Genomic DNA, 57,428 nt, shown 5'->3' with positions numbered 1-57,428 from the left:
ACGATCTGCACTTCAAGTTCGGTCGCCATCCTGTCGAATTCGGCGATCATCATGTCGAGTTGAAGAAGCTGGCGCCGCTTCTCCGTGACCTGGAACTGTTTCAGCCGAACAAGGTTTTCGCGTGACTTCATGTCTCGGTACTCCAACACAGTTACTCAGGCCTCGTGGCCGTACTCACATCAAACGCTGCCCAGCTACCGGATTTCGAACCTTATCGAAAACAAAATGCTAAGATTCTGGTCCGCCGGTAACCATTCGTTTACGGGCATTGTTAATCATACGCGTCAGGACTTAAGGCTCGGTAAAAATTCCTGACCCATTTTTCGGATACAACCGGTGGGGAAAGAAGTACCAACGCCTAATTTATCAGAGTGCCGTGTTAACGTCGGGTAAGCGAAATTCGCTACTAGATTCAATAAGGTGTCGCGAAAAGCTAAAAAATCTGATATCGCTTGTGTCGCGGAATTAGATTTTGTTAACCATTCGGTGGCAGCCTCCGGTTCAGGCAATCACTGCACCAGTCCCTAGATGCGATGGGCGGGCTGGGTGCAGAAAAGGGGAATGAAATGCGTGTTTTGCTGATTGAAGACGACAGTGCGACCGCACAAAGCATCGAGCTGATGCTGAAATCGGAAAGCTTCAACGTCTATACGACGGACCTTGGAGAAGAGGGCGTCGATCTCGGCAAGCTCTACGATTATGACATTATTCTGCTCGACCTGAATCTTCCCGATATGTCCGGCTATGAAGTGTTGCGTACGCTCAGGCTGTCCAAGGTCAAGACGCCGATTCTGATCCTCTCCGGCATGGCCGGGATCGAGGACAAAGTACGAGGCCTCGGTTTTGGCGCGGACGATTACATGACGAAGCCGTTCCATAAGGACGAACTCGTTGCCCGCATTCACGCGATCGTTCGCCGCTCGAAAGGCCATGCACAGTCTGTTATCACAACTGGTGACCTCATCGTGAATCTGGATGCCAAGACTGTAGAAGTCGGTGGTCAGCGCGTGCATCTGACCGGCAAAGAGTATCAGATGCTGGAGTTGCTTTCCTTGCGCAAAGGCACAACCCTCACCAAGGAAATGTTCCTCAACCATCTCTACGGTGGCATGGATGAGCCGGAACTGAAGATCATCGACGTCTTCATCTGCAAGCTGCGTAAGAAGCTTGACGCTGCATCAGGCGGGCAGAATTACATCGAGACAGTCTGGGGCCGCGGTTACGTATTGCGCGAGCCCGAAGAAATTCGCGAAAGCGCTTAGTCCCGGTGCTGTTCGGCATATGCGGGACGGCTGACTTGCCGCTGGCTAAGCTCTCGTCGCCTCGCGGTCACGCCGTTAGTGGCCAGAGCTAAGATTTCGAAAACTTTCAAGCAATTGCGACCGGTCAAAGGGTTTAAGTAAGTAACCCTGCGCTCCGGCGCGCTTGGCGCGCATAATAGCGCCGATGTCCACAGTTGTGAGGCAAATTGCGATACGAGGGACAGATCCCCCTTCGATCGCCCGCACCCGCCGAATGAATTCGGCTGCGTTGACATCTGCGAGGGCGCCGTCAACGATGACAATGTCAGGCATTTCGTGAGCGCAGAGGTTCAGTGCGTCTGTGCCTGTCGCGGCTTCAACCACCAACATATCAACGCCCAGAATTCTCTTGGCTACCTTGCGGATGACGCTCGAATTATCGACGAACAGGCACCGTTTCATTATAAGACCCCCTCTGACACTCATGCGGGAGCGCAGCCGATGGCCGATGATGCTCCTGTTAGTCACATCAGAGCAGGAAAATGGAAATATAGTGTTGTCAGTGAAGCTACGTCATCGCTTTTTTGCGGCAAAAAGGATTAAGCTGCGGTAAGTACGATTTCATCCGCAGTCGCGTGGATCGAAATCGTCATGGCTGCTTCGCGTGCCATTAAAAGCGTGTAGTAGGGTTGAACCGCATGGGCGTCGATGGCTTCTTCGGGCCTATTGCCTGAGTGCATCTCCAGAAATTTCGGCGGCACGCGGACCATTGGACCACTCGCCACGAGTGTGAATTTTGGGCTCGTCTCGACATCATCGAGCGTCACCGTGATCTTCCCGCCGCGGGGAATTGCACCGTTTGCGATGAGGATCAGGTTCAGCAGCAACTTGACCTTGTTCTTGGGAAGCAGCGCGCGGCCACCTGCCCAAACCAGTTCAGGTTTTTCGTTTTTCAGAAACCCGATGGCAACTGCCTCAGCGTCGCCGGTATCGATCAGCATCCCTGCAGAGCCTGCCGCACCGAATGCAATGCGGGCGAACTGCAATCTTGCAGATGCGTTTCGAGCGCTGATGCGAATAAGGTTCATGGCGTCTTCATCAGCACCTCCCTCATCCAGCAGTTCCAGCCCGTTGTTGATTGCGCCAACGGGTGAAATGATATCGTGGCACACACGGCTGCACAAAAGCGCAGCGAGGTCGGGTGCAGACAGGGTAAAGAGCTCAGCCATAAATTTGTCCTCGCAAAAATTGCAGCATTGCCGCGTTGGCAACCGCCCTGCCGCCTAGCGAATCATATCTGTTCGCACCTGCAAACTGGATACACAGCGTGTGCGCCAGCTTCAAGAAAAGCGTTATATATAATGCAGAAATGACCCCCCCAGAGCATTTCGAGCCAATTGTGCCCGCTGTCATTCCCTTTGGTCTGCCATCATAGTGGCGGAATTTAATGGTTGAAAAAGGATTGCGGCATAGCCTCGAATTGTACCGAATCAAGAAACCGCAAGAGTTTAGATCGGCAGAGGCATCAGCAGAACGTGCTCCCATACGGAGATTGGAACATGTATCCCAGATTCTACACCCGGAGCTTGATCCGGATATTCGCGGCGCTGGCTGCGGCGCTCATGGCTATGGTTTGTTTGTCATCTGCGAGCAGGGCCGACGGCTACACGGCACAGGAAATAGTCAATACCGGTCATTCTTTCTTTGGCGCTACCTCGGGTGGCTTGGCGACTGTGGTGGAAAAAGCTTTTTCCTCTTATGGGCTGCCAAACGGATATGTCTTGGGAGAAGAGGGTTCGGGCGCGCTGGTGGGTGGGCTCACCTATGGCGAGGGCAAGCTCTACACCAAGAATGCGGGTGACCATAACGTGTTTTGGCAAGGTCCATCGCTTGGGTGGGATTTTGGTGGTCAGGGGTCGCGAACCATGATCCTGGTTTATAATCTCGACGATACCAGCAATTTGTATCGGCGCTTCGTCGGCGTTTCCGGATCTGCGTATGTCGTGGCAGGGCTCGGATTTAACGTGCTTAAGAACGGGAATATGCTTCTGGTTCCAATCCGAACTGGTGTCGGCGCGCGGCTTGGTGTGAATATCGGCTATCTGAAACTGACACAGGGGCCGACCTGGAACCCGTTCTGAACGGTCATCTCGCTACTGAACTGCATCGACTTGACTCGAAAGGGTGTAGCGGGCGAAGCAACTTGTTGTTGATCGGGATAAGTCCTCGGAGCAGGTGATCGCAGGTGATCCAGTCGTTGCTTTTTTTCGTACTCGGCGCTTTGTGTGCGGGCTTTGTGGCGCTTGTCATCGTGCCGGTAGTGCTCGATCGCTCCGGCGCTCTGACGCGCAAGAAAATCATAGCGTCAATGCCATTGTCGTTGGACGAGATCCAGGCGCTAACGGATAAAGCGCGAGCAGAAGCGGCATTGTCAGTGCGGCGGCTTGAAATCACGGCAAAATCGCTGAAGGAAAAATCCAACGCTCAGATGGTAGAGGTCAGCCGGAGCCGTGAGGAAATCAAGCGGCTGGGCGTAGAGATGGCCACCAAGGTTCAATCGATCGGGAAACTGGAGGCACAAACTGCCGAGTTGAAGGCTGATCTTGACGAGCGTAGCGGCCAGGTAAGCCATCTATCTAGTCAACTTGGCGCGGCCGAAGATCTGATCGAGCAAAAAAATGAGGAACTGCACCATCTCGCCAAGGCGCATGAAGAGGTCAGTCTTATTTCGAGTGGGCGACAGATTGAGATTGCGGGCCGAGAGTCAGAAATCGAAAGAATGTCGACGGATAACTCACGCCTGCGCGCTGCCGTACGCGAGATTGAAGACAAACTGCGCATCTCTGACGATACGACTGAGCACCATTTATATGCACTGAAAACGCAGACCAAGCGGGTGGCCGACCTAGAGAAAAAGATTGAGAAGATGCTGTCAAAGCTGACGGATAGGGAAGAGAAGCTGGAGCGGCGCGAGCGGGAACTGGCTCAACTTAGGCAGGAACGTGCAAACGCCGTACCCTTCGCAGAAGCACCTGGCCGTTCGCGTGTCGCACTCGCTGGGTCGCCGGGCGAACTCGATGTCAACAGACAAGCGGCAGAGCGCGACCGCTTGGAGGTTCGACTTACGGCGTTGACCCGCGAGAATAAAAAATTGAGGGCTCAAAATGCTGCGGACGCAAGCCCCCCCCCGATCGCTTTTGGTGGTGCTGCGCTGCGCGAAGAGATCCATCAATTGGCTGCTCAAGTCGTGAAACTGGCTGCGAACCTTGACGACCCCAATTCGCCAATTAAAAAAACGCTGGCGACGCGGCCAGCTCTTCCCGGAAATGCCCCTGGCTCGACTCTCAGTCTTGCCGAGCGGGTGCGCGCGCTCCAGAAAGCTGCCTCGAGTACTTAAGGTCAGCAATCTGCGTGTCGCTCTGCTGAAAGTGGTGTAGCGCTATTGCTGAAGCAGCTGCCACGTTGAGGCTATCGAAGCCCGGCGCCATCTCAATGCGTGCGGTTTTCAATTGAGCCATCAACGTCGGTGGCAGGCCCTCACCTTCGGTGCCGAGATATAGGGCTGTTCGATTGCTGCGGCGGATGTCACGAATGTCTGTTGTGCCCGCAGGCGAAAGAGCAAACTGCTCGAACCCGAGATGTGTGAGCGTATTCATAATTTCAGAAGCAGTCCCACCGACGGCGAACGGCACTCTCAGAACTGCGCCAACCGATACCCGAATAGATTTCCGGTAGAGCGGGTCGCATGACGTTTCGTCGAGCAAGACCGCGTCTGCACCGAACGCTGCCGCGTTGCGGAAGATTGCGCCCATGTTGTCATGGTTAGAGATGCCAACGAGGACAACAATCAATGCTTCGGTTGCAAGAGCCTCCAAAACCTCTGAAACTCCATCGGCCACGCGTTTTCGACCGACGGCGAGAACTCCGCGATGTACGTGGAAACCAGTAATCTGGTCCATCACGTTAGCAGAAGCTGTGTAGACAGGAAGGTTGCTGGTGGACTGATACAGTGCCGCGCGGACGCCGTCGAGACGATTTTCAAGTATCAGAACTGATTCTACATCGAACCGTTTGGCAGAAAACAAAACGTTGAGAACGACTTTTCCCTCGGCAACAAATAGTCCATCCCTTCCAGTCAGATCGCGTTCCCGAATTTTATGGTATGCTGCAATCCGCGGATCGTTCGGATCGTCAATGTGACAAATCTGCATTGGACCAACGACTCTCAAATGGAACCAATGAAGTTTCAACTAAATGCAGTCAAGTGCCCGCAGCGGCAAGCGAAGGTAATGGTAGCTCTGTGGACTCTGATTCACCTGACTCTCCGTAGATGTCGTCGAGTGTAAGAAACAGACGGCGTACGGCGACGGATTTGCAGCTGTAGTAAATCATTTGCCGGTCGCGTCTTGTTTCGACCAAATTGCAACTGCGCAGTTTCGCGAGATGCTGGGAGAGAGCGGATTGGCTGAGCGACACTCGATCGGCGATGGCGCCTACCGAAAGTTCACCGTCCAATAAGTAGCTCACGATCAACAAACGTTTGCTGTTGCCAAGCAACGTCAAGAACTCAGCAGCCCTGTCGACATTTCGAACTAGCTTGGTGGAAATCATTGAATCCCCCGAGTTTTAGGGTTTATCCTGGCGCTAGGGGGCAATAGCGCAGGGAGAGAAATTGGCGACATATATTCACTAGCGTGAATACACCGCAACCTACCTGACTTTGCGTAAAGGGCAAGGGAGGGGGAGCATTATGCTTTCGAATTTGTGTACGAGAGAGGCGAGTGATCACGAAACCTGACATTGAAGAATCCGTTTAAAAACAGTTTCTTGGTTTGAATATCGATATGCCAAATGACTGCAAAGGGACTCGTCGACGTCCACAGAAAGTTGCCCGGAGGTTTTCAAATAAGGTGGCGGATCCTGCGTTGCGCTCGCGAATCAGCATATTCTCTCAGTTGCAATTGGTTGTAAAAAAATATCGTTCTGCGGATCTGTTAACTGGCTACGACGACTAATCGTGATCGGCGTTAGCCTGCAAGCTTCTCATGTCCGTGGAGCGCGAGTATAGATCAAATCCACCGAGTCAGAAGTGATGGACGCTTGCCCTATCTCGGAGCCATTCTGATCGCGCCATCTAGCCGGATGGTCTCGCCGTTCAGCATCTGGTTCTCGATGACATGGACGGCGAGGGCGCCATATTCGGATGGTTCACCCAACCGCGAAGGGAAGGGCACCGATGCGCCGAGGGAATCCTGCACCTCCTGCGGCATGCCCATCAGCATGGGAGTTTTGAAGATTCCGGGCGCGATGGTGACAACACGGATGCCTGAGCGAGCGAGGTCGCGCGCAACTGGCAGCGTCATTCCGACAATCCCGCCTTTAGACGAAGCGTAGGCAGCCTGACCGATCTGGCCGTCATAAGCGGCGACGCTCGCGGTGTTGATGATGACGCCGCGCTCTCCACTTTCCATCGGATCGAGGTTCTGGGTACGGTCGGCGACCAGCCTTATCATGTTGAATGTGCCGATCAGATTGACCTCGACTACCTTGCGGTATGCGTCGAGGGGGTGCGGCCCGTCCTTGCTCAATGTCTTGATGCCGATCGCAATGCCGGCACAGTTGACCAGGATGCGTGGTTCGCCGAGGCGCTTTGCAACATCGGCAACTGCAGCCTCTCCGCTCTGCGCGGATGAAACGTCGCATTTTACAGCGATACCGCCGATGTCAGCAGCGACCGCTTCTGCGCGATCCATGCCGATGTCGAGAATAGCAACCCTGGCGCCTTTCGCAGCAAGTGCCCGCGCTGTTGCTTCGCCCAGGCCTGAGCCGCCGCCGGTTACAATTGCGATGTGTCCAGACGGGTTCATAAGGTCGTTCTCCGTATTGCCGTGGTGGTATCTGTTCGTTGACGTGAATCGCGTTAGCGCATGGATGCCGGAGATGGAAGATGGCAAAGGCAGGCAGCCGAGGTCTATTCGATCGCTTGGCGTCCTGCGCACGCCACCTCAGCGACGGAGCACCGCGCTCAGGACGTCGCGCACACCTATCGAGCCCATGAAGCGGGATTGTTCATCAAAGATCGCAACGGGGGCCGTCTGGGATCGGTGCATGGCTAGCATCACCGTCTTGAGTGGTGTTCCGGGTTTAGCCCAGAACACGATGGGCTCGTCTCGCGGGGTGTCGACGTCGTCACAGGAGGTCCAGACTGCTGGTCTTTCGTTGCGCTCAGCAGCAATCACAAGATTATTCTTGTCTATCTTGAAGCGCGTAGTGTTGCGCCGGTCCAGCCATAGCCAGCCACCCCGTCCAGCGCCCTCCAGATCGCGGCGATCGCGCATGACGTTCCACGCGGTGAGAACCGAGAGCGGGTTCACGTTGGCGATGAAATCACGCACGTAATCGTTGGCCGGACGCAGAACGATGTCTTCTGGCGCGCCTGTCTGGACGATGTGGCCGCCTTCCATGATGGTAATATGGCTGCCTATCTTCAGGGCTTCTTCGAGGTCGTGGCTGACAAAGACAATGGTTTTCTTCAACTGCTCCTGCAGTTGCAGCAACTCGTCCTGAAGTTTTGTTCGGATCAGCGGATCGAGGGCGGAAAACGGCTCGTCCATCAAAAGGATCGGCGCTTCCGTGGCGAAAGCGCGGGCAAGGCCGACACGCTGCTGCATGCCGCCGGAGAGCTCATGGGCGTATTTTTTCGCCCACTGTCCCAGGTTCACGAGTTCGAGTTGCCGGGCGACGCGCTCGCGACGCTCCCGTTCAGGGACCCCGGAGAGTTCAAGACCAAGGCCGACATTTTCCTCGACCGTTCGCCAGGGTAAAAGGCCGAACTGCTGGAACACCATGGCGACGCATTCGCGGCGGATTTTTCGCAGCTCCTGCTCGCTGCACGAGACAACATCGGCGGACCATTCGCCGTCGTTTACAATCACCTCACCACGCGTCACCTTGTTGAGGCCGTTCACGGCACGAAGCAGCGTGGATTTTCCCGAACCGGAGAGGCCCATCAAGACAGAGATCTCGCCGTGATTTACCGCCAGACTGGCGCCGGCACAGCCGAGCACGTTGCCGGTCTTGGAAAGAATTTCTGAACGGTCCGCACCAGCGTCGACCATGGCCAGTGCTTCTGTCGGGTCATCACCGAAGATGATGTCGACATTCTTGAAATCGACGGCGATGCTCATTTCTTTTCTCCGACGCCGATGCGCGTCATGCGGTCGAGCACGATTGCCAGGATGACGATGGCGAGGCCAGCTTCAAGACCGAGATCGATGCGGCGTGAGCCAAGTGCCCGATTGATTTCCGTGCCGAGGCCGCCAGCGCCGATCAGCGCGGCAAACACGACCATGGAGAGGGACAGCATTATGGACTGCGTGAGGCCCGCCATGATGGTGGGTAGGGCCGCGGGCAATTCGATCTTCCACAAAAGCTGTCTTTTGGTGGCACCGAACGCTTCACCCGCTTCGATGATGGATGTGGGTACGGACGTTACACCCAGATGGGTAAGGCGCACGGCAGTCGGGATAACGAAAATGATGGTGACGATGAGGCCAGGCGCATTGCCGAGGCCAAACAGCGTCAGGACCGGGATGAGGTAGACGAAGGTAGGTAGTGTCTGCATCAAATCGAGTACCGGCAGCATCACTTTGTAGATTCGTTCATTGTGAGCCGCCCAAATACCGAGCGGCACCCCAATCGCCATGGATGCGCTGGCAGCAGCTACGACCAGCACAAGCGTCTCCACCGTCTGTTTCCATAGGCCCTGATTGAGAATGAACAGCAGGCCTAGCGCCACACCAATGGCCAACCCTTTCGACTTCTGCAGATACCAAGCGAACAGTGCCAGCAGCAAGATCAGCACCACAGGTGGAAGCACCAGAAGGCCATCGACAGTCCCATCTAAAAAGACATTGAGTCCACCGGAAATACCGCGGAAAAACGCGTTGAAATTATCGGTAAGGAATTCAAAGAACGCCTTGCCCCAGGCGCCGACAGGAATCTTCCAGGAGGCAAAAAAAGCCGAAAAAGGATCCATGTTCCCTCAATCTTAAGGGGCGGCTGGCTGCCGCCCCGTTTGCTCAACTATCCGGGAAAAGCCAAACCTCAACCGGCGAGCGCTGCCTTTACTGCGGCGGCAGCATCGCCACCGTCGAAAGTGGTAACGCCGTCCAGCCAGGGCGTGACCGCATCCGGGTTCTTCTTGAGCCAGTCCGAAGCCACTGTATCTGCGTTGCCGCCTTTGAGGATGGCGTCCATCATCTCATTTTCCATCGACAGCGTGAATTTGAGGTTTGAGATGAATTTTCCTGCATTAGGGCATTCAGCCACATAACCCTTGCGGACATTGGTGTGTACGGTCGCAGCCCCAAAACCGGAATCGCCCATTCCATCGAGATACACGATCTTCATCTCACCCATCACCGGGTGCGGCGTCCATCCGAGAAAGGCAACCCATTCGTTGGATTTCATCATCTGCTCGGCTTGCGTCAGCATGCCGGCCTCGGACGATTCTACTAGCTGAAAGCCTTCTAGCTTGTTTTCAGGTTTCGAAATCATGTCGAGGATGATGCGGTTGCCGTCGTTGCCAGCCTCGATGCCATAGATCTTCCCGTTGAACTTGTCTTTGAACTTCCCAAGGTCGCTCAGCGATTTGACGCCGCCCTCAGCAACGTAGGTCGGGACGACCAGGCCATAGCCAGCGCCTTCAAGGTTCTGGCTGACTGTCTCAACAGAGCCATCAGCGGTGTATTCCTTGATATCATTGGTCATCGACGGCATCCAGTTGCCCAAGAATACGTCCAGGTCCTTGTTCTTCAGCGATGCATAGGTGACCGGGACGGACAGTTGGATCACGTCTGGCTGATAGCCGAGTGCAGTCAACAGAACAGACGCTACTCCGGTGGTAGCCTGGATGTCCGTCCAGCCTACGTCGGAGAGCCGGACTTTCCTGCAACTGTCGGCATCGCCCGCAAAGGCCACACCGGAAGAAAGAACGACGGTGAGTCCAAGTGCTCCCGCGATTGTTTTTAGTGGTGACATTGTATCTGCTCCCATTTGGAATTCTTGTTTGGCTCAGCACTGCTGTTTACGGCGCCGGATTTGTTCAAGCCAAACATCATTCTGTTGCGTATTCAAGCGCCATGACCTTTCTGGACGCGTCGAAACGTGGTTTCGGAACGACAAGCCGCTCTTTTCGGTGGATGTGATGCGCAATGGGACTCCCCGGCTGACAAGGGTTTGAGTAAGACAGGCGCCATGGCGAAGCTCTATTTCCACTATGCGACAATGAATGCCGGCAAAACCACCATGCTTTTGCAAGCTTCCTACAATTACCGCGAGCGCGGCATGGCGACCATGCTGTTAGTGGCTGGCCATTATCGCAAAACGAACGATACCGGCGCGATCACGTCGCGTATCGGGCTGGAAGCGGATGCGGAGCTGTTTCGCGAGGGCGATGACCTCTTCGCACGCATTGGCGAGCATCATTGCCATACCCATCTGCATTGCGTGTTCGTAGACGAGGCGCAGTTTTTGGAAGAAGAGCAGGTGTGGCAGCTGGCACGCGTGGCCGACCGACTGGGAATTCCTGTCATGTGCTATGGGCTGCGAACCGACTTTCGTGGCAAACTGTTTCCCGGATCGCAGGCTCTGCTTGCTGTTGCCGACGAGTTGCGCGAGGTACGCACTATTTGCAGGTGTGGTCGCAAGGCCACTATGGTGGTGAGGCTTGGCCCCGATGGCAAGGTCGCGCGCCATGGCGCGCAAGTTGCCATCGGCAAGGATGTATATGTTTCGCTCTGCCGCCGGCATTGGGAAGAAGAAATGGGCCGCCAGAAATCTGACGACATGATCGGGTTTGGTGGCCAGAACAGGGAAACACCATGAGCGATTTCAGAACGCGATTTCTCAATGCAGATCTTGATCTCGCGGGAAAGCAGAAGCTTGACGGACTTGTCGAGGCACTTACATCGCTGGGCTTTTATACGCTCGATGATGATGATTCTGACGATGCGAGCGCCGAAAGCGAATTGTTCGAAGCACGCTTTGAACTTGACGATGACAGCGTGGATTTTGACGATCCTGCCGCAGTGGTGGATGCCATTGTGACACGGATCGAAAAGCTTTCAGGGGATGCACTGGCTCAGTGGAAGGGGCTGGAGTTGGCAACAATCGACAATGGGTTTGAAGTTATCAGTGGCGATGAAGGGCGCACATTTACGTTTGCGCCTGCACTCGTTGCACGCTGCGCAGCCCTTGGCCTAACACTTGCTGTTACGATTTATAGCGGTGACGGCGAAGATGGTTTGGACGAAGACGAAATTGACGATGGCGGAGAAGACAAGCTGAACTGAGCGAACTTCCCTTCGTCACAGGCTCCCCCTATATTCGCCTGACTTGACGCCACCCTCTAGGAGAGACGCATGGCCACGCTGCAGAATTTCGACACTGAGATTGCCCAGACAGAAGCTGTTGTAAAAGACATGCGGACGAAGATGGAGCAATCGAGCAGCGTGCTGGACAAGCTCGCCAGGACGGACCAGACGATTGGTCAGGCGGATTTTGATGTGGAGAACGCCCGCATCCAGGACGTTCTCACACAGCAGAAGGTGATGGAAACCAACATTGCTGATCTTATCATCGGGCTCGAGGACGCGACAAATGTGTTCGGGTCCGAATTTGAGAGCATGAAGAGCTATTCGGGCTGGGAAAAGTTTGTCGGCATATTCTCCCAGCAGCGCAAGCAACGCATGCGCAGCGAGCGGGTGCGCAACATGTCGCTTGCGGGCAATTTGCAGGAGCTTTTGTCCAAATCGGATAAGATTACCGGAATTTTGACCAACCAGAAGCAAGTTTTGGAAGCTCGTTATCAAACATCGGAAGCTAGCCTGACGAAGGTGATTGAACGGCGCAAGGCCGCGATGGAAAAGCTCGAAACGACGCAAAAGCGCATTGAAGAGCTTAACCCGGCGCTTCTCGACATAGAGAACCGCATTTCAGCTTCAACCAATCAGAAGGATCGCGCACAGCTGGAAGGCGAGCGCTCCAAGCTGGCGACAGATTACAATGAGGCGCAGGCCAAGGAGCAGGAACTGTTGGCCGAGAGCCAGACGCTGGAGCGCTATACGTCGATGTTCCAGACATTCGTGGATTCCCTCAACAACCAGATCGCAGCGCAGAATACCCTCATCAACAAGCTGACCATCGACACGGAGCAGCGCATCGTTCTCTACAAGGCGCTTGAAGATTCACTGAAGACGGCAGCGCAGCAGGATGTTGCCCATAAGATCAACACGCTGGGCAGCCAGGTGGACAACACGGCCGAGGAAACGATGGCCGGTATTGGTGCTGCCGCGCAGCGTCATATTGGAGATCTTCTGGAACAGCATGAGAAGAACATGGTGACGACGGCGGATATTCAACGGCGCAAGAAGCTTGCTGATGATGCCTTTGCCCGGCGATTTGACGATGTGATGAAGAAGCACAACGCCGCCGCCTATGTGAAGCAGTAATTTCGCCCAGCATGACACCCGAATCTGACGCTGCCACACGCTATTTCGACGCTATCTCAGCTGCGTTGAAGGGGCTGGACATCTATATGCGCGACGAGCGTTCAACGCTCTATCGCCATGATCTCGTGGCGAAGGTGGTGGCTGAATATATAGCGCAATTGGAGAAATCGTTCTCCTCCTGGCGCAACCGTCTGGCGTTCATGGCGACGTTCAAGATCTCACGGGCGGAGAGCGGATTTCCGGTTTTCCAGAATGTTCTGGAACTGGAAAACGACCGGCGACAGGCCAAGCAGCGGCTGGCCAGCCTACCCGAGCCAGACACATTGCGTGCAGAAATGGCCGATTTCATTTTGCGGCATAAGGAATTTCCAGCAAGCCTCCAGCAATCCATGGCTGAGCGGCTCTATCTGGAAGACATCAAGGATGGGGAAACCTTCGGCTCCTTTTCGCTGGCACAGACGGTGAAGGTTTCAGTCAATCCCAAGACCATGCGGCCATATTATCTGGTGCATTGGGCAAGCTATGATGGCAGCGCGAACCTGCCGCTGATTTATATGGCGACGGTGGAAGATTCTTCCGAAGGCATGATCCGCCAATTGGTTGGGGCGAATGGTCGGCTGAATGAGAAGGTGAATATTCCGCTGCCGGTGGAGGGGTTGCTCAATCCCGAGCTTGCGCATCGGTTCGATGATTTTACCGAGAAGAGCTCTGCCTATACGCTGTCACCAGCGACGATTGCCGGAAATCTCGACAAGGACTTTGCGGAGCTGCACCCCAAGCAATTGCGGCGCGTTGTTCTTGGCCCGTTTTATTCAGCGGGTATAACAGAGCATAATTCGACGGTTTCGGAAGTGCTGGCCAAGGTTCGCAAGCCTGAAAATGCATGGCTTCTTACCTGGACCGTACAGGAGGTTTATTCCAAATCCGAAAAGCCTGGCCGTAAGGGGCTATGGTCCAGCGAGCCTGCATCCGAGGAATTCTTTATCAATACGGACGATCTGGAAGCCGCCAGGCAGGGCGTTTCTGCTTTCGAGAAGCATGCACTTATCCCGCATGAAGCCTATCAGGTCCTTTATGCTGCCGGTGAAGCGCAGAAGATATTCAAGGATTACGAGGTTCACATTCTGTCCAATGGGCAGGTGATTTCAGATGTCTGAGGCAGGTTCGGCAAAGGACCTCTCAGGTTTGCCAATCATTTTGCGGGGCACATGACATGGACGCAGGTCTGACCACGATTGCCGAAGCCGATATTGAGAAGCACCGCGCTACTGCGCAATTGATGATCACACGCTTCGTGGTGATGGAGGATGCCTCGGCGAAATCCGGCACGGCGCTTGCCGGCACAGGACGGCGGTTTGTCTCGACCGTTTCAACGAGCGCGTTGCGTAATACGCGTGAAGTGGAACTGGTGAAAACGGTTGCAGGCATCAGGCCTGACGACCAGTTGATGTCGATTGGCCAGCATAGTGTGCTCTACCGTGCTCGCCGAGGCATTGCGGTGGCGCTGGCGGTGGCTGGTGTGTTTGCTGAAAGCACGGATCTGGAAGCGTTGCAGGCAAGGAACTCGCGGGCGCCGCTTGAGGGGGAGGATGCGAGCCATTTCAAGAAGCTTCTCTCAGCCTCAGCCTATGTTGCAGCCTTCAGCCTCGCCAGCTATCTGCTTCAGCTGATCGACAGCGATGGTGACGCGCCGAATGATATTGGCGCCCCGGAGTTCCTGTTCGACAGCCCACAGGATGCCTTAAAGAGCCTGATTGCGGGTCTCGACCGCGCCATTGCAGGGGTCAAGGATGAGGCTGATCTGGCAAGGCGTGCGCGCGCGTTTGCGCGAACCGCGATTGATGGACTTCTAGCGCGCAGGGGTCGCTTTGACGGGCTTGGCGCATTCGATAATGCGCATATCCGCATTGATGCCGACGATTTCACGCTGGATGGTTTCGACATTGCGCCGGGCAAGCGCTCAAAACCGTTGGTGATGACGTTCAAGAAACCGGAGGAAGTGGTTGGCAACCACATTGCCAAATACCAGTCGGTCAAACTTGCCAAAATGCTTGTCGCTTATGATTTCGACCGGGAGCTGAACCCGTTTGTTGAGCTTGGCGGATTCCTGTTCACATTTATCGGTGATGGCGCGCCGGGCACAGGCAAGACGACGCTGATCCAGATGATAGCTGGCCTTGTCAATAATTATGCGCAGGTGGGCGGCTATCCGTTTTTCTATGAGAATTTCGGCGTTGACCAGATCTCGTCCTATCAGGGCAAGTCCGGCCAGAACTGCCGTCAGTTCATCACCAATGTGTTGAACCCGCGCGTCATTGGCTTTGGCACGATTGATGATATCGACCAAGTTGCGGCCAAACGCTCGGATGACCGCGCTTCGGCTGGGCAGCAGGAAATTACCGGTGTTTTGATGGATGCGTTTGCAGGCGCTTCGACGGTGGTGCGCGGCAATTGCTCATTCGGCATGTTTTCCAACTATCCGGAGAATGTGGATGATGCGCTGCGCCAGCGAGCCAGTGCGCGTTGGTTGGTGGACGGGCCACAGACGCGAGATGATTATATTGATATTTTCGTTCTGCTAGCCGGCAAGAACCATAAAATTGATCTGGGCAAGCATGATCTCTATGCCGCGCAGGAAATCCAGCGGGCGGTGAACGAGGCCTATGATACCCATGCGAAGCCGCAGGAAGAGGGGCTCGTGCGCGTTCATGAGCGCTTCCTGAAGGAGCAGGGCCAACCAAAGACGATGGCGGATATTGGCACCTATCTGCACATGATCAAGGAAGCCGAACCGCGCTTTACGGGCCGTGCTATCAAGAATGTTACGGATGCAATCAAGATGCGGGCGATGGATATCGAGCTGCCAGACGATTGGTTCGAAGCGCCAGAGCATTTTCTGCATAAGGACTACGATACCAAGAAGGCGATGATCGAGGAACTGCGCGGGCCCTTCAACATGGACATGGTGATGCAGGAGGTGAACCGCTACGCCGATTCTGAATTCCGCTATGCCGACAAGTCTGACGATGCCGCCGTGGAAAAGCTTTTGCGCGATACGCGGCTGCGCGAACGTGCGGCGCGCGAAATGGCGGAGTTGCAGAAAAAAGGTCTATGGAATGCTTGAGGTTGTGCGCCATGATACCGACCAGTGGGGAGGGGGATAATGAACCTCTTGCGCGACAATGACCTCATTTATGGCCGCTTGCAGCAGGTGGATGAGCCGCATCTGATTGCGCGCTACAACAAGGCGCTCGTGGCTTTTGGGTTGAAGCCAACCGAGCTTGAGAGTTTCGAGATCGACCGAACGGGTTTCTCGCCACAGGTGGCGGAGGAGTTGGGGGATTTGCTTTATCTCGACCCCAATGAAATCAACCGGCGCTTCATCATTCTGACACCCTCTCAGGCTGGATTGCCTGTGGTGCATACGGCGTTCTCAAACACGTCGCAGCTTCTCTACGAGTTCATGACGAAGAACAGCCGCGCAATCGACGCGCTGACGATCAAGGATGTCATCTATGGCGAGATCGAGGATTCGGTCTCAAAGGTTGAAGACATTGAGGATTTGCTGTCGATCAACCAGGTTGAGTTCAAGGTTTTGTCTGCCGAGGATGTGCTGGGCAAAGCATCCGAGCTTGCCACCCTTATTGACCGGCTGAAGCAAGAGCCTGACGCCTGGCGCGACAATGGGATGCTTGAACGCATGGTCGAACTGGCCAAGGTGACCGGCGATATTCGCGAGAATGCTCTGGTGCCGGATCATGTGATCTTCCGGCATAATGCTTTCTGGACCAGCCATTTTGGCGGGCTTTACGTATTCATTGATCCGGGCATGACGACGGTGATCAGTGATCCATCGGCGCCGGGATTCCGCCGTTCACGGCCATGGCAGGTGAGTTATCTGTCGATCAATGACACGGAGCTTGTTTTCCGGTTCCTGGCTGAGACAGGGCGCATTGAACTGCCGCGCGCTTCGTGGGTGGAGAGTTCTGGCTATCTTGAACACCGAGCGGAAATGGTCATCAGGTCGCTCATCCATCAGAGCGAACCGCAGCGCAACATTGCGCGCGCCGACAAGGTTTGGCTGCAAACATGGATCCACGCGCATGCTGACATCATCAACAGTGACGGAGCGTTTCCGTTCCTCAACGCAGCCAAGCGCGAGATAGCGCAGCTCGGACAGATCAAGCTGGATGACGTGGAGCCCGGAAAGCGGTTTCTTGTCGTGCGCGCCGCGCCGGCGCATCCCGACGCATGGCTGACAAACCGCCTGATCTCGGAATTTGTGCCGACCGACTTCGTCTCGACATACGTTTTTAACAAGCAAGGTTTCTACAAGAACTATGAAAGCTACAATGAGTCCCAGAGGGCTGCGGTTGTGGAGCTTCTAAAAACAACATATTTGAAGGAAAAGGAGGCGTTTCGAATGCGTCTCTACGGTTTGTCCGACTAGTGCAGGGTTTAGTTGATTTGAGTCTGCAGCCTGCTCGAGGTCCTTGTTTTCACAATCTTTTCCAAAAAGTCCGCACCTTTTTGGGATCGCTCTTCAGGATGATGCACCATGCTTGACCCGATCGTGAATTTCTTCGTGCGCGTCTTCCAGTGGATCGGGCGTGGTATCGGTCTGTTGGTCGGCGTGATCTTATGGCCGTTCCTTTGGGTCGGACGCTGGTATGCCGGCAAAGGCTGGATTTTGCGGGCAATTGTCGGCGCACTCATCTTCGCGTTCGTGGCATTCTATGCCTATTTCATCTGGCAGACGCAGCATTGGGCCAATTTCAACCCCGATTATTCGGTGGAGCGCGCTAAGGAAAAAGTGCTAGCGGGTGAACCTGTTCCTGCCGGCACGGGCGATGCTTCGGCTAGCGCCACCGGTGGGGCGACGTCGCCCGCCACGAATGTCTGTAACCGTTCGGAAATCGTGGATGTGACGGCGGATCTCATCGACTTCAATGTCAATCAGAACGCCTGGATACCCTCCATGCTGGCGTCGAAGCTCGGCTTCTTTGGCATCGCGTGGAACCATACGCCGTTTCTGGACAACAAGGCCGCGTTCCAGCTTGGCATCAATCAGGTTCTGCGCCGGACGACCACCGAGCTGGTTGATACGCTAGGGCGCGCACGCGGAACCTCGCAGATTGACCAGAATCTGCAGGAGGCGCGCACCGGCCTAGCCTGGGACGAGAACGCCTGGTATATCGGCTGGCGCGGTCCTACGCGCCCCACCCCGAGTGTTTATCGTGAGGCTGAACGTAAGCTTCGCGCTTTCAATACCAGCCTGGAAAAGTGCCAGTCGACCTTCGACGCACGCGCCGACAATCTCATGCAGTTCCTCGACCGTATTTCCGGCGACATGGGTTCAACTTCCGACATCCTACGGGCACGCATGGAAGCTTCTAACGCCGGATGGTTTGATTTGAGGGCTGACGACCGGTTCTGGTTCGCCTACGGTCAGCTGTATGCCTATTACGGTATTCTAAGAGGAACGCGGGCGGATTTCTCAGCGATTATTCAGGAACGCAACCTAACCACCTTGTGGACGCGTATGGAAGAACAGCTGAGAACCGCACTCAACATGCAGCCGGGGCTTATTTCCAACGGGAATGAATCCAGCGCACTGTTTCCGTCGCATCTGGCCAATATGGGCTTCCACTTGCTACGCGCCCGCTCGCAGGCAATTGAAATTCGCTCGGTGCTTGATCGTTAGAACGAATTCGAGTTGGCAGGCGCTATTGCGGGACCTGTCGCATTCGGTGCATTCCGCGGCTGTTTTGAGACGGCGGAGCGGGATGGAGACTGGCTTGTATGCCAGCAACCGGGCGCGGCGTTTGCTTTAGCCTAACACCAAGGGGAGTAGCCGTTATGGCCGACGTAAAAAGCGACATCGAGATCGCGCGAGCCGCCAAGAAAAAACCAATTCAGGAGATCGGCGCCAAGCTTGGCATCCCGGTCGAGCATCTTCTGCCCTACGGCCATGACAAGGCTAAGGTTTCTGCTGAGTTCATCAAGTCGATGAAAGGCAAGAAGGACGGCAAGCTGATCCTTGTAACCGCGATCAACCCGACGCCGGCTGGTGAGGGTAAGACCACAACGACAGTGGGCCTTGGCGACGGGCTGAACCGGATCGGCAAGAAGGCGATGATCTGTATCCGCGAGGCGTCTCTCGGCCCGAACTTCGGCGTCAAGGGTGGCGCTGCCGGTGGTGGCTATGCTCAGGTGGTGCCTATGGAGGATATGAATCTCCATTTCACCGGCGACTTCCACGCTATCACGACCGCGCATAACCTGCTTTCAGCCTTGATCGATAATCACATCTACTGGGGTAACGAGTTGGGCATCGACACCCGTCGCGTTGTCTGGCGCCGTGTCATGGACATGAACGACCGGGCGCTGCGGGAGATCATCTGTTCTCTCGGTGGAGTGCCAAACGGGTTTCCGCGCGAGGCGGGTTTTGACATCACTGTCGCCTCAGAGGTGATGGCAATCCTTTGCCTTTCAACCGACCTCAAAGATCTTGAGAAGCGGCTTGGAGATATCATTGTTGCCTATCGGCGCGACAAAAGCCCGGTTTATGCCCGCGATCTGAAAGCCGATGGGGCGATGGCAGTACTGCTTAAGGACGCCATGCAGCCAAATCTGGTACAGACGCTGGAAAACAACCCGGCCTTTGTGCACGGCGGGCCCTTTGCCAACATCGCGCATGGCTGCAACTCGGTGGTTGCGACCACCACGGCGCTGAAACTGGCTGATTATGTGGTGACGGAGGCCGGCTTTGGCGCGGATCTTGGCGCCGAAAAATTCTTCGACATCAAATGCCGCAAGGCAGGACTGAAACCTGCTGCTGCCGTCATTGTGGCGACGGTGCGGGCCATGAAAATGAATGGCGGCGTGAAAAAAGAGGACCTTGGCGCCGAGAATGTCGAAGCGGTGAAGAAGGGCTGCCTAAACCTTGGCCGCCATATCGAAAACGTCAAACAGTTCGGCGTTCCAGCCATCGTGGCGATTAATCATTTCACCACTGACACGGATGCCGAAATTCAGGCGATGAAGGATTTTGTCGCGTCACTCGGCGCCGACGCTATCTTGTGCAAGCACTGGGCAAAGGGCTCGGAAGGTATTGAGGAACTGGCGCGCAAGGTTGTAGAAGTTGCCGAGTCGGATGCCTCGCAGTTTGCGCCGCTTTATCCGGACGAGATGAAGCTGTTCGACAAGATAAACACCGTGGTTCAACGCATCTATCGCGGTTCCGAGGCCATTGCCGACAAGAGCGTGCGCGATCAGCTGCACCAATGGGAAGCGGCGGGCTACGGGCATCTGCCTGTATGCATGGCGAAGACGCAGTATTCCTTCTCCACCGACCCTAACCTGCGTGGCGCGCCAACCGGGCACACCGTACCGGTGCGTGAAGTGCGCCTTTCAGCAGGTGCTGGCTTCGTGGTGGTGATCTGCGGCGAGGTGATGACCATGCCTGGCCTGCCCAGGGTGCCTTCGTCGGAGAAGATATTCCTGAACGATCAGGGCTATATCGAGGGGTTGTTCTAACGGCTGACGACCGCCCGCGTGATTGGACGCGGGCGGGACACCGCCCTAAAATAGGGTGATGGCAGCAGCAGGCGGAGCGGACATGATCTCGAAATGGCAATGGCTGCTGTCGCTCGTTACGCGGCGGCTGTGGTTCAGGGCTACCTTGATCTCGCTTTTAGCTGTGGGGGCGGCACTTTTGTCGCTGCTCATCTCGCCCTACCTTCCATTTGGCCTTTCCGCCAAAATTGGCGCTGATGCGGTGGACCGAATACTCGATATCATCGCCACAAGCATGCTGGCTGTGACCACGTTTTCGCTGTCGACGATGGTTGCCGCCTATTCGGCTGCCACGTCAAACGTGACGCCGCGCGCGACCAAGCTTTTGATCGAGGATTCCACCACGCAGAACGTGCTGGCGACTTTTGTCGGGTCTTTTCTCTACAGCCTTGTGGCGATCATCACGCTTTCCATGGGCGCCTATGGCGAACGCGGTCGGGTGGTTCTGTTCGTGGTCACCGTCCTTGTCATTTTCCTAATCGTGGCAACGCTGCTGCGATGGATCGATTATTTGCAACGGCTGGGCCGTGTCGGCGAAACCACCGATGTGGTGGAAGATGCCACGGTGCGGGCCATGCGGGCGCGGCGCAAGAAGCCGTATCTGGGAGGTCAGTTGCTGGCCGACCCCGTAATCGGAATTCCGGAAGGATGCCATCCGGTTTTTGCGCAACGGATAGGCTATGTGCAGCATATCGATACAGCTGCTATCGCGCATGCGGCCCGGTCTAATGGTGGGCGGGTGTACCTGTCGGTGCTGCCGGGAACATTTGTCGACCTGAAACGGCCGCTTGCCTGGTGTTCAAGTCTTGATCCGGCGGAGGATTTGACCGATATCCGCGATGCCTTCACCATCGCGACCGAGCGTACCTTCGACCAGGATCCACGCTTTGGCATGTCGGTGCTGGCTGAGATCGCCTCTCGCGCACTGTCGCCGGCGATCAACGATCCTGGTACGGCCATTGACGTAATCGGGCGCGCGGTACGGGTGCTTTCCGTATGGAGCGAGGAGACAGAGGAGAGCAAGGCGCAATATCCGAACATCTGGGTCCCGCAGATTACGCCCGCTGAACTTTTCAACGACATCTTTGTGCCGATTGCGCGCGACGGCCAGCATATGGTGGAGGTGCAGGTGCGGCTTCAGAAGGCATTTGCGGCGCTGGCCCGTTCTGCTGACCCCACTTATGTTGGCGAGGCGATGCGCCATTCGGCCGACGCACTGGCGCGCGCAGAGGCGGCGATGGCGTTTGGTCCTGATATTGCGCGGGTTCGGGACGCGTCGTCGCTGGTGGGGGTGACGGTGTAGGGCGCGGCGGTGCGGATGGGCAGATGACAACCTGTCGGGCGAGTGTTTGAAATCCGGTTGCGCGCAGTCCCGTTCGTCGCTATTGAATTCGGAATGATCTCGATTTCAACCAGCAATAAGTGGTGGTGGGCCAGCTAACAGCGGCCTTCGAAAGCGCATGCGCGTGGAATTTCAGAATGGCCGCAACGGATTTCCGGGCGGCCTTTTTCTTTAAGCTGGCTTTCCGGGTCCGTAATGGAAACAGATGGAGACGGACATGACAGTCGAACTTCTTGAGAATGGTGCAGAACGGTTCGTCACCGCCGGGGGTGTGGCGATAACCCGACAGCGCCATGAGACGCCGTACGATAAGGCGATCGAGACCTACATAGATGGACTGAACAGCCGGCGCGGGGCGGTTTTCTCTTCAAATTACGAGTATCCGGGCCGATACACGCGTTGGGATACAGCCATCATTGATCCGCCTCTGGTTATCAGTGCGCGCGGACGAGTGATGAAGATCGAAGCGCTCAACCTGCGCGGCGCAGCGATGCTGCCTTTCATAGGCAATGCGCTGCGGCCGATGCAGGAACTTACAATCACCCATGAGCAGCCGTGTTTGATTGGGCTCACTATTGCCGAGCCGGGACGCGTGTTCACTGAGGAGGAGCGTAGCCGCGTGCCTTCGGTGTTTACGGTTCTTCGAGCGATTACCGCACTTTTCAAGACAGCCAATGATGCTAATCTCGGCCTCTACGGCGCTTTTGGTTACGACCTTGCCTTTCAGTTCGATCCGTTAAACTTCAAACTTGAGCGCAAGGAGAGTCAACGCGACCTGGTGCTTTTCCTGCCGGACGAAATCCTTGTCGTCGACCATTATTCAGCGATGGCATGGCACGACCGCTATGAATTTGCGGGCGACGGGTTTTCCACCGAGGGACTGCTTCGCGACGCAACAGAAGAACCGTTCAAGCTTGCCGACCAGATCCCGCCGCGCAGCGACCACCAGCCCAGTGAATATGCAAAGCTGGTGGACAAGGCGAAGCTCAGCTTCCAGCGCGGTGATCTGTTCGAAGTCGTCCCCGGCCAGATGTTCCAAGAGCGTTGTGATAGCCTGCCGTCAGATATCTGCCGCCGGCTGAAGACGATTAACCCATCACCGTATTCTTTCTTTATCAATCTCGGGGAAGGCGAATATCTTATCGGCGCCTCGCCAGAAATGTTTGTACGGGTCAATGGAAGGCGTGTGGAAACCTGCCCAATTTCGGGAACGATCAAACGCGGCGACGATGCCATCTCCGACAGTGAGCAGATTCTCAAGCTGCTCAACTCGAAGAAGGACGAATCCGAGCTGACCATGTGCTCGGATGTCGACCGAAACGACAAGAGCCGGGTCTGCGAGCCGGGTTCTGTTCGGGTTATCGGGCGTCGGCAGATCGAGATGTATTCGCGGCTCATCCATACCGTGGACCACATCGAAGGGCGACTACGCGAAGACATGGATGCGTTCGACGCGTTTCTCTCGCATGCTTGGGCGGTCACGGTGACCGGTGCGCCAAAACTCTGGGCTATGCGGTTTATTGAAGAGAACGAAAAGAGCCCACGCGCATGGTATGGCGGAGCCATCGGCATGGTGCATTTTAACGGCGATCTGAATACCGGTCTGACGCTGCGTACAATTCGCATCAAGGACGGCATCGCAGAGGTTCGCGCCGGTGCCACTCTGTTGTATGATTCCATTCCTGAAGAAGAAGAAGCGGAAACCGAACTGAAAGCGTCCGCAATGATCTCTGCCATTCGCGATGCACGCGCAGGTAACACCGCGGGCCAAGAGCAGGGCTCCGCGCAGGTGGGCGTCGGTGTCAATATTCTGCTGGTCGACCATGAAGACAGTTTTGTTCATACGTTGGCGAATTATTTTCGTCAGACGGGCGCCAAGGTCTCCACCGTTCGTACTCCTGTACCCGATGAGGTTTTTGACCGGCTGAATCCGGATCTCGTGGTTCTTTCGCCTGGTCCCGGCACGCCAAAGGACTTTAATTGTGCGGCAACCATCAAGCAGGCGCGGGTGCGTAAGCTTCCAATATTCGGTGTGTGCCTCGGGTTACAGGCGCTGGCAGAAGCTTATGGCGGTGAGTTGAGGCAGTTGCACATTCCGATGCATGGCAAGCCTTCGCGGATTCGCGTGCAGAAGCAGGGTGTGCTGTTTTCGGGATTGCCCACCGAAATTACAGTTGGCCGCTACCATTCGATCTTTGCCGACCCGGCTCGTTTGCCTGATGATTTTGTCGTGACCGCCGACACCGACGACGGAGTTATCATGGCAATTGAACATCGCAATGAACCGGTGGTAGCAGTTCAGTTCCATCCGGAATCGATCATGACGCTTGGCCACAATGCTGGGATGCGCATCATTGAAAATGTGGTGGCGCACCTGCCACGGAAAGCCAAGGAAAAGGCGGCATGAGCCGCTTCGTCCACAGCGCGGCCAAGCGTTCCTGACTGCTGGGTACCTTACCATGTCAGTTTCCAACCACAGAGTGGCCCGTCTTGCAGCGTGGTCCATTGGCATCGCCTTGGTGGTGTTCTCCATCAAGTCAGCGGCTTGGTGGATCACCGGTTCGGTGGCGCTATTTTCGGATGCACTTGAATCAATCGTCAACGTGATCGCATCCGGCGCAGCGCTCTACGCCATCCACCTAAGCCATAAGCCGGCGGATGATGAACATCCGTTCGGCCATCACAAGGCTGAATATTTTTCAGCTGTGCTCGAGGGCGTTCTCATCGTCGTGGCCGCGCTTCTCATTCTGGCCGCTGCCTGGCAGGCCTGGGACGCTCCGCAGATACTCGACAGGCCGTGGGCCGGGCTCCTGATCAATGGTCTGGCGACTGCGATCAACCTCGCTTGGGCGCTGGTGCTACTGAACAATGGCCGCAAGGAACGGTCTCCGGCGTTGATTGCCGATGGACAGCATATCATGACCGATGTTGTCACGTCGGTTGGCGTCATAGTCGGTCTGGTAGGCGCTGTGGTGACCGGCTGGGCAGTGCTCGATCCATTATTGGCGATTATCGTTGCACTCAATATTCTCTGGCAGGGGTGGAAAGTCATTGGTTCGTCCGTCAGCGGGCTGATGGATGTGGCGGTCGACAAGGAAGCGCATTTTCGTATTCGGGATATTATTTCAGTCAGTTCAAGCGGCGCGCTCGAGGTGCACGACCTGAAGACGCGGCTTGCCGGGCGTGCGACTTTTATCGAATTTCATCTGGTGGTCGACGCCGGCATGACAGTCGGCGAAAGCCACGCCATCTGCGACCGGATTGAGGACGCGCTGAAAGCCGACATTCCGGGCTCTCGAATTACCATCCATGTCGAACCCGACGATGAGGCAAAGCTTCCGCTCGGTACCACAGCGGTGCCATTCGCCTGAAGGTAACGATTTCGTCGTAGCGCAAGATATCCTGCTTCAAACGCGCCGTGGGAGTCGTTAACAAGGTTTCGAACTGCCATCCTTGTGTTGAAACGCAAGGTGGAACAATCAGATTGCCATCGTTCGCCTTCAGCGCGGCTCAGGCGATTGTGGGGGTTCTCATCGGATCATCTCTATCGCCGCAGATCATCGTGTTATTAGGCTCCGACTGGATGCTTTTTGGTACAGTAGTGCTTGCGGGGGCCTCGCATGGCTACTTGTGCATGAGGTATGGATTCGATAGCGATCATCTCCGCCGCATCCAAGACGGTCGATGTGTCATTCATCATGGCACTGCAATTCGCACGCTTCCTGTTTGTACTTATCGGCGGACCGCCGATTTCAAGGCTGGTGGCCCGCCTGATCAAGGATTGAGGTAATGGTGGGCTTGCGCCGGCAACGCTGCTTCTGTAGAGATTGACCAATGTATATGCGCCGCCAGCTCATGATCAGCCGTCCATCCGCTTTTGCGGGCGAGACGCTGCGTGCGCTGTCTGCCGGCCTGCTTCTGCTCGTCCTTACCGGCGATCGTCGGGCTCGCTGAAGGGGCACCCGGCGGTCGATGAGCCGCACGGGCCGATGCTCCTTGCCAACCAAATTTACCCCAAGACCTTCAATAATGGCGCTGCTTCGCTATGGGAAACATACCCTTGGTTAGCCGCCTGGAGACCAAACGATGAACGATCGAGCCGAAATTCGCTCAGCTGGGATGCCCAACGCTGCAACCAAGTACCTGCCTTATCCAGCAGTAGGGCTCAAAGACCGCACATGGCCGGAAAACAGCATCACCAAGGCACCAGTCTGGTGTTCCGTCGACCTGCGTGACGGAAACCAGGCATTAGTCGATCCGATGGGGCATGATCGCAAGGCGCGGATGTTCCAATTGCTCCTCCAAATGGGGTTCAAAGAAATTGAGGTTGGCTTTCCGTCTGCATCGCAAACCGATTTCGATTTTGCTCGTTGGTGCATTGAGACCGCCAACATCCCCGATTCTGTCGATCTTCAGGTGCTGGTCCAGTGTCGCTCCGAACTGATCGAGAGGACGTTCGAAGCGGTGGAGGGGGCCAAAAGCCCGATCATCCACTTCTACAATTCCACCAGCGAATTGCAGCGCCGCGTGGTGTTTGGGAAAGATGTACCCGGCATTATCCGCATCGCAACAGATGCTGCCAAGATGATTATGGACAAGGCCGCCAAGGCAGGGGGCGACTACCGCTTCCAGTATTCGCCAGAGAGTTTTACCGGGACCGAACTGGAAGTGGCGCTAGAGATCAGCAATGCCGTGGCCGAAGTGGTGAAGCCGAGCGCTGACAACAAACTGATCCTCAACCTGCCCTCGACGGTGGAAGCGTCAACACCCAACATCTACGCGGACCGGATCGAGTGGATGATCCGAAATCTGGATAACCGCGAAAACCTGATTATCTCGTTGCACCCGCACAATGACCGGGGTACCGGAATTGCCGCAACAGAACTCGGTCTTATGGCAGGGGCGGATCGGGTGGAGGGCACGCTGTTTGGCAATGGCGAACGTACCGGCAATGTCGATATCGTCACGCTGGCCCTTAACTTGTACACTCAGGGTATCGACCCCGAGCTTGATTGTTCAGACATCAACCGGATGAAAGATGTCTACGAATATTCAAACCAGCTGAAGATACCAGAACGACATCCCTATGTTGGAGAGCTGGTCTACACGGCCTTTTCGGGTTCGCATCAGGATGCCATCAACAAGGGCATGAAGGCCCTGAAGGTGGCCAACACCCCCCACTGGGAGGTGCCCTATCTGCCGATCGATCCGGCCGATGTCGGGCGCAGCTATGAGGCGATCATCCGCATCAACTCGCAGTCGGGAAAAGGCGGCATCGCCTACATTCTGCAGACTGACTACGGCCTCAACCTGCCGCGAAGCCTACAGGTGGAATTCAGTCAGGAAATCCAATCGATCACGGATTCTGAGGGCAAAGAAGTCACTGCACAGCGTATCTATGAACGCTTCATCGAGATCTATGTCGAGCAGCCTGATGGGCGTTTCCGTTTTCTCGACCACCACACCTATCCCGATACGGAGCGCAAGGGGCAGCGGATATTAGAAGCCACCATTCTCGACAATGGTACGTTGGTAACCATCACGGGATCGGGCACGGGGCCGATTGACGGCTTTGTCGATGCGTTGTCGCGGCATATCGGGATCGAGCTATCCGTCCAGGACTATTCCGAACATTCGTTGCATCGCGGATCGAATGCGGCGGCCATCAGCTACATGGAAATGGTTCATCCTGGAGGCCGCATTTTTGGTGCGGGCATCAACACCAACATTGTAGCGGCCTCCTTGGAGGCGGTTGTATCTTCTGCGAATCGCGTGTTAAGGTAGTGCTGACGCTGAATTAAGAAAAAATTTGGGAAAATACACCGGCCCGGTATTCGGTTGGGCTGGTTTCTATGTATCAGCCCGTGCATCTGCTTGTGCAGGTCGACTTACGCGGTATGATCACTATGCTCGTATCGAAAGGTTCGACGCTTGCAACAGAATACGCCTGCCGCCCCCGCAGTGCGCGAGACTCTCGACAGACTTCTCGCCAGTGAAACATTTTCACGCTCTGAACGAGCGCGCATGTTTATTCAGTATCTCGTTGATCGAGAGCAGGCTGGCGAGGCTGATCGTCTTAAAGGGTACTCCATCGCTGTCGACGTGTTCGGTAAAGATGAAGAGTTTGATCCCGCAACAGATTCCGTAGTCAGGGTGCAGGCAGGTCGGCTTCGCGATTTGCTGTCGCACTATTATGCATCTGAGGGAGCTGCCGAAAAAATCAGGATCTCAGTTCCTAGAGGCAGCTATGTTCCGGAATACGAGATTAGGACGCTGCCCCAAACTGAAAGTAATCTCGAACCTATCAAATTTAGCGAGGAGAGAGGTGGCATAGGGCTGGTCGGCATCGTTGGCGGGCACCCCGTGGCGCTCCAAGCTACGAGGGGAGCGCGGCTACCGGAAATTCAAATTCTCACTCAATTGCGGATGATATGGTTCGCGGTATCTATGGTTGTGGTGGCGTTGGGATTCATCCTCTATCAAGCCGCCCCTCCGGCGACGAGCGAGATCGTCACAGCGGCGACCGGCAAGCCAGCGCGGGCTCTGGCAGCCATCGACAGAATCGCTATCGAAACCTTGCCGACGGTTTTCGTCCGGGTAACGCATCCGGATCAGGAAACCAGACGCGTGGAATTAGTATTGAGGCGTGGTTTATCCGGATTCGATACCGTAGCGTTTATTGCTTCTCCCCCGGTGGACGAGTTTTCCAGTAAGCTTAATTTCGTGTTTGAACTAAGTGACGGTGCAGAGTCAGGCAGCGTGGTTGCCGAACTTCAGCATGAGGCAAGCAGTAAAGTCCTGCTTTCGCGAACTTTCTCAGCTGCGGAGATTGCACTCACACTCGATGACCAGGTAGCCGCAATGCTCAGCGCGACCATCCCCGCTTCGGGAATTCTCTACTCTCATATCGAACAGAACAATCTGCAGCTTGGCCTTACAAACTGTTTGCTGTTGAATGACGACTTTTATCTCAACCAGACGGCGGAAGGCCATCTGAAAGCGTACAAATGTTTTGAGAGGCTAATTGCTGCTGGGACCAAATCGCCGCTCGTCTATTCCGAAATGGCGGCCTTACATCTCAAGACAGTGACCGATGGGTACTTTTATCCGCGCGATGCTACTGCCGAGCAAGCCATGGAGTTGGCTCGAAACAGCGTTCTGATGGGCCCGACCAGTCCGTACTCCCATCGCGCATATGGCTTTATCAACTCACGTGCAGGTACCGCGGAAGAATCGATGCGATGGATGAAGAAAGCCTACGAGCTCAACACATTTGATCTCAGCATGGCGGCGGCCTACGCCAATTCACTTGTTTTTTCAGGTGCTTATGCAGAGGGTGTAGCACTTATGAAGCGAGCCGTGGACCTGACGAGTGCGCATGCGCCGTGGTGGGATTATGGATTGTTTCTAGGCCAATACATGCTGGACGATCTAAGAGGAGCGGCTCAGGCAGCGGACGGTCTCATGACTATCAAACGCTCTCCGTATCTCGCTGCAAGGCTGGTGGTTGCGTACAATGCTTCAGACTTCGTGACATGCCGCTATCTTGCCAGGCAATTAGAAGCTTTGGACCCTGGTTTCTCTGCCGACCCGCAGGGCTACTTTTTGAAAGCGAACTACCCACCGGCACTGGCTGACAGGTTCACTCGATCGCTGCGAATTGCTGGACTTGGCGGAAACAGCTGAAGCATGACATCGTACGATACAGGGCGCGCATGGCATCCGGACAATTAAGCTGCAGCGAGACCGGAAACGGCATTGAGAGACTGGTATTGCTGCATGGTCTCGGTAGTACCCGTCTGGCATGGAAAGCTGTTTCATCGGCGCTCGCAAGCCACGCGCAGATGCTGACTTATGATCTTCCAGGCCATGGCGACTCGCTAGATTTTCCGGAAGCGGGGCCGGCGACGCTGGCGGCAAAAGCGATTCTGGCTGATCTCAACGCGCGCGGGGTTGAACGCATTCATCTTGCCGGTCATTCGATGGGTGGCGCAGTTGCTGCGCTGATGGCACTCTCTGCATCGGAACTTATTGCCTCATTGACGTTGCTTGCGCCTGGCGGATTCGGCGACGAGATCAACGGCCGGCTGCTGCGACGCTATGCTGCGGCACACGCACCCGAAGAAATTCGAGCCTGCCTGGAGATGATGACAGGCTGGCGACATCCAGTCCAAGACAAGACCGTGACAGAGTTGGTGGCCATGCGCGCCATTGCCGGACAAAGCGCAACGCTGGTTGCCATGGCTGCAGCCATTACGCGCGACGAACGGCAAGGCGTAATCCCTCGAGACCGGCTTGCCCGGCTTAATATGCCTGTGGCAGTTCTATGGGGTCGTCTAGATGCGGTTCTTCCGGTCCACCATTCGGATGATTTGCCACCCGCATTTGCACGGCATGTCATTGCTGGGGCTGGGCATATGCTGCCCGAGGAGGAGCCCGCCTTCGTCGCAGACATATTGCTGGAACAGCTGCGTAACGCCTGAATCTATTCACACCCTATCATTTGGGTGATTCTGCTCGCCTTTCGTGTTAAATTTTCCTTAATGTGAACACATAAGTTTGAACGAATCCCGGATTCGAGGGAGTTGGCAACCGATGAGTGACGTAAGCGAAAACGCAAAGGTTGAGACTGGGCGACGCCTTTCTGATGTCATTCGGGAGGTCAAGAGTGTTGCGGCTGATCGAGACGACGTTGTTGTTGACATGCGAGAGGCGCAACGTATGCGGCTTGAGCTTCTAGCTTCAGAACTGGCTCCGGTCTTTGCCGATGTGCCCGACGACAATGACTGGTTCGACTTTGTAATCTCGTCGGGTCTGCAGCCGCGGCTGTGGATTGATGCTGTCTGTCATGTCTCGATGGGACGCGACCGCCGTACCTACCGCTTCTTGCGCGATACAAGGCTCGGTCGTGTCGTGCTGGCAGAATCCACGGACATGAAGCCAGTCGCCGATCAGGTGACCCGCTATGTCGCTGAACGTATTGTGGAACGTCAGCGCGTGCTCGAAGGCGATGTCGCGGCGCTGTCTGCCCCGGTTGAAGCGGTTCCCCAAAAGTCTCACGTTGAAGCAGCTGGATTGCATGACGAAGCCGAACCGCTTCAGGAAATACCTCCTCATCTGGAAGAGAAGTCTGGAGGCTGGAGTGCCTTCTGGTTCGGTCTGGCGCTCGTTCTGGTTGGTGCCGCTGTGGGGCTTGGTGTGATGATCGGCGGCGGAACCTTGTGGACCAAACTGGCAGAATTTGGCCTTACGTTCTGACCGGCTCCGGCGCAGCCGGACGTGCGAGCAGTTCTATTGACGCAATCTCGCGCGGCGGGACCGAACTGCCGGTGAGCCCACGACGGGTGAGACGCAGGTTCCAGCCGCCTTTCTCACCCGAGATTTCTAGAAGATTGTACTGCGCCGCAGGCTTAGAGCCTCCCGGTGACTGGCCTGCTGCAGCCACGCCGACGACCGGCACTGGTCCATCCTTTCCGGCGATCGTATAGAGACTGGGCAGGTGCGAGTGGCCGTGAAGCACTAACTCGGCGCCATGCTTCAGTAAGGTTTTCTGGAATCTTCCAATACCAAACAGGCGCTTGTGCTGCGGCACCGCGTTGCGCACCGGCGGGTGATGGATCATCACCACACGGAACAGGTTCTTCGCGCCTGCTTCATCCAGCAATTTTCCCAACCGACGCGCCTGGGCCGCACGGAAAAAGCCCGATGCCATGAAGGGCGCTGTCGCCCGCGCAGAGGTGACGCCGATCAGAGCCACATTGTCGCGTACCCGCATATAGGGGAATGCTTTGCGATCTCGCGGTGGAGCGGCACCATCGGACGCCATGTACCTCCCCCAGGCGCGACAGACCTTGTCAAAGGCTCCCGGCACATAGGCATCATGATTGCCCGGAACAACTGAAATGTCGTCCGGATTGCCCACCATTTCCAACCACTGCTTGGCAACATCGATTTCAATATCGAGGGCTAGATTGACGAGGTCTCCGGTAACCGCGATATGATCGGGCGCGTGCGCTTTCATGTCCGCCAGGATAGCGTCGATGACGCTGTCATGCAGGAATTTTCTCCTGTTGCGATGCCAATTCACATAGCCGGTGATACGCTTGGAAGCGAGATCACGGTACGATACATCGGGGAGCGGCCCAAGGTGGATGTCGGAAAGATGCGCAAGCCTGAACATTTTTTCTTTCTAGGGCACACTTGCCATGCAGGCCAGTGGCGCAGCGCTATATGAGCGGCGGAACCGACACTTTCTCGTCCAGACAGAGCAACTGGCAAAAACTTAGAAGTCGGATGTTTCACCTGTTTTTTCTTTTTCAGCGCCCGATGACGCTCGGGGTTCGCGCTGTCGTGCATGATGCCAATGCAGGCACGGTGTTTCTGGTCCGACATACCTATGTATCCGGGTGGCATCTACCTGGCGGGGGTGTAGAGCCGGGCGAAAGCATGGTGACATCTCTTGAGCGGGAACTGGAGGAAGAGTGCAATATCGAATTGCTCGCGCCGCCGGAGCTGCGATCAATCCATTTTAATCGCCAGGCCAGCCGCAGGGATCATGTGGCCGTCTATCTGGTTACTTGCTTTCTCCAGACTTCTGAACGTTTGCGTGACCACGAGATCGCGGAAGCGCGGTTTTTTCCTGTTGGCGATCTGCCCGATACCACGACGCCGGCGACACGGAGGCGGTTGGCCGAGATGTTTGAAAATATTCCAGTCGGGCAGGATTGGTAGCGTCCGGATATTGTTCGTTTACGGGCGCAAAATTTGGTGGTAGCGAATTTATCCGATGAAAATGTCATATGCATCCTTTTCCAGCCGACGACGAATGGGCGCCCGCGCGTAAAGCGCTGACCGCATTTCGACCGCGCATATTCAATCGCGGCGATCCTTCCTCTTCGCACCGGATGCCAAGACCATGAACGCTGCCGACATTGTGTATCTGCCCGAGACTGTGGCCCACGACGCCGACATAGACCAGATCAACGAAGAAGCGTTTGGCCCCGGGCGCTTTACCCGTGCGGCCTACCGCATCCGTGAGAATGGTCCCCACGAGCGGCCCCTTTCTTTCGTGGCCACCTACCAAGGCGCGGTTATTGCGTCGGTGCGGATGACGCGCGTTTCGGCCGGGCCCGGCCGTGGGCTGATGCTTGGACCACTTGCGGTGAGGCATGACTTTAAGAGCGTTGGCATTGGTCGCAAGCTTGTGAAGATTGCGCTGGAAGGCGCTGAGGAGGCAGGTTTTCCGTTGGTTTTTCTGGTGGGCGACGAACCTTATTACGGGCCGCTCGGCTTCCGGCGCATTCCGCGTGGCCAAGTCTCGATGCCACGGCCTGTTGATCTGGGGCGCCTGCTTGCGGTCGAGTTTTCTTCTGGCGCGGTAGCGAAGCTAGCCGGCATCATCGATCACGAGGATGTGGGCACTAAACCTTAACCCAAAGGGTCAGCGGCCTTCTCGGTACCACATCGACCCTAGAGCCATCAGCAGGACGGCGAGCCCCAGAAGCCCGGTGAAGAGCGGCACTCGAGACACAGACCTCAACACGCTGTCACCCGTTGTCCGGAGTCCGATCCAGTCGCGGCCTGATGCATCTCCCGCAGCGCGCACAGGCACGATGCCGGGAAGTGCAATCTGTGAGGTCCCGCCGATGCGGCGCACGCTTCCGTCATTGGCGTCAGTGATCGGCCGTAGGATGTTGGTCGTCGAGACGGTGTCGGAAAATTCAGGCGCGTTGATGGGACCGACATGGGCCAACGCTTTCAGGTCGCCATTGCCGATCTGGTAAAGGCCGATCTCCTCGACTTGAGAGCTGCCGGAAAAGACGCCCGCCGACTGGGATTGCAGCGGCACATCGAACGTCTTGCCTGACGGTGTGATCACCTGAGCCGGACCCGGATCTTCGCGCATGGTCTGGCGCCTGACGTCGAGCGTCATGCCGCGGCTGCCTGCGGTCAACCTTTCTTCTTCTAGTTCCGGTTCTTTCATTAACCAGTGGGCAATGCGCCGGTAGAGTGCCACATGTGGGCCACCGCCTTCAAACCCGCGCGCCCACAGCCAGCCCTGGTCGGAGAGGAACATGCCGACGCGGCCTTCGCCTTTTCTGTTCAGCACCAGAAGCGGTTTATCGTCGACGCCGCTCATCACCACTTCACCTTGCGGGCGGTCGATGCCGATGAGACGGAACCAGCGACTCCAGTTGGGCGGCTCGGTCGCGGAGCCTTCAAGACCACGGGTAACCGGGTGTCGTTTTCCGGTCTCGGTCAGGCGCGGAAAAAATCCTTTTTCAAGCACCTCGCCGGACGGCATTCCGGGAAGAGCCGAAATCAGAGGCGTGCGCGCAATCGATTGTTCTCCGGCATATTCGGGGCCGGCCGCGATCAGAAGTGCTCCGCCTTTTTCGACGTATTCTGCAATGTAATCATAGTACAGGATCGGCAGCACGTCGCGGTGCTGATAGCGGTCGAAGATGATCAGATCGAACTCGTTGATCTTCTCGACGAACAGCTCGCGCGTTGGAAAGGCAATCAGCGACAATTCGTTGATTGGCGTGCCATCCTGCTTCTCTGGCGGGCGCAGGATGGTGAAATGAACGAGGTCGACAGAGGCATCGGACTTCAGCAGGTTGCGCCATGTGCGCTCACCGGCATGCGGCTCACCGGAAACCAGAAGGACGCGCAGGTTTTCGCGGATACCGTCGATCTGAGCGATAGCGCGGTTGTTGGTGTCGGTGATTTCGTCCGGCGCTTTGTCGATTGCCAGTTCCACAATGTTGCTGCCAGCGCCAGGAACAACAATCTCAAGCGGAGTTTCGCTGCCTATTACAGCGCGTTGGATGGATCTCTGCTCGCCATTGACCGAGATCCGTACATCGACACTGCCGGTATCTCCGTCTGTCGCGAGCACCCGAAATGTCAATTCCAGCGGTTTGCCGACAATGCCGAAGCGCGGGGCTTTTTCGAAGCGGATGCGGCGGTCTTTTTCCTGGTTGTCGCCAGTGATCAAGGCGTGCAGCGGGGCCGAAAAATCCGGTTTGCCATCGGGGACATCGTGCACCTGGCCGTCGGTAATCATGATCGCGCCGGCAACGCGTGAGGGCGGGACGTCGTGCAGCACGCCGTCGAGGGCGCCGAACAGGCGAGTTTCAGTGTGTTCAGCCACCGGACCGATGTTGCCTGCTTCAACTACGCGCAGTTCGAATTGCTCAAACTGCGCAAGCCGCTCTTTAAGGCCTGCAAGGGCCGCATCCGTTTGTTCGCGGCGGTTGCCGATATCCTGGCTTTGGCTGCGGTCGACAACGATTGCGACTACGCTTTTCAACGATTCACGCTGTTCATCAAGGATAACCGGGTTGAGAAGCGCTGCGGCCAATGCCGTCACCGCGGCAAGCCGGAACGCCGAACCGCGCAGCCCGAGCAAGAGGCCACCAAGCACAAGCAGCGCCAACGGCACCATCATTGCTGCAAACCATGGCCAGGACAGAAGCGGTTCGAGCGCGATCGACCAGTTCATATTATTGTCCCAACCGTTCAAGCAGCGCGGGAACATGAACCTGATCGGATTTATAGTTGCCGGTCAGCATGTACATGACGATGTTCACGCCAGTTCGCAGGGCGTAGATGCGTTGCATCGGGTCGGAAGATACCGTCGGCAGCAAAGGCGCGCCGGTCGCGTCAATGGCCCAAGCGCCGGCGAGATCGTTGGCTGTGATGAGGATCGGTGAAACACCGTCGCCCGTGCGCACAGGCCGGTTAGCACTGTTCGTGGCTTCCAGTGAGGCTTCGACCCAGAGAGGTCCGCCATTGAAACGGCCCGGAAACTGCTCGAGAATGAAGAACGATTTTGTTAGCACATGGTCTGCTGGCACGGGCTCGAGTGGCGGCACGTTGAGCCCCGCCAGTATTTCGCGAAGCCGCTCAGTCGCCGGGCTGGCAGCACCGCCGCCAAAGCCTGTTGAATATTGGTCGCGGGTGTCGAAGAGGACGCTGCCGCCCTGCTGCATGTAGGTTTCCACGCGGGCGATGGAGGCAGGATCGGGCATCGGGGCTGCCGGGTCTATCGGCCAGTAGATCAGCGGATAAAACGCCAGCTCATCGCGATCGATGCGTACGCCTGCCGGCGCTCCGGGCTCAAGAGCTGTCTTTTCGACAAGAAATCGGGTCAGACCCTCAAGTCCGGCCCGACTGACCGAATCTACCCCAGGGACACCAGTGATGACGTAGGCGAGATGGGTTTTGCTGATGGCCTCGATTGCGATCTGATCGTCGGGGCGAGTATCATCCGCGTGCGCATGGTCGACCGATATTGCAAGCAGGGTTGCGATGACGAGCGCTGCCGTACCGCCAGCCATGCGTGTGCGCCGCAGCCGGGTCGTAACGCCAGCCATCCAGAACATGATCACGGTGTCGACGATGAACAACAGAACAGCCGCGGTCATCAAAGGCGCTTTCAGGTCCCGCGCCTCATTTTGAGCATAGCGCAGAACGGAAACAGGAACAGTGAATTTCGGCTGGACAAGGGGCGTCAACGTGGCGTCGGAGGCGAGGAGATTGTGGGCTACCACACCCTCTTCTCCGCCATAAAGCCCGGGCGGATTGTCGATGCTGACGGGCTGGGCTTCTGTGCCGACCGCCAATGGGCGTGTGTCATTCTCGGGTGGTACGATGGCGCCATTGGCTGCGATCATACGGTAGGGTGGCAGCGTTGTCGCCGCCTGACCCTGTACAGCGCCGATGCCCTGATTGCGCGAGAGCTGGACGATGCGACGTAGCATTTCAACGAAGGTGCCGGAGATCGGCAAAGTCGACCAGCTTGCTTCAGGGGTTACGTGAAACAGCACTAGCATGCCCTTGCCGCGTTTATCGCCTGTCACAAGCGGAGTGCCATCTGCCAGCGTTGCCCAGCTATGGTCGACTAGATCAGGCGTCGGCTCGGCCAACAACTGGCGGTTGACGGTAACATCGCTCGGAGACGGTAGCGATGAAAAGGGGCTGTTTTTGGGAAACTCGCCAACCGGTTGAGGCCCGGCCCAAGACAGGGCGCCGCCGAGTTGGCGCTCGACACGGCGCAGTGGCACCGGCAGAAGGTCGTTGTCGGCCGCCACAGTTAACAAACGCGAACTGGCGAAGCGCACCAACGTGCCGCCTTCTTCCATCCATTGTACCAGTTCGGTTCGCGCCTCATCGGGGATGGTCCCGGTGTCGGCGAGCACGATTACTGCAGGCTTTTGCTCGAGAAGTTCGGAAATACCGGCGGAAAGGGTAGGGCTGCGTGGCTCGACAAGGTCGGCGAAGGGGGTCATGGCGCGGCGTATGTAATGCAGCGGCGACAAAAGCAGCCGCGCTTCATCCACCGGAGTTTCCGATAACAGTCCGACACGCCGGCGAGTCGATGATCCGTCGAGTACTCGTACTGCGCCAGCATTTAATTCACCGTCGAGTGCGATGGAGGCGAAATCGTTTCGCAATTCGAACGGCACCACAATGTCGCCGGTTGCCTCGGTAGCGCCGGGCTGAAAAGTCAAAGTCGCATCGCCCAGGCGTCGACCTCTGTTGTCAAACGCGCCGGCGGTCAGAATGGATGGAGCCGCGTTGGTTGTGGCACGCACCGCTGTCACCGTGAAACGGTCGGTGCCATTGATTGCGCTGGTCAGCCCGATTGTGTCGAGCCGTTCGGGCGTTGCCCAGATGATGTTGGCAGGCCGCGTTGTCGCTATCAAAGTATTAAATGCCACCTCGTCGTCAGGCCCGGCCAGGCCATCAGAAAGGATGGCCAATGTGGCTGGCGGCATTGAGCGCATGGCATCGGCTACCCGATCAAAGATCGCCTTCCGGTCTGCGGGCACCGGGCGAGGCTTCACGGCGTTGAGGCGATTGAGGGCTTCCGCCGCACCGAAAGGGCCGATCTGCTGGTTGGCTCTTTCGGAGGTGAAGGCGAGAAGGATCGGAACCGAGTTTCGCTCAGCCTCGTCGATCAGTCTGGTGGCAGTTGCCACATGACTGTTCCACTCGGCTGATGTTGTCCAGTTGTTGTCGACGACGAGTGCCAGCGCCTCGCCCGTCTCCGGCATGTCCTCCTTTGGGTTAAGCACAGGTTTGGCCAGCGCCGCCACTATCAGCCCTGCCATCACTAACCGCAAAAGGGTTATCCACCACGGACTCTGATGTGACGTCTCGTCTTGCCTCAGCACGCGTGCCAGGATTTTCAGTGGCGGAAAAATCTCGGTCTGCGGACGTGGTGGCGTCACTCTGAGAAGCCACCAGATGACCGGTAGTGCCAGAAGGCCCCAAAGCAGCATCGGGGCGCCAAAAGAAAGCGGAAGCCAGCTCATGCCGACGCCTTTAAGGTAGAGCCACCATCAGCTGTCATCGCCATATGAACCTTGACCAATGCCTGCGAGGCGAGGCGGTCCGTATGGCTGACCGTGTAACTCCAGCCTAGCCGCGCTGCCCAACTGGCGAGTTCCTGTCGCCTCGCGCTGTAAAGCTTGCGGTATTCGTCGGCCAACAGTTCGGCGCGGCCAGCGGTCAGTTTTTGCCCGGTCTCAGGATCAGAAAATTCGGTGCGCCCTGCATACGGAAAACTTTCTTCCGCCGGATCGGCAATTTCGATCAGGTGGGCGCGTACGCCATGACGGGCGAGCACATCAAGCCATTCCACAATGTCTTCCACCGGATCAAGAAAATCACTGGCGATGACGATGTCGGAGAAGCGGCGGATGCCCGTCAGATCGGGTCGTGATGGCTTGGAATCGGCATGTGCGAGGTGTACTGCCAGCCGCTCGGCGCCATTGCGCGCAGTGAATGGATCGACAAGCCCCGGCCATGCAATACGTTCGCCGCTTCGCGAAAGAAGTTCGGCCATAGCCAGTATCAAAACCAGTGCGCGCGATTGTTTTGAAGCCTGCGCGCCGGCTGATCGGTACAGCATGGAAGCCGAGGGATCGGCCCAAAGCCAGACAGTGTGGGCTGCCTCCCATTCGCGGTCTCGGACATAAACATGATCGTCGCGGGCGGAGCGCCTCCAGTCGATGCGCGACATGGTTTCGCCCTCGACATAGGGTCGAAACTGCCAGAAATTTTCGCCGATGCCGCGTTTGCGCCTGCCGTGCCATCCAGAGATCACGCTTGCTACAACCCGGCGTGCCTCAACCATCAGATCAGGCACCAATGCAGCACGCTGTCGTGCGCGGGCAAGGGCGTCATGTGCCCCGACCGATCCTTCTGCCTCTCCGATCTTGGCCATCAGAGCCTGGTCCAGGTGGTCAAAGGCATGGACTAGGCTCCAGCCTTGACCAGCCGGGCCACAACGTCACGCACCGACATGCCTTCGGCGCGGGCGGCAAATGTCAGGGCCATCCGGTGCTGTAGCACTGGCTCGGCCAGTGCGTGAACATCGTCAATAGAGGGTGCCAAGCGTCCATCATAGAGGGCGCGGGCGCGGGCGCAAAGCATCAGTGCCTGGCTAGCGCGGGGGCCCGGCCCCCAGGAAACATGCTTGTCGGTATCCGTATCGCCCTGACCCGGACGGGCAGACCGGACCAACTTCAGGATCGCTTCTACGACGCTTTCGGGCACCGGCATACGCCGGATCAAATGCTGTATCTCCTTTAGCCGCTCGGCGCTCATCACATTGCGCGGACGCGCCTCATCAACACCGGTGGTGTCAAGCAGGATGCGACGCTCGGCTTCGATGTCGGGATAAGGGATATCGACCTGCATCAGGAAGCGGTCAAGCTGGGCTTCCGGCAGCGGATAGGTTCCTTCCTGCTCGAGTGGGTTCTGTGTGGCCAAAACGTGGAAGGGCGCGGGCAAGTCGTGGCGGGCGCCGGCGACGGTGACGTGATATTCCTGCATTGACTGCAACAGCGCGGACTGTGTGCGAGGGCTGGCTCGGTTGATTTCGTCGGCCATCAGCAATTGTGCAAATACCGGGCCGGGGATAAAGCGGAACGAGCGTCTGCCGGACTCATCGGCGTCCATCACCTCGGAGCCAAGAATATCCGATGGCATGAGGTCGGGCGTGAACTGAATGCGGCGGGCATCCAGGCCGAGCGTTACGCCCAGAGTTTCCACAAGTTTCGTCTTTGCGAGGCCAGGAACGCCGACTAGCAGCGCATGGCCACCGGCCAGAAGGGCCACCAGAGTACGCTCGACCACGCTCTGCTGCCCGAAGATCACCTCGCCAACCGCATTCCGCACAGCAGAAATATCAGCGAGCGCGTGTTCAGCCGCGGCGATCATCTCCTTTTCATTCAAAGGCTTTTCCTTGATCGCGATGCTCATGGGGCATTATCCTTCGATCAATCGGAGCGGCCAATATGTGCGCTCCAGGTGCGACTCAGGGGTGCACCTCACCCCTGCCAGCGAACTTAAATCACCGGTCATGGCTGACAAGCGTAACAACAGTGACTATTTCGTGACGATGGCCAACGAAACAGAACCGAACAACCCCAGTTTGAACGATGCCGGTGACAGTGCCGGACTAGCAGCGCTGATCTCACGTGCAGCGCGGGCTGGAAAGGGGCTGCCACCTGTGGACCGCTGGAACCCTGACTTCTGCGGTGACCTGGACATGGAGATCCGCCCCGACGGTACCTGGTTCTACCTGGGAACACCTATCGGACGGTTGGCTCTGGTTCAGCTTTTTTCGACGGTTCTGCGCAAGGATGAGGACGGCAAAACCTATCTGATAACTCCGGTCGAAAAGGTCGGCATCAGGGTTGTCGATGCACCTTTCGTGGCGGTTGAGATGAATGTCGCCGGACATGGCGATGCGCAGCTTATCACATTCCGCACCAATGTCGGCGACGTGGTCGAGGCGGGGCCGTCTCATCCGCTGCGTTTCGTCGATGAGGCCGAGACCGGCGGATTGAAACCTTATGTGCTGGTACGTGGTCGGCTGGAGGCACTGGTGGCCCGGTCGGTGATGTACGAACTTGTTCAGCATGGCGAGGAGATCGACATCGGAAATCAACGCATGTTTGCGGTGCGTTCGGGTGGTGAGATATATCCCATCATGCCATCCGAAACACTCCAGCGGCTGAGCCTCTGACATGGATGTGCGTTCGGAGATACGGTTTTCAGCCGAGGATTTTCGCCTGCGCGCCGCGCGCCAGGGCGGGGCACCGGCGGACATTGACTATGGCGACCATTGCCTCAATCCGGGAAGCCGTGACTTGCTGCTGAAGGCGGGAATGCGCGATGCCGCTGTGCTAATCCCGGTTGTTGACCGCGGCGCAGACTCGTCTTTGCTGCTGACACTGCGCACCGAGCATCTGCGTAACCATGCCGGCCAAGTGGCTTTTCCCGGCGGCGCAATTGATGCGGAAGATGCCTCTCCCGAAGCGGCTGCAGTGCGTGAGACAACAGAAGAAATCGGGCTTGGACCGGACGATATTGAGATCGTAGGCCGCATGCCGGATTATCTGTCGGGGAGCGGTTTTCGAATTGCGCCGGTGCTGGGCATCGTGCGCGCAGACTATCTCATGACGCTCAATCAGGACGAGGTTGCGGATGCATTCGAGGTGCCACTTCGCTTTGTTATGGACCCTCAAAACCACATAATGGACAGCCGGATGTGGCAGGGGCATGAGCGCTACTTCTACGCCATCCAGTTTGGCGAAAGGCGCATATGGGGCGTGACTGCCGGGATTGTGCGCACGCTCTATGAAAGGCTTTACACATGAACGGGGTCAGGTCGGTTGCCGCAGCGTCATGGCTGAAAGGCGAATCACTTCAATCGCTTCTGGCGGTTCTCTCGGCTTCCGGTGAAGAATCAAGAATTGCCGGCGGCGCAGTGCGCAATACGCTTCTGAACGAGCCGGTCACTGATATTGACATTGCGACCACCAATCGCCCCGAGGAGACGGTGCGCCGCGCCGAGGCAGCGGGGTTCAAGGCAGTGCCGACGGGTGCAGAGCATGGCACCATCACGGTGGTTGCCAAGGGCCAGGCGTTCGAGGTGACAACCTTGCGCTCTGACATCGACACCGATGGCCGGCATGCCAAAGTGGTGTTCGGGCGCGATTGGTTGCGTGATGCCGAGCGGCGCGACTTCACCATCAACGCGCTTTACGCCAATGCGGATGGAACGGTGGTTGATCTGGTTGGCGGGCTCGCTGATCTTGAAAGCCGCACCCTGCGTTTTATCGGCGATGCCGAAACGCGTATCCGCGAAGACAATTTGCGGATCTTGCGGTTCTTCCGCTTTTTCGCATGGTACGGCTCCGGTCGGCCCGATGCGGCTGGGCTGAAAGCCTGCGCGCGGCTGAAAGATGGGCTCGACCAATTGTCGGCTGAGCGGGTCTGGAATGAGCTGAAGAGGTTGTTGGCAGCGCCTGATCCGTCACGTGCGCTGTTGTGGATGCGCCAGGCAGGCGTGCTTTCCAAGGTTCTGCCCGAGAGCGAGAAATGGGGCATTGATTCGATCCATGCGCTGGTGAAAGCCGAGCGGGATCTGAGTTGGCATGTTGATCCGCTGCTGAGGCTTGAGGCGATTGTGCCGCCTGACGCAGCGCGGATGAAGACGCTGGCCGAGCGGTTGAAGCTGTCGAAATCGGATGCGCAGCGATTGCGTGGATGGAGTATCACGGCACCGCTTGCGAAGGAGACAAGCGACGTGGCGCTATCTCAGGCGCTTTACAGAGGTGATCCGCTGGGTGTTGCTGACCGGTTGCGTCTTCATCTCATCGCGGCACGAGAGCGTGCCGAAGCAGGCGACAAAAGCTTGATGGAAGCCGGTTCCTATATACGGCAACTTCGCTTTGTGCAGGAATGGCAACGTCCAGAATTCCCCATCAGGGGCAGCGACCTGACGGACCTTGGCATGAAGCAGGGCGCGGCGCTTGGACACACGCTAAAACGGCTGGAGACATTGTGGATCGACAGCGGTTTCGTGCTGGAACGCGACGCGCTGATGGCACGCGCCGCTGAAATTTCACAAGTTTAAGGTTAGGCGGCGTCGCGTACCTTTTCAATGCGTGAGCGGATCGCTTCGATCATGGTTTCACGGATCGTCGTCTCGCCATGGGTGTTACGCATATGTTCTGCAGCGCGGCGCATGATCTCGGCCTCTTCCTGATGACGGGTGTGCCAGTCGCAGCCGGGGACCAACGTTCCGCAGTGGAATTCCTTCATCGAGCTTCTCCCTTCTGCTGATTTCGCGTGAGTTCAGATTATAGCACGGGCGCGTGCGGCGCGACAGCCAGATTGGGCTCTACCTCGAGGCGAACCAAGCGCCGGGAGCTTTCGCTGTGGATCAGCCCGCTCATTGCCGGATCGCGTCACCATCAACCACGCTCGCCGCAATCTCTTCCTTCAACCAAGCGCGGAACCGGGCCACCTTCGGCGGCTCGCGTCGGGTTGCAGAGGTGATTATGTAGTAGCCATAGCCTGATGCTACACGCTCGCGGAACGGCGCGACGAGCAAACCGGAGCGTAGGGCATCGAAGGCGAGCGTCTGCCATGCGAGCATGACGCCCTGGCCGGAAATCGCGGCATCGAGGCAGAGCGAGGCGTCGGTGAAGGTGTCGCCCAAGCCAAGAATTGTATCCGAAAGGCCAAAAGGTTTTAGCCAGATGTTCCAGCTCAAGTTGGAATTGGCATCGCGAATGATCGGCAGGTTTGCAAGGTCTGAGGGGTTTTCCAGCTTTTCAGCAAGGTCAGGCGCGCAGACTGGAAAAACCTCCTGCGGGAGCAAAAAGCCGGCTTTGACCTTTGGCCAGTTGTCGAGACCGACACGAATGCACAGGTCAATGTCGGAGCGGTCAGGATCAACCAGTTCGGTAGTAGCATCAATGCGGACGCGAAATTCCGGATGGTGTTTCCGAAATGAGGCCAGCCGCGGCACCAGCCATTTGGAAGCAAACACCGGCGCGACTGAAATCGTCAGCGTGGTGTCTTCCTGCTCGGCGACAGATGCAACGGCGTGATCGAGTTCGCGGAAAGCACCTGTCAGCCGGGTGAGCAGGGTAGCGCCTGCCCTGGTTGCGCGCAGACCAGAGGGCGTCCGATCAAAGACGGCGGTCGCTAGTTGCCGCTCGGTCTTGATGATCTGCTGGCTTACGGCGCCGGGCGATACACCGAGTTCGTCTGCGGCTCGCTGCAATGAGCCGAGACGCCCTGCCGCCTCGAGGGCGCGAAGACCGTTCAACTGAACGCGGTTCAGGTTCCTCATATAGGTTTTCTATACCAGAAAAGTGTAGAACTCCATTGAATCCAACACGTTGAAGAACGATTTTCTTGATTATCGGCAGATGGAGGCCGCAACGATGTTCCAGGCAATTTTCGAACGCATACTCACTGCTGTTTTGCAAAAGCGCTCACCGGGTTTAACGGCGAACCCTGATCAAACATGTACGGGCTGGCGACGCGACCCCCTCGCACATCCGGTTATAGCGGAAATGAGCTTGGTGGAACTCGCGGACCTGCCAGCGCGGTCGCTGCGCGCCTGTCGGGAATAGGCGTCACACCCACTTCACCTCTGGCGGCAGGCTGGACAGGATCGAATTCACATTGCCGCCGGTTTTCAGACCGAAAATCGTGCCGCGGTCGTACAGAAGGTTGAACTCGACATATCGGCCGCGGCGGATCAGTTGCTCTTCACGTTCGGCATCGGTCCAGTTGTTGTTGTAGTTCGCCTCGACGAGATGCCTGTAGACGACGAGGAAGGTTCGGCCGATATCCTGCGTGAAGCGGAAATCGGCGGCCCAGCCCCCAACTTCTTCATTCGAATGCTGCCAATCGAAAAAGATGCCGCCGACGCCACGGGCCTCATTGCGGTGCGGCAGGAAGAAATACTCTTCGCACCAGGCCTTCAGGCGGTCGTAGTCGGCGACGGCCTTATGTTTTTCGCAAGCAAATTGCATCGCCTTGTGGAATGCCAGCGTGTCAGGATCATCTTGGCTACGCTTGCGCTCGAGAACCGGTGTCAGGTCGGCGCCGCCACCGAACCAGTGGCGCGACGTCACCACCATGCGGGTGTTCATGTGAACAGCCGGCACATGCGGGTTCCACGGATGGGCAATCAGCGAAATGCCGCTTGCCCAAAAGCGCGGGTCTTCCTCGGCGCCCGGCATCTGCTTGCGAAATTCGGGCGAAAATTCACCGTGGACTGTCGAGACATGGACGCCGACTTTCTCAAACACGCGGCCATGCATCATCGACATGACGCCGCCACCGCCGTTGCCCTCATCGCGCGTCCAGGGTGTGCGCTCAAAGCGTCCCGGAGCCCAGCTTGATTGCGGCCCGCTGACTGAATCCTCGATGCTCTCAAGCGTAGCGCAGATGCGGTCGCGAAGCGTTTCGAACCAGGCTTTTGCCAGTTCCTTTTTCGTTTCTATGTCCGCAGGCAAACCCGCCGGGATTTCGGGGCGATCCATGGTGCGCCGTCTCCGGTTCTTGGTGAAAGCGGGCGGAGAACCCGCACGCAAATTTTGACTCGTCTTTTGAGCACGCGATCCCTAGTCTTTAAATCACGAGGGTCAAGGAGTTCTTTGTGCGCACCCCGGCAAGACCACCGCTCACCGGGCTGAAAAAGAAGCTCGAGGAAGCACGTGCAGAACGGGCTCGCAGCCCGCGCGACGGGTTTTTGCGCGAGACCTTTCTGTTGCCAAGACCTGCCGCCCGCGTCAAAGCGCGCGAGTGCTTTGATCGTTGGCCCAAGCAGGCCTACTGGACCGAGATCGAAAGCTGGTTCGAGCGTCCGGACGATTTCATCGAGTTTACGATTCGCCGGCTGCCGACCGCTGACTGAATCGGGCCGGCATTTTGTGCTGACATGCCGGTGTCAGCACGGCTTCTTCGATCCGAAGTTTTCGCTTGATTTAAAGCATGGTTGAAGTTCGAGAACGGCATCACTGTTCCCCGGAGATCCGTGATGTCGTTTAGAAATCTAACCCAGCTGACGCAGTGCTTCGCCAACCACCATGGAAGCGGCAAGCGCAACATTGAGGCTGCGGCCGCCACCCTTCATCGGAATAATGATCGAGGCGTCGGCGCGGGCGTGAACCGCATCAGGCACGCCAGCGGATTCGCGGCCGACCAGAAGACAGTCGCCAGCCTGGAAGTTGAAGGTGGTGTAGGCTCGGTCGGCCTTGGTGGAGAGAAGCACCAGCCTTCGACCCTCCTGCTTTCTCCACTCCTCGAATCGATCAAAATCGACATGGCGGGTGAGGAAGGCCATTTCGAGATAATCCATGCCGGCCCGCTTGAGCGCCCGGTCCGAGATGTCGAAGCCAGCGGGCTCGATCAGATCTACCGCGATGCCGAGGCAGGCAGCCATACGCAACATAGTGCCGGTGTTGCCCGCGATGTCAGGTTGATAGAGCGCAATTCTAATTCCTTCAGCCACTTTCGTGCCTCGCTAAAATGTGGCGATTTCGCAACAGTGTTTGGTTTCATTGCAGCCGGAGCTCCCGCTACGGTAGTCAACGGCGACCGATGGAGCTATAGAGCCTTCATTGTCAACACGAACCGACGGAGGCAGGCATGGAATATATGTTTTTTATCGCACCAAGCGCCTGCCGAACTGGTGGGCTTTCAGCCTAACGGCGGTTTCGGTTCCGACGCTTTAACGTACATCCAAAGCAAGATCGCGAATCCCGCCGGATTTTTATCCCGGTTATTGAAGGATTCGTTCGATGTTTTCCGAACCGCCGCGCGGGCTGACTGCTCCGCCTAGATTGCCTTCTCATTTGCTGACCGCTTCGTGGCTCTCACTGGGTCACCGACAGCTTTGCACCCCTATCGCCAACGCCTTTGCCCTATCTGGGAGGTGATCATGTTCAATTTTTTTCAACCAAGGATTCCCGACAAAGCCGGCCTGCACGAGCGAAAACTGCATGCCTGGATGCTGCTGATGGGGGAGCGTTTCTACCACACTTCGAAGGCTGATAAGGCTGTACGGTCGCATCGCGGAGGGCTGCCCGATTTCGACCCGTCGATGGTGGTGCCAGATCCCCATTACCGCCCTTGGCTGCGCCGGCTCATCGTCTATGCGCAACGGCTGGCGGGGTCCGTGGAATCGCTCGAAATTGCACCTGCGGCACTGTTGTCACCAGCGGTGCTCGAGCCCATCGGCAAACCTGCGCCGGCATCTTATACTGACGACGTGGAAGCGCTTCCGGTGGACAAGCTGGAGGCGGAGCCGTCCGCGTCACAACGCGCTGCTGCCTGATCCGGGCACATTCATTTCCGCACTGATTTGAAAGACTGAAACATGTTTCGCTGGTTCGAAAAACGACTCGATCCCTTTCCTGCCGAAGAGCCGGTCGAGCCCCCCAAAACGCTCGTCGCGTTCTGTCTGCACTATTCCAAGGGCTCGTGGCCGTATATCGCCATTGCCGCCCTCTTCAACTCCGCGATCGCGTTGGTCGAGGTTGGGATGTTCGGCTTCGTTGGCAGTATTGTCGACTGGCTGTCCGGCCAGAACCGGGAAACATTCCTTCAGACCGAATCCTGGAAGCTTATCGGGATGGCATTCATCGTGCTGGTTGCGCTGCCTACAGCTGTGTTTTTCAGCTCGATGATCCACCAGCAGACTCTGATGGGCAACTATCCGATGCGCATTCGCTGGCAGGTACACCGCTATCTGCTGAAGCAGTCGATGAGTTTTTATCAGGACGAATTCGCCGGCCGCATTGCCACCAAGCTGATGCAGACCGCACTGGCGGTGCGCGAATGCGTGATGAAGCTTATTGACGTTTTGAACTATGTGATCGTCTATTTTATAGGCGCGCTTCTCATTGTGGGATCGGCTGATTGGCGACTGGCAATGCCGCTGCTTGTGTGGGTTGCGGTCTATGTCGGGCTGTTGCGGTATTTCATCCCGCGCCTTGGGGCCGTAGCCGAGCAACAGGCGGATGCGCGCTCCACCATGACAGGGCGGATTGTTGACAGCTACACCAACATCCAAACAGTAAAACTGTTTTCGCATGCACGCAGGGAGGCCACGCATGCCAAGGAAGGGATGAATAACTTCCTGCAGACGGTTTATCGATCCATGCGTCTGGTGACCAAGCTTTACGGATGTCTCTACCTCATCAACTCATCGCTGCTGGTTTCGTCTGCTGCGCTTTCAATCTGGCTGTGGCTGGAAAACGCCGTCTCAATTGGAGCGGTTGCCGTGGTGCTTGGCCTGGTGCTTCGCATGTGGGGTATGTCGCAATGGATCATGTGGGAGATGTCGGCGCTCTTTGAAAACATTGGCACGGTACAGGATGGCATTGGTTCCATCTCCATGCCGCGGGTGGTTGACGATGAGCCAAATGCAGCCGACATTGTGGTGGATAGAGGCGAGATTACGTTCGAGAAAATCCGCTTCCATTACGGCAAGCAGATGGGTGTTATCGACGAGCTGTCCTTGTCCGTACGGCAGGGCGAAAAGCTTGGGCTGGTCGGGCGCTCTGGAGCTGGCAAGTCTACGCTGGTCAATCTGCTGTTGCGCTTTTACGACCTTGAAGGCGGGCGCATCCTGATCGATGGCCAGGACATTTCCAAGGTCACGCAGGACAGCCTGCGCGCGCAGATCGGCATGGTCACGCAGGACACTTCGCTACTGCATCGCTCCGTGCGTGACAATATTCTTTACGGTCGCCCGAACGCGACCGATGAGATGATGCTGGAAGCGGCGCGTCGTGCGGAAGCTGTCGACTTCATTGCCGGGCTCGGCGACGCGAAAGGGCGCGGCGGGTTTGATGCTCATGTCGGTGAACGCGGCGTCAAGCTTTCGGGCGGACAGCGGCAGCGCATTGCAATTGCCCGGGTGATGCTCAAGGACGCGCCGATACTGATCCTGGATGAGGCAACTTCGGCACTCGATTCAGAAGCAGAAGCGGCGATCCAGGAAAACCTGTACCGGCTGATGGAGGGCAAGACGGTCATTGCCATCGCGCACCGGCTTTCCACAATCGCGGCGATGGACCGACTGGTCGTGATGGATCAGGGAAGCGTGATCGAGGAGGGCACGCATGATGTTCTAGTGGCCAAGGGCGGGCTCTATGCGCAGTTGTGGCAGCGCCAGTCCGGTGGGTTTCTTCTCCAGGACGAAGCTGCCGAGTAGGGCGGAGTTGCAAGAAGAGAGGTTCGCCGGCGGGATTTCCACGCCGGCATGCCTATATGTCTGGTTCACGGTTGGCGGGCATTCCCCAACGGAAGAAAAGCAGAATCGGAACAGCATGTTGCGCGCAGGGCTTGAAATACTGATTCAGGAGATGTTCGCGTGACGGATGAAGGGTTTCGCGAACGGGCATGGCGGGCGCTGGAAGGCACAGTCGACCCGTTCCAGGACACTAAACGCGAGGTGTTGCCTCAGGATGCGTGGCGCTTCATTCTTTATTTTGCGCGGCAGGCCAAATGGCCTTTCATCCTGCTTTTGGTCACCAGCTTTTGCGTCGGCGCAGTGGAAGCGGCCATGTACTGGTCAGTCGGCTGGCTGATTGATGTTCTTGACAATTCCTCGCCACAACGGCTGTTTGTCGACCATTGGCCGGCGCTGGCGGCACTGCTGTTTCTCATCTTGGTTGTCCGCGCCGTTGCGGTGATCGCGTCGGCCATTGTGGAACAGCAGATCATTGTTCCGGGGTTTTATTCAATGGTGCGCTGGCAGGCGTTTCGCCGCGTTATCCAGCAGCCCTACGGCTTTTACCAGAACGATTTCGCGGGCCGCATTGCCACGAAGATCATGCAGGGCGGCGAGGCCGTTGGCGACTTTATCGTCAATGTCATGGCAACGATGTGGACGTTTCTTACCTTCGTGGTTCTTGCGATCTCGATCCTGGTTTCGTTCGATCCGTTGCTTGGCGTGGTCGTGGCGGTATGGTTTGCGGGCTATGCCGCCATCGTCTGGTTTCTGTTGCCGCGCATGCGGCAGGCGGGACGCGAGACTGCCGATCAACGTTCAATATTCAATGGCCGTCTGGTGGACGCCTTTACCAATATCGTGGCGATCAAGCTGTTCGACAGCGGCAGTCGCGAACACGTATATATCCGCGAAGGACTCGAAGGATTTTTTGCAGCGGTGGTGCAATTGACGCGTGCGGTTACGACCGTGCGTTCGTCGGTCGCCATCCTCAATGGCATCATGATGAGCGCGATTGGCGCGATCGCGATTTACAACTGGACTACGGGCAGTATTTCAACTGGCGCCATTGCTGCGGCAATTGGGCTCGTGTTCAGGCTGAACCAGATGTCGGGGTGGATGATGTTCAACATCAACGGCCTGGTGCGCAACTACGCTACAGTCCAGGACGCGACGCGGACAATTTCCGTTCTGCCTGCCATCCGCGATGCCGATGGCGCGATAGCGCTGCCCGCCGCCAAAGGCGATATACGGTTCGAAGAGGTGTCGTTCCACTATGGCAAGACCGATGGCGTCATCGATCGACTGAACCTACACATCAAGCCGGGTGAGAGGGTTGCGCTTGTGGGGCCGTCCGGTGCGGGCAAGACCACGATCATAAATCTGATGCTACGGCTGTTTGACGTCGAGGCTGGACGTATCTTGCTGGATGGGCATGACATTCGAGATATCACGCAAGCCTCGCTGCGCGCACAGTTTGGCGTTGTCAGCCAGGAAGCAATGCTCATGCATCGCTCGATTCGGGACAACATTGCATATGGTCGGGACGACGCGGCGGAGGAAGAGATCATCAATGTAGCCAAGCGTGCAAGCGCACATGATTTCATCGTCAACGTTGAAGATCTCCGAGGGCGCAAGGGCTATGAAGCGCAGGTGGGCGAACGTGGCGTGAAGCTTTCAGGCGGCCAGCGGCAGCGCGTGGCCATTGCGCGGATGATGTTGAAGGACGCGCCTGTGCTGATCCTTGACGAGGCAACGTCGGCGCTCGATTCGGAAATCGAAGCGGCGATCCAGGAGAATCTCGATCATCTCATGGAGGGAAAGACGGTCATCGCCATTGCGCATCGGCTGTCCACTATTGCCGCGCTTGACCGACTGATCGTCATTGATGACGGCCGCGTTGTTGAGGAAGGCACGCATGAGGTTTTGATCTCCCGCGACGGACTTTATGCGCAGCTATGGAAGCGCCAATCTGGCGGGTTCCTCGGAGAAAAGCTGGCGGCGGAGTGACGGTTCTGTCGCCATACCATTTTCCTGTGTCGCTGCGGGGGAAGCTGCCTACGATGCGTTTGGGCGCGAGATAGTGCCCAAAAGGCTGCAGCTCTTGTGCATGAGGGCAGGAAGGTCGTCCAATGGAGATCGCGAAACGTGCCATCGGCCGGTCGCCCGGGCGGCCGCTCCTGTTTATGCGTGGTCCACTCAGCGCTAACTGTGCAGTCTTCACCCGACATGACGACGTCAACGGCGATCGGGTAATTCCACGTGGAGTTTTGGCGCGGCCCCGCGTAGCTGCGCGCTCACCGGCGCATTCGCTTGCAGACAGGTTTGGCGAGAGCCGCGACAATCTGCCGTCATCGGTTTTGCAGTCTGGACAAGGCCCGGCTTCGCGCATAAACCAACGCCAAATGCCGGGGGAATCCGCCGGCCCTTTTTGTCATGCAAAAACGGGTTGGCGGGGATTGCAGAACAGCGGATTTCCCGTCGGTTGAGATGAGGCGAAAGGATCAAGGTCCCGTGAGCGCTAACGAAACGATCGATCACAACCGCCGCGATTTTCTTTATGTCGCAACTGGCGTTGCCGGGGCAGTCGGTGCTGCCGCCGCCGCTTGGCCTTTCATCGACCAGATGAGGCCCGATGCATCGACGCTTGCCGCATCATCGATCGAGGTCGATGTTGCCTCCGTGACCGAGGGCATGTCGCTGACCGTCAAATGGCGCGGCAAGCCGGTCTTCATCCGCAATCGCACTCCTGCTGAAGTCAAGGCTGCGCAGGACGTGAAGCTTGAGGATCTGAAAGATCCGGTTGCGCGCAATTCGAACATCAAGGGCGATGCGCCAGCGACCGACATTGATCGTTCGGCAGGCGAGGGCAAGGAAAACTGGCTAGTGATGGTCGGGGTCTGCACCCATCTGGGCTGCGTTCCACTCGGTCAGCAAGGTGATTTCGGTGGTTGGTTCTGCCCATGCCATGGCTCGCATTACGATACCGCCGGGCGCATCCGCAAAGGCCCGGCACCGGAGAACCTGCCGGTTCCCACGTTCCAATTCATTTCCGACACCAAGATCCGGATCGGCTGAGGGCTAAGTTATGAGCGGTGGACACTCGACCTACACACCCACATCCGGTTTCGGAAAATGGTTTGACGCGCGGCTGCCTTTGCCGCGGCTTATCCATGATTCCTTCGTTTCGTATCCGGTGCCGCGCAACCTGAACTACGCCTACACTTTTGGCGGTATCCTCTCGATCATGCTGGTCGCGCAAATTCTCACCGGTATCGTCCTTGCCATGCACTACGCGGCCGATACGACGATTGCCTTCGGCTCGGTCGAGAAGATTATGCGTGATGTCAATTCGGGCTGGCTGCTGCGCTACCTGCATTCCAATGGCGCCTCGATGTTCTTCGTGGCTGTCTACATCCACATTTTCCGCGGTCTTTACTACGGCTCATACAAAGAGCCGCGCGAGCTGCTTTGGATTCTCGGCTGCATCATCTATCTGCTGATGATGGCGACAGGCTTCATGGGCTATGTGTTGCCCTGGGGTCAGATGAGCGGCTGGGGTGCAACGGTGATCACCGGTTTCTTCACTGCCGTGCCTCTGGTTGGTGAGTGGATACAGCAATTGCTGCTTGGCGGCTTTGCGGTCGACAACCCGACGCTCAACCGTTTCTTCGCACTGCACTACCTGCTGCCGTTCATGATTGCTGGCGTAGTCGTTCTGCACGTCTGGGCGCTCCACGTCACAGGCCAGACCAACCCGACCGGCATTGAGGTAAAATCAAAGACGGATACGGTTGCCTTCACGCCCTATGCCACGATCAAGGACGCGTTCGCGATGATCCTGTTCCTGGCATTCTTCGCCTATTTCGTCTTCTACATCCCGAACTTCCTCGGCCATCCGGACAATTACATCCAGTTCGATTCGCTGAAGACGCCGGCGCATATTGTGCCTGAATGGTACTTCCTGCCCTTCTACGCGATCCTGCGCGCCATCACCTTCAACATTGGGCCCATCGATTCAAAGCTGGGTGGCGTGCTTGCGATGTTCGGCGCGATCGCGGTGCTGTTCGTGGTGCCCTGGCTGGATACGTCGAAGGTGCGTTCGGCGCGCTACCGTCCGTCCTACCAGATCTTCTTCTGGATATTCGCGGTCAACGCGATCTTCCTTGGCTGGCTCGGTTCGCGCCCTGCGGAAGGTTCCTATGTGCTGATGGCGCAGATGGCGACGCTCTACTACTTCGCGTTCTTCCTCATCATCATGCCGGTATTGGGCTGGATCGAGACGCCGCGCAAGACGCCGAACTCGATCACTGAAGCCGTGCTGGGCGAAAACCATGCAGCGCTGGGGCACTCGAGTGCCGGCACGCCGGTTTCCAGAAACTGAGCCCGAGAATCTTTGAAAGGAATTTTCGTATGAAAAAGATTCTCGTCGCCATCGCCGCTGCCGGATTGCTTGCAGTTGCGGGGGGCAGCATTGGCCAGGCAGAAGAAGCCGCTCATAATGTAGCTGAGCCAGCACACTTCCCGATCCACAAGCCTACCGAAGAGAGCTGGTCGTTCGCCGGACCATTTGGCACCTATGACAAGGGTCAGCTTCAGCGTGGCCTGAAGGTCTACAAGGAAGTCTGCTCGGCATGCCATTCCATGGATCTGGTGGCCTTCCGCTCGCTCACTGACCTTGGATATTCTGACGCCCAGGTGAAGGCGTTCGCGGCTGAATATACGGTTGAAGATGGCCCCAATGCCGACGGCGAGATGTTTGAGCGTCCGGGCCTGCCGACGGACTATTTCCCGTCGCCATATCCAAACCACGAAGCTGCTGCCGCTTCCAACAATGGTGCGCCACCGCCGGATTTCTCGCTTATCGCCAAGGCACGGGGTGTCGAACGCGGGTTCCCAACTTTTGTCTTCGATATTTTCACGCAGTATGCGGAGAATGGACCTGACTATATCCATTCGCTGTTGACCGGCTATGACGAGGAGCCGCCAGCCGGCATGGAAATCGCGGAAGGCACGCACTACAATCCGTATTTCATCGCGGGCAAATCGCTGGCAATGGCTAAGCCGATTTCCGATGATCAGGTGACCTATGACGATGGTTCGCCACAAACGGTCGATCAGTATGCGCGTGACGTTTCAGCGTTTCTTATGTGGGCCGCAGAGCCGCACCTTGAAGCGCGCAAGCAGATGGGCTTTGGCGTGATGATGTTCCTGCTGCTGTTCGCGGGCATGGTCTATATGGTCAAGCGCAAAGTTTGGTCTGGTGTGCCGCACTGACGATAGCTGGATAATTCTTGAGAGGGCGCTTTGAGCGCCCTTTCTTTTTTCAGCCCCGCCGTTCAGAACTAGGAAGCAACCGGACAGCTCGATGAAAACTTCCCTTGAACAAACTTTGCTTGCGGCGATTCGGACAATCCCGGATTATCCGAAACCCGGCATTCAATTTCGCGACATCACCACATTGCTCGGAAACGCGCGGGCCTTTCGGCGCACAATCGACGAACTGGTGCACCCTTATGCTGGAGAAAAAATCGATAAGATTGCTGGCATAGAGGCTCGCGGGTTTATTCTTGGCGGTGCCATTGCCCACCAGTTGTCAGCGGGCTTCATCCCCATCCGCAAGAAGGGCAAACTGCCGCATGAGACGGTGCGTGTGGCCTACAGCCTCGAATACGGGCTGGACGAGATGGAGATGCACAAGGACGCGGTGAAGCCAGGCGAGAAGGTTATTCTGGTCGATGATCTTATTGCCACTGGCGGCACCGCAGAGGGCGCTACCAAGCTGTTGCGGCAGATGGGAGCCGACATAGTCGCGGCCTGTTTCGTCATCGATCTGCCGGAGCTTGGCGGGCGTGCCAAGCTCGAAGCGTTAGATGTCGATGTACGCACACTGATCAGCTTTGAGGGTCACTGACCACCTATATCGACCAGGACCGCTGTGTCGAACTCCAGGACCTTTTGTTCACCGGAATCGAAGGCCTCGGCGCGGATGGTCAGCAGTTCCCAGCCTGGACGCGAGGCGAGTGGCCGATGGCTGACACCGTGGCGGGTATAGGTCACAGTTTCGCCGGCATACACGGGTTTCAGCCATTTCAGGTTTTTGAACCCGGGCGAAGGGCCAAAAGTCGGGCGCGGACCATCACCGCGCCAGCGTTCCACGGCATAGGCCTGCTGGTCTGCCAGATTGTATTTCATCCATATCGATGCCGTGTGCCACCCGGATGCACAGAGGCCACCAAACACACTGTGCTTCGCCGCTTCTTCATCCAGGTGGAACGGTTGCGGATCGAATTTGCGCGCGAATGCCTTGATAGCCTCTGTTTCGAAAAGATGGGAGCCAAGAACCGTGGTGATGCCGATGCCGTAGAAGTCGTCGAGGCTCATTGGGCGGTTTCCCGGGTCCGGAACATGCCAGTGTTTTCGAGTTCCAGAACGGTTTGACCACGCTGGTTCTGGAGTTGATGGCGAAACGAGATTAGGCCGATGTCGGTACGCGATTTCGACAGCCGCTTTGACTGCACCAAGCTTGTTCCTGTAAGCAGGTCGCCCACCAGAACAGGCTGTTTCCAGCGGACCTGATCGATGCCGGGCGAGCCCTGCGAACTGGAATCCAGCAGATATGCGTCGCACAGCATGCGCATGAACATGGCACATGTATGCCAGCCAGATGCAGCCAGTCCACCCAAAATGCTGGCCTTGCCGGCTTCTTCGTCCAGATGCATGGGCTGAGGATCAAATTCCTGGGCGAACGCGATGACCTCGTCTGCCATCACAAGTTTGCTGCCCAGCGATAGGGTTACCCCCGGAACGAAGTCCTCAAATGTCCAGGTTTTGGCAGCCATATCGAGGTACCCTGTTCAACTTTGAACGAGTTTCGCTGGTCCAGAGCCATTTCGCAACTGGCCAATCGCAACAGATGCGATCAGCCAGCACAAGGGATTACAACCAGCCGCGACGCTTGAAATAGAGGTATGGAACGAGACCCGACAAGAACATCATCCCGATCGCGAACGGATAGCCCAGCAGCCAATGCAGTTCAGGCATGACGTCAAAGTTCATCCCATAGTTCGATGCCACCAGGGTTGGCGGCAGGAACACGACAGCTGCGACAGAGAAAATCTTGATGATACCCGCCTGCTCGATACTGATCATGCCGAGGGTTGCATCCAACAGGAAGGTAATCTTCTGCTGCAAGAAAGAGAGATGGTCTGCGAGCGACTGGACGTCGCGTGACAAAGTCTTGATGCGAGCCCGCACGTCCTTGGAAGATTTGTCAGTGCTCGCGGCATGGCCCAAAAAGCCGGAAAGCCGCTGCAACGAAGCAAGACTATCGCGCAGATTGGAGGTCAGCTCCTCTTTCCGACCGATCTGTTGCAACATCTTTTTGAAGTCCCGGTCACGGCTGGCAGCATGTTTTTCCCGCGACTGAAAAATGTTTACGGAGATCTCGTCGATGCCTCTGCCTGCGCCTTCAATAATGTCGGCCAACCGATCAACGACTGCTTCGAGAAGCCCTACCAGAATGGTTTCGCCATCGATGCATCCCGTGGAAACCTTCTCCGCCCGCATAGGGAACGTCTGGAAGGCCCGTGGCTCATGGTAGCGAATTGTGATGAGCCGGTTATTGGCCAAAACAAATGTGACCGGGGCCATGACGCGTTCATCGCCTTCAGCGTGCGCAGGAAGTGTGGCGGTCATAAAGTAGTTGCCATCCTCCACGTAGAGACGTGAAGAAATTTCAATCTCTTCCATCTCTTCGCGCGTGGGAACACCCACTGCCAGCAAGTTCTCGACGGCGATTTCTTCATCTTTGGTAGGTGACAACAAGTCCAGCCAAACGACCTCTTCGGGTCGCTGGTGGAAGTCATCAATCTGGCGCAGACGTTCTTGTTCCACGACGAATGCTTTGATCATCGTCGGGTCTCCCTTGGTTCTGCCAGATAGCGTGCCATCTTGCGTTTGGGATTTCGGAATAGGCCAGAACAGCCAATCCGCTCGTTAAACTGCGCTTACCTCTCATGAACGACAGGGTCAAGACAGGCAGGTTCGTCACGTTGAGGAAGCTGCTTCGTTACAGCTCGTTATCGTGGGGCCATGTCCAAGACCAGTTCCACCAGTGCCAAATACGCGCTGTTATCTGCAATGGCCGGATTATAGCTGCGCGTGGCGTAAAGGCCGAGCAATGCTAGATAAAGGACCTTGGCCATGCTATCGGCTTCAGCTGGCGCAAGGCCCAAGGCTGTCAGCTCGCTTACCAGATATTTCACGCGCTGCGCCTCCACTGCACGCAGCCGCCGTGCGGCCATTTCATCGCGCGATGCCCAAGCCTGTACAGCAGCTTCGGCGCGGGCCGAGTCAACGCCTGAAACGGTCGCGACCAATGCTTCCACCATCAGAAAGCGCAGCCGCTCTGCCGGGCTGGGCAAATGAGCCGCGTTGTCAATTAACTGTTGGGTGAAATCTCCGTCCCAAAGGTCGAGCACGGCTGACAACAGCGCCGCCCGATCTTTGAAGTGCCAGTAAAAGGAGCCTTTGCTGACTTTTAATTTTCGAGCGAGACGCTCAATTTTTATGGCATCGACGCCGCCCTCAGCCAAGGCTGCCAATGCGCATAAAATCCAGTCTTCGCGGGTCTTGTCTGGTGTCACCGGATTAGTTTTCTCCAATTGCGACGTGTCCAT

General features: G+C 56.9%; 54 protein-coding genes (1 of these 54 running past the window's edge). 32 read left to right on the top strand and 22 right to left on the bottom strand.

Annotated features, from left to right (window positions below; genetic code table 11):
• Positions 1-131: the start of a flagellar export protein FliJ gene (locus GA830_RS00270; protein ID WP_195163171.1), read on the bottom strand. The gene continues 247 nt to the left of window position 1, outside the view; 131 of the gene's 378 nt are visible here — the first part of the coding sequence; the start codon lies at positions 129-131; its stop codon lies off the left edge, out of view.
• Between the two features lie 435 nt (positions 132-566).
• Here GA830_RS00270 and ctrA point away from each other — a divergent pair, with 435 nt between their 5' ends.
• Positions 567-1,262 carry a response regulator transcription factor CtrA gene (gene ctrA / locus GA830_RS00265; protein ID WP_195163170.1) on the top strand — a complete coding sequence of 232 codons (696 nt, stop codon included), beginning with the start codon at positions 567-569 and terminating at the stop codon, positions 1,260-1,262.
• Positions 1,263-1,337: 75 nt separating this feature from the next.
• Here the strand turns inward: ctrA and GA830_RS00260 are convergent, their stop codons facing one another.
• Both GA830_RS00260 and chpT read right to left on the bottom strand, forming a co-directional pair.
• A complete protein-coding gene (locus tag GA830_RS00260) occupies positions 1,338-1,703 on the bottom strand; it encodes a response regulator (RefSeq protein WP_195163169.1) in 366 nt (121 codons plus the stop codon).
• A gap of 137 nt (positions 1,704-1,840) precedes the next feature.
• Complete coding sequence (gene chpT / locus GA830_RS00255) at positions 1,841-2,470, bottom strand: histidine phosphotransferase ChpT (RefSeq protein WP_195163168.1); 630 nt, start codon at positions 2,468-2,470, stop codon at positions 1,841-1,843.
• A gap of 330 nt (positions 2,471-2,800) precedes the next feature.
• Between chpT and GA830_RS00250 the strand changes: the two genes are divergently transcribed.
• Both GA830_RS00250 and GA830_RS00245 read left to right on the top strand, forming a co-directional pair.
• The gene (locus GA830_RS00250) at positions 2,801-3,382 is read left to right on the top strand and encodes a DUF1134 domain-containing protein (protein WP_195163167.1); all 582 of its coding nucleotides are present in this window, start codon (positions 2,801-2,803) and stop codon (positions 3,380-3,382) included.
• A gap of 155 nt (positions 3,383-3,537) precedes the next feature.
• On the top strand, positions 3,538-4,638 hold the full coding sequence (locus tag GA830_RS00245) for a hypothetical protein (RefSeq protein WP_195163166.1): 1,101 nt from the start codon (positions 3,538-3,540) through the stop codon (positions 4,636-4,638).
• Here GA830_RS00245 and GA830_RS00240 read toward each other — a convergent pair.
• From GA830_RS00240 to choX, 6 genes are all read right to left on the bottom strand, one after another.
• Positions 4,586-5,452 carry a TrmH family RNA methyltransferase gene (locus GA830_RS00240; protein ID WP_195163165.1) on the bottom strand — a complete coding sequence of 289 codons (867 nt, stop codon included), beginning with the start codon at positions 5,450-5,452 and terminating at the stop codon, positions 4,586-4,588. The two genes, GA830_RS00245 and GA830_RS00240, sit on opposite strands and share 53 nt — an antisense overlap.
• 49 nt (positions 5,453-5,501) lie before the next feature.
• A complete protein-coding gene (locus GA830_RS00235) occupies positions 5,502-5,852 on the bottom strand; it encodes an ArsR/SmtB family transcription factor (RefSeq protein ID WP_195163164.1) in 351 nt (116 codons plus the stop codon).
• Positions 5,853-6,346: 494 nt separating this feature from the next.
• Positions 6,347-7,108, bottom strand: coding sequence for a 3-hydroxyacyl-CoA dehydrogenase (locus GA830_RS00230; protein WP_195163163.1), 762 nt, complete (start codon positions 7,106-7,108; stop codon positions 6,347-6,349).
• 138 nt (positions 7,109-7,246) lie between these two features.
• Positions 7,247-8,428 (bottom strand): choline ABC transporter ATP-binding protein, encoded by a 1,182-nt coding sequence (choV, locus tag GA830_RS00225; RefSeq protein WP_195163162.1) that lies wholly within the window; start codon positions 8,426-8,428, stop codon positions 7,247-7,249.
• The gene (gene choW / locus GA830_RS00220; protein ID WP_195163161.1) at positions 8,425-9,279 is read right to left on the bottom strand and encodes a choline ABC transporter permease subunit; all 855 of its coding nucleotides are present in this window, start codon (positions 9,277-9,279) and stop codon (positions 8,425-8,427) included. Before choW ends, choV begins: the two co-directional genes overlap by 4 nt.
• Positions 9,280-9,347: 68 nt before the next feature.
• The gene (gene choX / locus GA830_RS00215) at positions 9,348-10,283 is read right to left on the bottom strand and encodes a choline ABC transporter substrate-binding protein (RefSeq protein ID WP_195163160.1); all 936 of its coding nucleotides are present in this window, start codon (positions 10,281-10,283) and stop codon (positions 9,348-9,350) included.
• A 216-nt stretch (positions 10,284-10,499) separates the two neighbouring features.
• On the opposite strand from choX, the gene GA830_RS00210 reads away from it, so the two are divergent.
• From GA830_RS00210 to GA830_RS00135, 16 genes are all read left to right on the top strand, one after another.
• On the top strand, positions 10,500-11,129 hold the full coding sequence (locus GA830_RS00210; RefSeq protein ID WP_195163159.1) for a thymidine kinase: 630 nt from the start codon (positions 10,500-10,502) through the stop codon (positions 11,127-11,129).
• On the top strand, positions 11,126-11,596 hold the full coding sequence (locus GA830_RS00205) for a hypothetical protein (protein WP_195163158.1): 471 nt from the start codon (positions 11,126-11,128) through the stop codon (positions 11,594-11,596). The genes GA830_RS00210 and GA830_RS00205 overlap by 4 nt, the downstream gene beginning before the upstream one ends.
• 69 nt (positions 11,597-11,665) lie before the next feature.
• Positions 11,666-12,754: a hypothetical protein gene (locus tag GA830_RS00200; RefSeq protein WP_195163157.1), complete on the top strand. Its 1,089-nt coding sequence runs from the start codon at positions 11,666-11,668 to the stop codon at positions 12,752-12,754.
• Positions 12,755-12,765: 11 nt separating this feature from the next.
• Positions 12,766-13,911, top strand: a complete 1,146-nt coding sequence (locus GA830_RS00195; RefSeq protein ID WP_195163156.1) for a hypothetical protein — start codon at positions 12,766-12,768, stop codon at positions 13,909-13,911.
• Positions 13,912-13,967: 56 nt separating this feature from the next.
• A complete protein-coding gene (locus GA830_RS00190) occupies positions 13,968-15,878 on the top strand; it encodes an ATP-binding protein (RefSeq protein ID WP_195163155.1) in 1,911 nt (636 codons plus the stop codon).
• Positions 15,879-15,917: 39 nt separating this feature from the next.
• Complete coding sequence (locus GA830_RS00185) at positions 15,918-17,204, top strand: DUF6638 family protein (RefSeq protein ID WP_195163154.1); 1,287 nt, start codon at positions 15,918-15,920, stop codon at positions 17,202-17,204.
• Between the two features lie 108 nt (positions 17,205-17,312).
• The gene (locus GA830_RS00180; protein ID WP_195163153.1) at positions 17,313-18,458 is read left to right on the top strand and encodes a DUF2333 family protein; all 1,146 of its coding nucleotides are present in this window, start codon (positions 17,313-17,315) and stop codon (positions 18,456-18,458) included.
• 155 nt (positions 18,459-18,613) lie between these two features.
• Complete coding sequence (locus GA830_RS00175) at positions 18,614-20,293, top strand: formate--tetrahydrofolate ligase (RefSeq protein WP_195163152.1); 1,680 nt, start codon at positions 18,614-18,616, stop codon at positions 20,291-20,293.
• Between the two features lie 82 nt (positions 20,294-20,375).
• Positions 20,376-21,635, top strand: a complete 1,260-nt coding sequence (locus GA830_RS00170) for a DUF2254 domain-containing protein (RefSeq protein WP_195163151.1) — start codon at positions 20,376-20,378, stop codon at positions 21,633-21,635.
• Positions 21,636-21,891: 256 nt separating this feature from the next.
• Positions 21,892-24,081 (top strand): anthranilate synthase, encoded by a 2,190-nt coding sequence (locus GA830_RS00165; protein ID WP_195163150.1) that lies wholly within the window; start codon positions 21,892-21,894, stop codon positions 24,079-24,081.
• A 52-nt stretch (positions 24,082-24,133) separates the two neighbouring features.
• Positions 24,134-25,045: a cation diffusion facilitator family transporter gene (locus tag GA830_RS00160; protein ID WP_195163149.1), complete on the top strand. Its 912-nt coding sequence runs from the start codon at positions 24,134-24,136 to the stop codon at positions 25,043-25,045.
• 270 nt (positions 25,046-25,315) lie between these two features.
• Positions 25,316-25,459: an AbrB family transcriptional regulator gene (locus tag GA830_RS00155; RefSeq protein ID WP_195163148.1), complete on the top strand. Its 144-nt coding sequence runs from the start codon at positions 25,316-25,318 to the stop codon at positions 25,457-25,459.
• Positions 25,460-25,760: 301 nt separating this feature from the next.
• Complete coding sequence (leuA, locus tag GA830_RS00150) at positions 25,761-27,458, top strand: 2-isopropylmalate synthase (RefSeq protein WP_374939285.1); 1,698 nt, start codon at positions 25,761-25,763, stop codon at positions 27,456-27,458.
• A gap of 240 nt (positions 27,459-27,698) precedes the next feature.
• Complete coding sequence (locus GA830_RS00145; protein ID WP_258045501.1) at positions 27,699-29,360, top strand: tetratricopeptide repeat protein; 1,662 nt, start codon at positions 27,699-27,701, stop codon at positions 29,358-29,360.
• A gap of 29 nt (positions 29,361-29,389) precedes the next feature.
• Entirely contained in the window at positions 29,390-30,157 is a 768-nt protein-coding gene (locus tag GA830_RS00140) for an alpha/beta fold hydrolase (RefSeq protein ID WP_195163146.1), read from the top strand.
• Between the two features lie 112 nt (positions 30,158-30,269).
• Positions 30,270-30,932, top strand: a complete 663-nt coding sequence (locus GA830_RS00135; protein WP_195163145.1) for a hypothetical protein — start codon at positions 30,270-30,272, stop codon at positions 30,930-30,932.
• On the opposite strand, the gene GA830_RS00130 is transcribed toward GA830_RS00135, so the two are convergent.
• A complete protein-coding gene (locus GA830_RS00130; RefSeq protein WP_195163144.1) occupies positions 30,922-31,854 on the bottom strand; it encodes a metallophosphoesterase family protein in 933 nt (310 codons plus the stop codon). The two genes, GA830_RS00135 and GA830_RS00130, sit on opposite strands and share 11 nt — an antisense overlap.
• A 50-nt stretch (positions 31,855-31,904) precedes the next feature.
• Here GA830_RS00130 and GA830_RS00125 point away from each other — a divergent pair, with 50 nt between their 5' ends.
• Positions 31,905-32,405, top strand: coding sequence for an NUDIX domain-containing protein (locus GA830_RS00125; protein WP_195163143.1), 501 nt, complete (start codon positions 31,905-31,907; stop codon positions 32,403-32,405).
• Between the two features lie 184 nt (positions 32,406-32,589).
• Positions 32,590-33,105 (top strand): GNAT family N-acetyltransferase, encoded by a 516-nt coding sequence (locus GA830_RS00120; RefSeq protein ID WP_195163142.1) that lies wholly within the window; start codon positions 32,590-32,592, stop codon positions 33,103-33,105.
• 9 nt (positions 33,106-33,114) lie between these two features.
• Here the strand turns inward: GA830_RS00120 and GA830_RS00115 are convergent, their stop codons facing one another.
• From GA830_RS00115 to GA830_RS00100, 4 genes are read right to left on the bottom strand one after another with little or no spacing between them, the layout of a single operon-like run.
• A complete protein-coding gene (locus GA830_RS00115) occupies positions 33,115-35,181 on the bottom strand; it encodes a hypothetical protein (RefSeq protein WP_195163141.1) in 2,067 nt (688 codons plus the stop codon).
• A gap of 1 nt (position 35,182) precedes the next feature.
• On the bottom strand, positions 35,183-37,999 hold the full coding sequence (locus tag GA830_RS00110) for a DUF4159 domain-containing protein (RefSeq protein WP_195163140.1): 2,817 nt from the start codon (positions 37,997-37,999) through the stop codon (positions 35,183-35,185).
• Positions 37,996-38,913 carry a DUF58 domain-containing protein gene (locus GA830_RS00105; RefSeq protein WP_195163139.1) on the bottom strand — a complete coding sequence of 306 codons (918 nt, stop codon included), beginning with the start codon at positions 38,911-38,913 and terminating at the stop codon, positions 37,996-37,998. The genes GA830_RS00110 and GA830_RS00105 overlap by 4 nt, the downstream gene beginning before the upstream one ends.
• Before the next feature lie 32 nt (positions 38,914-38,945).
• Positions 38,946-39,953 (bottom strand): AAA family ATPase, encoded by a 1,008-nt coding sequence (locus GA830_RS00100; protein ID WP_195163138.1) that lies wholly within the window; start codon positions 39,951-39,953, stop codon positions 38,946-38,948.
• A gap of 139 nt (positions 39,954-40,092) precedes the next feature.
• Here GA830_RS00100 and GA830_RS00095 point away from each other — a divergent pair, with 139 nt between their 5' ends.
• From GA830_RS00095 to GA830_RS00085, 3 genes are read left to right on the top strand one after another with little or no spacing between them, the layout of a single operon-like run.
• A complete protein-coding gene (locus GA830_RS00095; protein ID WP_258045699.1) occupies positions 40,093-40,722 on the top strand; it encodes a DUF1285 domain-containing protein in 630 nt (209 codons plus the stop codon).
• A gap of 1 nt (position 40,723) precedes the next feature.
• The gene (locus GA830_RS00090; RefSeq protein WP_195163136.1) at positions 40,724-41,356 is read left to right on the top strand and encodes a CoA pyrophosphatase; all 633 of its coding nucleotides are present in this window, start codon (positions 40,724-40,726) and stop codon (positions 41,354-41,356) included.
• Entirely contained in the window at positions 41,353-42,618 is a 1,266-nt protein-coding gene (locus GA830_RS00085) for a CCA tRNA nucleotidyltransferase (protein ID WP_195163135.1), read from the top strand. Before GA830_RS00090 ends, GA830_RS00085 begins: the two co-directional genes overlap by 4 nt.
• A gap of 2 nt (positions 42,619-42,620) precedes the next feature.
• Here GA830_RS00085 and GA830_RS00080 read toward each other — a convergent pair whose 3' ends face one another.
• The 3 genes from GA830_RS00080 to hemF form a co-directional block, all read right to left on the bottom strand.
• Positions 42,621-42,806 (bottom strand): DUF1059 domain-containing protein, encoded by a 186-nt coding sequence (locus GA830_RS00080; protein ID WP_195163134.1) that lies wholly within the window; start codon positions 42,804-42,806, stop codon positions 42,621-42,623.
• Positions 42,807-42,936: 130 nt separating this feature from the next.
• Positions 42,937-43,845 carry a LysR substrate-binding domain-containing protein gene (locus GA830_RS00075; RefSeq protein WP_195163133.1) on the bottom strand — a complete coding sequence of 303 codons (909 nt, stop codon included), beginning with the start codon at positions 43,843-43,845 and terminating at the stop codon, positions 42,937-42,939.
• A gap of 289 nt (positions 43,846-44,134) precedes the next feature.
• Positions 44,135-45,049 (bottom strand): oxygen-dependent coproporphyrinogen oxidase, encoded by a 915-nt coding sequence (gene hemF, locus GA830_RS00070; protein WP_195163132.1) that lies wholly within the window; start codon positions 45,047-45,049, stop codon positions 44,135-44,137.
• Positions 45,050-45,165: 116 nt separating this feature from the next.
• Between hemF and GA830_RS00065 the strand changes: the two genes are divergently transcribed.
• Positions 45,166-45,423 carry a hypothetical protein gene (locus tag GA830_RS00065; protein WP_195163131.1) on the top strand — a complete coding sequence of 86 codons (258 nt, stop codon included), beginning with the start codon at positions 45,166-45,168 and terminating at the stop codon, positions 45,421-45,423.
• 138 nt (positions 45,424-45,561) lie between these two features.
• On the opposite strand, the gene GA830_RS00060 is transcribed toward GA830_RS00065, so the two are convergent.
• Entirely contained in the window at positions 45,562-46,020 is a 459-nt protein-coding gene (locus GA830_RS00060; protein WP_195163130.1) for a tRNA (cytidine(34)-2'-O)-methyltransferase, read from the bottom strand.
• A 429-nt stretch (positions 46,021-46,449) separates the two neighbouring features.
• Between GA830_RS00060 and GA830_RS00055 the strand changes: the two genes are divergently transcribed.
• The 7 genes from GA830_RS00055 to GA830_RS00025 all read left to right on the top strand — a co-directional run bounded on the left by GA830_RS00055 (position 46,450) and on the right by GA830_RS00025 (position 54,661).
• Positions 46,450-46,845, top strand: coding sequence for a hypothetical protein (locus tag GA830_RS00055; RefSeq protein WP_195163129.1), 396 nt, complete (start codon positions 46,450-46,452; stop codon positions 46,843-46,845).
• A gap of 42 nt (positions 46,846-46,887) precedes the next feature.
• Positions 46,888-48,729: an ABC transporter ATP-binding protein gene (locus GA830_RS00050; protein WP_195163128.1), complete on the top strand. Its 1,842-nt coding sequence runs from the start codon at positions 46,888-46,890 to the stop codon at positions 48,727-48,729.
• Positions 48,730-48,888: 159 nt separating this feature from the next.
• Positions 48,889-50,757 (top strand): ABC transporter ATP-binding protein, encoded by a 1,869-nt coding sequence (locus tag GA830_RS00045; protein ID WP_195163127.1) that lies wholly within the window; start codon positions 48,889-48,891, stop codon positions 50,755-50,757.
• A 480-nt stretch (positions 50,758-51,237) separates the two neighbouring features.
• Positions 51,238-51,825: a ubiquinol-cytochrome c reductase iron-sulfur subunit gene (petA, locus tag GA830_RS00040; RefSeq protein WP_195163126.1), complete on the top strand. Its 588-nt coding sequence runs from the start codon at positions 51,238-51,240 to the stop codon at positions 51,823-51,825.
• Between the two features lie 10 nt (positions 51,826-51,835).
• Positions 51,836-53,131 carry a cytochrome b gene (locus GA830_RS00035; protein WP_195163125.1) on the top strand — a complete coding sequence of 432 codons (1,296 nt, stop codon included), beginning with the start codon at positions 51,836-51,838 and terminating at the stop codon, positions 53,129-53,131.
• Between the two features lie 29 nt (positions 53,132-53,160).
• On the top strand, positions 53,161-54,024 hold the full coding sequence (locus tag GA830_RS00030; protein ID WP_195163124.1) for a cytochrome c1: 864 nt from the start codon (positions 53,161-53,163) through the stop codon (positions 54,022-54,024).
• Between the two features lie 91 nt (positions 54,025-54,115).
• Entirely contained in the window at positions 54,116-54,661 is a 546-nt protein-coding gene (locus GA830_RS00025) for an adenine phosphoribosyltransferase (RefSeq protein WP_195163123.1), read from the top strand.
• Here GA830_RS00025 and GA830_RS00020 read toward each other — a convergent pair.
• The 4 genes from GA830_RS00020 to GA830_RS00005 form a co-directional block, all read right to left on the bottom strand.
• Positions 54,655-55,131, bottom strand: a complete 477-nt coding sequence (locus GA830_RS00020) for a MaoC family dehydratase (protein WP_195163122.1) — start codon at positions 55,129-55,131, stop codon at positions 54,655-54,657. The genes GA830_RS00025 and GA830_RS00020 overlap by 7 nt on opposite strands.
• Entirely contained in the window at positions 55,128-55,589 is a 462-nt protein-coding gene (locus tag GA830_RS00015; protein ID WP_195163121.1) for a MaoC family dehydratase, read from the bottom strand. Before GA830_RS00015 ends, GA830_RS00020 begins: the two co-directional genes overlap by 4 nt.
• A 97-nt stretch (positions 55,590-55,686) precedes the next feature.
• Positions 55,687-56,661, bottom strand: a complete 975-nt coding sequence (gene corA / locus GA830_RS00010) for a magnesium/cobalt transporter CorA (RefSeq protein ID WP_195163120.1) — start codon at positions 56,659-56,661, stop codon at positions 55,687-55,689.
• 167 nt (positions 56,662-56,828) lie between these two features.
• On the bottom strand, positions 56,829-57,428 hold the full coding sequence (locus GA830_RS00005) for a TetR/AcrR family transcriptional regulator (protein WP_195163119.1): 600 nt from the start codon (positions 57,426-57,428) through the stop codon (positions 56,829-56,831).

This window comes from Mesorhizobium sp. NBSH29 (genome assembly GCF_015500055.1).
Classification (GTDB): domain Bacteria; phylum Pseudomonadota; class Alphaproteobacteria; order Rhizobiales; family Rhizobiaceae; genus Neomesorhizobium.
The sequence above is the reverse complement of the archived record's forward strand: the minus strand, read 5'-3'. Positions and strand labels throughout refer to the sequence as shown.

Coding starts and splice junctions, on each gene's coding strand:
- GA830_RS00015 (WP_195163121.1), bottom strand. CDS start 55,589: ATGGCTGCCAAAACCTGGACATTTGAGGACTTCGTTCCGGGGGTAACC.
- GA830_RS00080 (WP_195163134.1), bottom strand. CDS start 42,806: ATGAAGGAATTCCACTGCGGAACGTTGGTCCCCGGCTGCGACTGGCAC.
- GA830_RS00185 (WP_195163154.1), top strand. CDS start 15,918: ATGAACCTCTTGCGCGACAATGACCTCATTTATGGCCGCTTGCAGCAG.
- GA830_RS00130 (WP_195163144.1), bottom strand. CDS start 31,854: ATGTTCAGGCTTGCGCATCTTTCCGACATCCACCTTGGGCCGCTCCCC.
- GA830_RS00025 (WP_195163123.1), top strand. CDS start 54,116: ATGAAAACTTCCCTTGAACAAACTTTGCTTGCGGCGATTCGGACAATC.
- GA830_RS00050 (WP_195163128.1), top strand. CDS start 46,888: ATGTTTCGCTGGTTCGAAAAACGACTCGATCCCTTTCCTGCCGAAGAG.
- GA830_RS00055 (WP_195163129.1), top strand. CDS start 46,450: ATGTTCAATTTTTTTCAACCAAGGATTCCCGACAAAGCCGGCCTGCAC.
- GA830_RS00175 (WP_195163152.1), top strand. CDS start 18,614: ATGGCCGACGTAAAAAGCGACATCGAGATCGCGCGAGCCGCCAAGAAA.
- GA830_RS00210 (WP_195163159.1), top strand. CDS start 10,500: ATGGCGAAGCTCTATTTCCACTATGCGACAATGAATGCCGGCAAAACC.
- choX (WP_195163160.1), bottom strand. CDS start 10,283: ATGTCACCACTAAAAACAATCGCGGGAGCACTTGGACTCACCGTCGTT.
- GA830_RS00135 (WP_195163145.1), top strand. CDS start 30,270: ATGAGTGACGTAAGCGAAAACGCAAAGGTTGAGACTGGGCGACGCCTT.
- GA830_RS00240 (WP_195163165.1), bottom strand. CDS start 5,452: ATGCAGATTTGTCACATTGACGATCCGAACGATCCGCGGATTGCAGCA.
- GA830_RS00030 (WP_195163124.1), top strand. CDS start 53,161: ATGAAAAAGATTCTCGTCGCCATCGCCGCTGCCGGATTGCTTGCAGTT.
- GA830_RS00125 (WP_195163143.1), top strand. CDS start 31,905: ATGAGCGGCGGAACCGACACTTTCTCGTCCAGACAGAGCAACTGGCAA.
- GA830_RS00020 (WP_195163122.1), bottom strand. CDS start 55,131: ATGAGCCTCGACGACTTCTACGGCATCGGCATCACCACGGTTCTTGGC.
- GA830_RS00230 (WP_195163163.1), bottom strand. CDS start 7,108: ATGAACCCGTCTGGACACATCGCAATTGTAACCGGCGGCGGCTCAGGC.
- GA830_RS00145 (WP_258045501.1), top strand. CDS start 27,699: ATGTTTATTCAGTATCTCGTTGATCGAGAGCAGGCTGGCGAGGCTGAT.
- GA830_RS00110 (WP_195163140.1), bottom strand. CDS start 37,999: ATGAGCTGGCTTCCGCTTTCTTTTGGCGCCCCGATGCTGCTTTGGGGC.
- GA830_RS00250 (WP_195163167.1), top strand. CDS start 2,801: ATGTATCCCAGATTCTACACCCGGAGCTTGATCCGGATATTCGCGGCG.
- GA830_RS00180 (WP_195163153.1), top strand. CDS start 17,313: ATGCTTGACCCGATCGTGAATTTCTTCGTGCGCGTCTTCCAGTGGATC.
- GA830_RS00160 (WP_195163149.1), top strand. CDS start 24,134: ATGTCAGTTTCCAACCACAGAGTGGCCCGTCTTGCAGCGTGGTCCATT.
- GA830_RS00155 (WP_195163148.1), top strand. CDS start 25,316: ATGGATTCGATAGCGATCATCTCCGCCGCATCCAAGACGGTCGATGTG.
- GA830_RS00260 (WP_195163169.1), bottom strand. CDS start 1,703: ATGAAACGGTGCCTGTTCGTCGATAATTCGAGCGTCATCCGCAAGGTA.
- GA830_RS00100 (WP_195163138.1), bottom strand. CDS start 39,953: ATGAGCATCGCGATCAAGGAAAAGCCTTTGAATGAAAAGGAGATGATC.
- GA830_RS00205 (WP_195163158.1), top strand. CDS start 11,126: ATGAGCGATTTCAGAACGCGATTTCTCAATGCAGATCTTGATCTCGCG.
- ctrA (WP_195163170.1), top strand. CDS start 567: ATGCGTGTTTTGCTGATTGAAGACGACAGTGCGACCGCACAAAGCATC.
- GA830_RS00235 (WP_195163164.1), bottom strand. CDS start 5,852: ATGATTTCCACCAAGCTAGTTCGAAATGTCGACAGGGCTGCTGAGTTC.
- GA830_RS00090 (WP_195163136.1), top strand. CDS start 40,724: ATGGATGTGCGTTCGGAGATACGGTTTTCAGCCGAGGATTTTCGCCTG.
- GA830_RS00195 (WP_195163156.1), top strand. CDS start 12,766: ATGACACCCGAATCTGACGCTGCCACACGCTATTTCGACGCTATCTCA.
- GA830_RS00075 (WP_195163133.1), bottom strand. CDS start 43,845: ATGAGGAACCTGAACCGCGTTCAGTTGAACGGTCTTCGCGCCCTCGAG.
- petA (WP_195163126.1), top strand. CDS start 51,238: ATGAGGCGAAAGGATCAAGGTCCCGTGAGCGCTAACGAAACGATCGAT.
- GA830_RS00085 (WP_195163135.1), top strand. CDS start 41,353: ATGAACGGGGTCAGGTCGGTTGCCGCAGCGTCATGGCTGAAAGGCGAA.
- GA830_RS00105 (WP_195163139.1), bottom strand. CDS start 38,913: ATGGCCAAGATCGGAGAGGCAGAAGGATCGGTCGGGGCACATGACGCC.
- chpT (WP_195163168.1), bottom strand. CDS start 2,470: ATGGCTGAGCTCTTTACCCTGTCTGCACCCGACCTCGCTGCGCTTTTG.
- GA830_RS00095 (WP_258045699.1), top strand. CDS start 40,093: ATGGCCAACGAAACAGAACCGAACAACCCCAGTTTGAACGATGCCGGT.
- GA830_RS00170 (WP_195163151.1), top strand. CDS start 20,376: ATGATCTCGAAATGGCAATGGCTGCTGTCGCTCGTTACGCGGCGGCTG.
- GA830_RS00165 (WP_195163150.1), top strand. CDS start 21,892: ATGACAGTCGAACTTCTTGAGAATGGTGCAGAACGGTTCGTCACCGCC.
- hemF (WP_195163132.1), bottom strand. CDS start 45,049: ATGGATCGCCCCGAAATCCCGGCGGGTTTGCCTGCGGACATAGAAACG.
- GA830_RS00120 (WP_195163142.1), top strand. CDS start 32,590: ATGAACGCTGCCGACATTGTGTATCTGCCCGAGACTGTGGCCCACGAC.
- GA830_RS00200 (WP_195163157.1), top strand. CDS start 11,666: ATGGCCACGCTGCAGAATTTCGACACTGAGATTGCCCAGACAGAAGCT.
- GA830_RS00115 (WP_195163141.1), bottom strand. CDS start 35,181: ATGAACTGGTCGATCGCGCTCGAACCGCTTCTGTCCTGGCCATGGTTT.
- choW (WP_195163161.1), bottom strand. CDS start 9,279: ATGGATCCTTTTTCGGCTTTTTTTGCCTCCTGGAAGATTCCTGTCGGC.
- leuA (WP_374939285.1), top strand. CDS start 25,761: ATGAACGATCGAGCCGAAATTCGCTCAGCTGGGATGCCCAACGCTGCA.
- GA830_RS00190 (WP_195163155.1), top strand. CDS start 13,968: ATGGACGCAGGTCTGACCACGATTGCCGAAGCCGATATTGAGAAGCAC.
- GA830_RS00005 (WP_195163119.1), bottom strand. CDS start 57,428: ATGGACACGTCGCAATTGGAGAAAACTAATCCGGTGACACCAGACAAG.
- choV (WP_195163162.1), bottom strand. CDS start 8,428: ATGAGCATCGCCGTCGATTTCAAGAATGTCGACATCATCTTCGGTGAT.
- GA830_RS00035 (WP_195163125.1), top strand. CDS start 51,836: ATGAGCGGTGGACACTCGACCTACACACCCACATCCGGTTTCGGAAAA.
- GA830_RS00140 (WP_195163146.1), top strand. CDS start 29,390: ATGGCATCCGGACAATTAAGCTGCAGCGAGACCGGAAACGGCATTGAG.
- corA (WP_195163120.1), bottom strand. CDS start 56,661: ATGATCAAAGCATTCGTCGTGGAACAAGAACGTCTGCGCCAGATTGAT.